This is a genomic window from Streptomyces sp. NPDC048142 (genome assembly GCF_043202835.1).
GTDB lineage: Bacteria > Actinomycetota > Actinomycetes > Streptomycetales > Streptomycetaceae > Streptomyces.
The window spans coordinates 1-57,671 of sequence record NZ_JBIDBC010000027.1 but is presented as its reverse complement, the minus strand read 5'-3'; the positions used below and the strand labels follow the sequence as shown (position 1 = coordinate 57,671).

48 protein-coding genes, 1 pseudogene and 1 riboswitch (1 of these 50 running past the window's edge) are annotated in these 57,671 nt (G+C 71.3%); of the genes and pseudogenes, 34 read left to right on the top strand and 15 right to left on the bottom strand.

Going from position 1 to position 57,671, the window contains the following annotated elements; genetic code table 11:
- Positions 1 to 877, bottom strand: partial view of a glycine oxidase ThiO gene (gene thiO / locus ACGF2Y_RS27845; protein WP_392952853.1) — the 5' portion only. The gene continues 314 nt to the left of window position 1, outside the view; 877 of the gene's 1,191 nt are visible here — the first part of the coding sequence; its start codon is at positions 875 to 877; the stop codon falls past the left edge of the window.
- Positions 875 to 986: riboswitch (TPP riboswitch) on the bottom strand. (Overlaps the previous gene by 3 nt.)
- 53 nt (positions 987 to 1,039) lie before the next feature.
- On the opposite strand from thiO, the gene ACGF2Y_RS27840 reads away from it, so the two are divergent.
- The 6 genes from ACGF2Y_RS27840 (at position 1,040) to ACGF2Y_RS27815 (ending at position 5,957) form a co-directional block, all read left to right on the top strand.
- Positions 1,040 to 1,381 carry a hypothetical protein gene (locus ACGF2Y_RS27840; RefSeq protein WP_392952850.1) on the top strand — a complete coding sequence of 114 codons (342 nt, stop codon included), beginning with the start codon at positions 1,040 to 1,042 and terminating at the stop codon, positions 1,379 to 1,381.
- A gap of 100 nt (positions 1,382 to 1,481) precedes the next feature.
- Positions 1,482 to 2,726, top strand: coding sequence for an NAD(P)/FAD-dependent oxidoreductase (locus ACGF2Y_RS27835; RefSeq protein WP_392952847.1), 1,245 nt, complete (start codon positions 1,482 to 1,484; stop codon positions 2,724 to 2,726).
- A gap of 82 nt (positions 2,727 to 2,808) precedes the next feature.
- Positions 2,809 to 3,174, top strand: a complete 366-nt coding sequence (locus tag ACGF2Y_RS27830) for an Rv2175c family DNA-binding protein (protein WP_371622973.1) — start codon at positions 2,809 to 2,811, stop codon at positions 3,172 to 3,174.
- Between the two features lie 76 nt (positions 3,175 to 3,250).
- Entirely contained in the window at positions 3,251 to 3,901 is a 651-nt protein-coding gene (gene thiE / locus ACGF2Y_RS27825; RefSeq protein WP_392952844.1) for a thiamine phosphate synthase, read from the top strand.
- A 138-nt stretch (positions 3,902 to 4,039) separates the two neighbouring features.
- Positions 4,040 to 4,957 (top strand): methylenetetrahydrofolate reductase [NAD(P)H], encoded by a 918-nt coding sequence (gene metF, locus ACGF2Y_RS27820; RefSeq protein ID WP_392952841.1) that lies wholly within the window; start codon positions 4,040 to 4,042, stop codon positions 4,955 to 4,957.
- A 49-nt stretch (positions 4,958 to 5,006) separates the two neighbouring features.
- Positions 5,007 to 5,957, top strand: coding sequence for a hypothetical protein (locus ACGF2Y_RS27815; protein ID WP_392952839.1), 951 nt, complete (start codon positions 5,007 to 5,009; stop codon positions 5,955 to 5,957).
- A 122-nt stretch (positions 5,958 to 6,079) separates the two neighbouring features.
- Here the strand turns inward: ACGF2Y_RS27815 and ACGF2Y_RS27810 are convergent, their stop codons facing one another.
- From ACGF2Y_RS27810 to ACGF2Y_RS27790, 5 genes are all read right to left on the bottom strand, one after another.
- Complete coding sequence (locus ACGF2Y_RS27810) at positions 6,080 to 7,594, bottom strand: phytoene desaturase family protein (RefSeq protein ID WP_392952836.1); 1,515 nt, start codon at positions 7,592 to 7,594, stop codon at positions 6,080 to 6,082.
- 31 nt (positions 7,595 to 7,625) lie between these two features.
- Positions 7,626 to 8,243: a DUF4126 domain-containing protein gene (locus ACGF2Y_RS27805; RefSeq protein WP_392952833.1), complete on the bottom strand. Its 618-nt coding sequence runs from the start codon at positions 8,241 to 8,243 to the stop codon at positions 7,626 to 7,628.
- A gap of 408 nt (positions 8,244 to 8,651) precedes the next feature.
- Positions 8,652 to 9,263: a TetR/AcrR family transcriptional regulator gene (locus ACGF2Y_RS27800; RefSeq protein WP_392952830.1), complete on the bottom strand. Its 612-nt coding sequence runs from the start codon at positions 9,261 to 9,263 to the stop codon at positions 8,652 to 8,654.
- Positions 9,264 to 9,316: 53 nt separating this feature from the next.
- Positions 9,317 to 11,404: a YhgE/Pip family protein gene (locus ACGF2Y_RS27795; protein WP_392952828.1), complete on the bottom strand. Its 2,088-nt coding sequence runs from the start codon at positions 11,402 to 11,404 to the stop codon at positions 9,317 to 9,319.
- The gene (locus tag ACGF2Y_RS27790; RefSeq protein ID WP_392952825.1) at positions 11,376 to 12,131 is read right to left on the bottom strand and encodes an ATP-binding cassette domain-containing protein; all 756 of its coding nucleotides are present in this window, start codon (positions 12,129 to 12,131) and stop codon (positions 11,376 to 11,378) included. Before ACGF2Y_RS27790 ends, ACGF2Y_RS27795 begins: the two co-directional genes overlap by 29 nt.
- Before the next feature lie 203 nt (positions 12,132 to 12,334).
- Between ACGF2Y_RS27790 and ACGF2Y_RS27785 the strand changes: the two genes are divergently transcribed.
- The 5 genes from ACGF2Y_RS27785 to ACGF2Y_RS27765 all read left to right on the top strand — a co-directional run bounded on the left by ACGF2Y_RS27785 (position 12,335) and on the right by ACGF2Y_RS27765 (position 15,964).
- Positions 12,335 to 13,033 (top strand): class I SAM-dependent methyltransferase, encoded by a 699-nt coding sequence (locus tag ACGF2Y_RS27785; RefSeq protein ID WP_392952822.1) that lies wholly within the window; start codon positions 12,335 to 12,337, stop codon positions 13,031 to 13,033.
- A gap of 141 nt (positions 13,034 to 13,174) precedes the next feature.
- On the top strand, positions 13,175 to 13,720 hold the full coding sequence (locus ACGF2Y_RS27780; RefSeq protein WP_392952819.1) for an AAA family ATPase: 546 nt from the start codon (positions 13,175 to 13,177) through the stop codon (positions 13,718 to 13,720).
- 206 nt (positions 13,721 to 13,926) lie between these two features.
- On the top strand, positions 13,927 to 14,454 hold the full coding sequence (locus tag ACGF2Y_RS27775; protein WP_392952965.1) for an SAV_6107 family HEPN domain-containing protein: 528 nt from the start codon (positions 13,927 to 13,929) through the stop codon (positions 14,452 to 14,454).
- Positions 14,455 to 14,553: 99 nt separating this feature from the next.
- Positions 14,554 to 15,312, top strand: coding sequence for a methyltransferase (locus ACGF2Y_RS27770; RefSeq protein ID WP_392952817.1), 759 nt, complete (start codon positions 14,554 to 14,556; stop codon positions 15,310 to 15,312).
- A gap of 247 nt (positions 15,313 to 15,559) precedes the next feature.
- A complete protein-coding gene (locus ACGF2Y_RS27765) occupies positions 15,560 to 15,964 on the top strand; it encodes a DUF3040 domain-containing protein (RefSeq protein WP_030586502.1) in 405 nt (134 codons plus the stop codon).
- A gap of 213 nt (positions 15,965 to 16,177) precedes the next feature.
- Here the strand turns inward: ACGF2Y_RS27765 and ACGF2Y_RS27760 are convergent, their stop codons facing one another.
- From ACGF2Y_RS27760 to ACGF2Y_RS27745, 4 genes are all read right to left on the bottom strand, one after another.
- Positions 16,178 to 18,595, bottom strand: a complete 2,418-nt coding sequence (locus ACGF2Y_RS27760) for a DUF3488 and DUF4129 domain-containing transglutaminase family protein (protein WP_392952814.1) — start codon at positions 18,593 to 18,595, stop codon at positions 16,178 to 16,180.
- The gene (locus ACGF2Y_RS27755; protein WP_392952811.1) at positions 18,592 to 19,959 is read right to left on the bottom strand and encodes a DUF58 domain-containing protein; all 1,368 of its coding nucleotides are present in this window, start codon (positions 19,957 to 19,959) and stop codon (positions 18,592 to 18,594) included. The genes ACGF2Y_RS27760 and ACGF2Y_RS27755 overlap by 4 nt, the downstream gene beginning before the upstream one ends.
- Positions 19,959 to 21,008, bottom strand: coding sequence for an AAA family ATPase (locus ACGF2Y_RS27750; RefSeq protein WP_392952809.1), 1,050 nt, complete (start codon positions 21,006 to 21,008; stop codon positions 19,959 to 19,961). Before ACGF2Y_RS27750 ends, ACGF2Y_RS27755 begins: the two co-directional genes overlap by 1 nt.
- A gap of 250 nt (positions 21,009 to 21,258) precedes the next feature.
- Complete coding sequence (locus ACGF2Y_RS27745; RefSeq protein ID WP_392952806.1) at positions 21,259 to 21,822, bottom strand: beta-class carbonic anhydrase; 564 nt, start codon at positions 21,820 to 21,822, stop codon at positions 21,259 to 21,261.
- A 426-nt stretch (positions 21,823 to 22,248) separates the two neighbouring features.
- Between ACGF2Y_RS27745 and rsmH the strand changes: the two genes are divergently transcribed.
- From rsmH to ACGF2Y_RS27665, 16 genes are all read left to right on the top strand, one after another.
- The gene (gene rsmH / locus ACGF2Y_RS27740) at positions 22,249 to 23,214 is read left to right on the top strand and encodes a 16S rRNA (cytosine(1402)-N(4))-methyltransferase RsmH (RefSeq protein WP_392952803.1); all 966 of its coding nucleotides are present in this window, start codon (positions 22,249 to 22,251) and stop codon (positions 23,212 to 23,214) included.
- Positions 23,215 to 23,263: 49 nt separating this feature from the next.
- The gene (locus tag ACGF2Y_RS27735; protein WP_392952800.1) at positions 23,264 to 23,803 is read left to right on the top strand and encodes a septum formation initiator; all 540 of its coding nucleotides are present in this window, start codon (positions 23,264 to 23,266) and stop codon (positions 23,801 to 23,803) included.
- 4 nt (positions 23,804 to 23,807) lie between these two features.
- Positions 23,808 to 25,781, top strand: coding sequence for a peptidoglycan D,D-transpeptidase FtsI family protein (locus tag ACGF2Y_RS27730; protein ID WP_392952797.1), 1,974 nt, complete (start codon positions 23,808 to 23,810; stop codon positions 25,779 to 25,781).
- A gap of 40 nt (positions 25,782 to 25,821) precedes the next feature.
- Positions 25,822 to 27,540 (top strand): UDP-N-acetylmuramoyl-L-alanyl-D-glutamate--2,6-diaminopimelate ligase, encoded by a 1,719-nt coding sequence (locus tag ACGF2Y_RS27725; RefSeq protein WP_392952795.1) that lies wholly within the window; start codon positions 25,822 to 25,824, stop codon positions 27,538 to 27,540.
- Between the two features lie 4 nt (positions 27,541 to 27,544).
- On the top strand, positions 27,545 to 28,966 hold the full coding sequence (murF, locus tag ACGF2Y_RS27720; RefSeq protein ID WP_392952793.1) for a UDP-N-acetylmuramoyl-tripeptide--D-alanyl-D-alanine ligase: 1,422 nt from the start codon (positions 27,545 to 27,547) through the stop codon (positions 28,964 to 28,966).
- On the top strand, positions 28,963 to 30,033 hold the full coding sequence (gene mraY / locus ACGF2Y_RS27715) for a phospho-N-acetylmuramoyl-pentapeptide-transferase (protein WP_392952791.1): 1,071 nt from the start codon (positions 28,963 to 28,965) through the stop codon (positions 30,031 to 30,033). Before murF ends, mraY begins: the two co-directional genes overlap by 4 nt.
- The gene (murD, locus tag ACGF2Y_RS27710) at positions 30,015 to 31,460 is read left to right on the top strand and encodes a UDP-N-acetylmuramoyl-L-alanine--D-glutamate ligase (RefSeq protein WP_392952789.1); all 1,446 of its coding nucleotides are present in this window, start codon (positions 30,015 to 30,017) and stop codon (positions 31,458 to 31,460) included. The genes mraY and murD overlap by 19 nt, the downstream gene beginning before the upstream one ends.
- Positions 31,461 to 31,525: 65 nt before the next feature.
- Complete coding sequence (gene ftsW / locus ACGF2Y_RS27705) at positions 31,526 to 32,971, top strand: putative lipid II flippase FtsW (protein ID WP_392952786.1); 1,446 nt, start codon at positions 31,526 to 31,528, stop codon at positions 32,969 to 32,971.
- A gap of 6 nt (positions 32,972 to 32,977) precedes the next feature.
- The gene (gene murG, locus ACGF2Y_RS27700; protein WP_392952784.1) at positions 32,978 to 34,066 is read left to right on the top strand and encodes an undecaprenyldiphospho-muramoylpentapeptide beta-N-acetylglucosaminyltransferase; all 1,089 of its coding nucleotides are present in this window, start codon (positions 32,978 to 32,980) and stop codon (positions 34,064 to 34,066) included.
- Between the two features lie 62 nt (positions 34,067 to 34,128).
- The gene (locus ACGF2Y_RS27695) at positions 34,129 to 34,923 is read left to right on the top strand and encodes a cell division protein FtsQ/DivIB (RefSeq protein ID WP_392952781.1); all 795 of its coding nucleotides are present in this window, start codon (positions 34,129 to 34,131) and stop codon (positions 34,921 to 34,923) included.
- A 276-nt stretch (positions 34,924 to 35,199) separates the two neighbouring features.
- Positions 35,200 to 36,423, top strand: a complete 1,224-nt coding sequence (gene ftsZ, locus ACGF2Y_RS27690) for a cell division protein FtsZ (protein WP_392952779.1) — start codon at positions 35,200 to 35,202, stop codon at positions 36,421 to 36,423.
- The gene (gene pgeF, locus ACGF2Y_RS27685; protein WP_392952776.1) at positions 36,420 to 37,160 is read left to right on the top strand and encodes a peptidoglycan editing factor PgeF; all 741 of its coding nucleotides are present in this window, start codon (positions 36,420 to 36,422) and stop codon (positions 37,158 to 37,160) included. Before ftsZ ends, pgeF begins: the two co-directional genes overlap by 4 nt.
- A 6-nt stretch (positions 37,161 to 37,166) precedes the next feature.
- The gene (locus ACGF2Y_RS27680; protein ID WP_392952774.1) at positions 37,167 to 37,886 is read left to right on the top strand and encodes a YggS family pyridoxal phosphate-dependent enzyme; all 720 of its coding nucleotides are present in this window, start codon (positions 37,167 to 37,169) and stop codon (positions 37,884 to 37,886) included.
- A gap of 125 nt (positions 37,887 to 38,011) precedes the next feature.
- Positions 38,012 to 38,647, top strand: coding sequence for a cell division protein SepF (locus ACGF2Y_RS27675; protein ID WP_392952771.1), 636 nt, complete (start codon positions 38,012 to 38,014; stop codon positions 38,645 to 38,647).
- A gap of 89 nt (positions 38,648 to 38,736) precedes the next feature.
- The gene (locus tag ACGF2Y_RS27670) at positions 38,737 to 39,021 is read left to right on the top strand and encodes a YggT family protein (RefSeq protein WP_006123846.1); all 285 of its coding nucleotides are present in this window, start codon (positions 38,737 to 38,739) and stop codon (positions 39,019 to 39,021) included.
- Positions 39,022 to 39,070: 49 nt separating this feature from the next.
- Positions 39,071 to 40,216: a DivIVA domain-containing protein gene (locus ACGF2Y_RS27665; protein WP_392952768.1), complete on the top strand. Its 1,146-nt coding sequence runs from the start codon at positions 39,071 to 39,073 to the stop codon at positions 40,214 to 40,216.
- Between the two features lie 313 nt (positions 40,217 to 40,529).
- Here the strand turns inward: ACGF2Y_RS27665 and ileS are convergent, their stop codons facing one another.
- Positions 40,530 to 43,706 carry an isoleucine--tRNA ligase gene (ileS, locus tag ACGF2Y_RS27660; protein ID WP_392952765.1) on the bottom strand — a complete coding sequence of 1,059 codons (3,177 nt, stop codon included), beginning with the start codon at positions 43,704 to 43,706 and terminating at the stop codon, positions 40,530 to 40,532.
- Positions 43,707 to 44,268: 562 nt separating this feature from the next.
- On the opposite strand from ileS, the gene ACGF2Y_RS27655 reads away from it, so the two are divergent.
- The 5 genes from ACGF2Y_RS27655 (at position 44,269) to ACGF2Y_RS27635 (ending at position 48,912) form a co-directional block, all read left to right on the top strand.
- The gene (locus ACGF2Y_RS27655; RefSeq protein WP_392952762.1) at positions 44,269 to 45,090 is read left to right on the top strand and encodes a TraR/DksA C4-type zinc finger protein; all 822 of its coding nucleotides are present in this window, start codon (positions 44,269 to 44,271) and stop codon (positions 45,088 to 45,090) included.
- A gap of 58 nt (positions 45,091 to 45,148) precedes the next feature.
- On the top strand, positions 45,149 to 45,739 hold the full coding sequence (gene lspA / locus ACGF2Y_RS27650; RefSeq protein WP_392952759.1) for a signal peptidase II: 591 nt from the start codon (positions 45,149 to 45,151) through the stop codon (positions 45,737 to 45,739).
- Between the two features lie 52 nt (positions 45,740 to 45,791).
- Entirely contained in the window at positions 45,792 to 46,733 is a 942-nt protein-coding gene (locus ACGF2Y_RS27645) for an RluA family pseudouridine synthase (RefSeq protein WP_392952756.1), read from the top strand.
- A complete protein-coding gene (locus tag ACGF2Y_RS27640; RefSeq protein WP_392952753.1) occupies positions 46,730 to 47,215 on the top strand; it encodes a GNAT family N-acetyltransferase in 486 nt (161 codons plus the stop codon). Before ACGF2Y_RS27645 ends, ACGF2Y_RS27640 begins: the two co-directional genes overlap by 4 nt.
- 110 nt (positions 47,216 to 47,325) lie before the next feature.
- A complete protein-coding gene (locus ACGF2Y_RS27635) occupies positions 47,326 to 48,912 on the top strand; it encodes a Na+/H+ antiporter (protein WP_392952751.1) in 1,587 nt (528 codons plus the stop codon).
- Between the two features lie 19 nt (positions 48,913 to 48,931).
- On the opposite strand, the gene ACGF2Y_RS27630 is transcribed toward ACGF2Y_RS27635, so the two are convergent.
- Positions 48,932 to 50,083: a mechanosensitive ion channel family protein gene (locus ACGF2Y_RS27630; RefSeq protein WP_392952748.1), complete on the bottom strand. Its 1,152-nt coding sequence runs from the start codon at positions 50,081 to 50,083 to the stop codon at positions 48,932 to 48,934.
- A gap of 49 nt (positions 50,084 to 50,132) precedes the next feature.
- On the opposite strand from ACGF2Y_RS27630, the gene ACGF2Y_RS27625 reads away from it, so the two are divergent.
- Positions 50,133 to 50,711 (top strand): dienelactone hydrolase family protein, encoded by a 579-nt coding sequence (locus tag ACGF2Y_RS27625; protein WP_392952745.1) that lies wholly within the window; start codon positions 50,133 to 50,135, stop codon positions 50,709 to 50,711.
- Between the two features lie 38 nt (positions 50,712 to 50,749).
- On the opposite strand, the gene ACGF2Y_RS27620 is transcribed toward ACGF2Y_RS27625, so the two are convergent.
- The 3 genes from ACGF2Y_RS27620 to ACGF2Y_RS27610 form a co-directional block, all read right to left on the bottom strand.
- A complete protein-coding gene (locus tag ACGF2Y_RS27620; protein ID WP_392952743.1) occupies positions 50,750 to 51,565 on the bottom strand; it encodes a DsbA family protein in 816 nt (271 codons plus the stop codon).
- Positions 51,566 to 51,639: 74 nt separating this feature from the next.
- Entirely contained in the window at positions 51,640 to 52,368 is a 729-nt protein-coding gene (locus ACGF2Y_RS27615; protein ID WP_392952740.1) for a hypothetical protein, read from the bottom strand.
- 37 nt (positions 52,369 to 52,405) lie between these two features.
- Positions 52,406 to 53,779 (bottom strand): DUF2252 domain-containing protein, encoded by a 1,374-nt coding sequence (locus ACGF2Y_RS27610; protein ID WP_392952737.1) that lies wholly within the window; start codon positions 53,777 to 53,779, stop codon positions 52,406 to 52,408.
- Positions 53,780 to 53,982: 203 nt separating this feature from the next.
- Here ACGF2Y_RS27610 and dnaE point away from each other — a divergent pair.
- Positions 53,983 to 57,520 (top strand): annotated as a pseudogene (gene dnaE / locus ACGF2Y_RS27605) (DNA polymerase III subunit alpha).
- Positions 57,521 to 57,671 lie beyond the last annotated feature (151 nt).

The following is a 57,671-nucleotide window of genomic DNA, read 5'->3' as shown; positions in this document are numbered from 1 at the left end:
CGCCGGCGGTGACCGTGGTGTCCCAGCCCATCTCCTCGCTGGTGGCGCCGATCACCAGCTCGCCGTTCTCGCGCGGCACGAGGTAGAGATGGCCGCCCCGGACCACGGCGCGCACGGTACGGCCGAGGAAGGGGGCGTACGCCGGGGGCACGGTGAGCCGGATGACCTGGCCCTTGACCGGTCTGACCGGCGGTACGAGCTCCGGCGGGAGCCCCGCGAGCCGGCCGCTGAGACTGCCCGCGGCGAGCACGACCTGATCGGCCGCGAACTCCGTGCCGTCGCCGAGCAGCGCCCCGGCGGCCCGGCCCCCGGCGACGGTGAGCCGCTCGGCGGTGGTCCGGCGGAACACGACCCCGGCCCGCTCGCACGCGGTCAGCAGCGCCGCGGCGAGGCGGCGCGGATCCACCTGGTGGTCGCCGTCGACCCGGAGGCCGCCCCGGACGCCCGGGGCCAGCATCGGCTCCAGGCGGCGGCACTCACGGCCGCTCAGCCAGGTCGACTCCAGGCCCGAACGCTCCTGGAGGGCGTGCAGTTCGCGCAGATGCGCCCGGTCGTCGGAGTCCAGGGCGACGGCGAGCGTCCCGCAGGCGCGGAAGCCGGTGTCCCGGCCGCTCGCCTCCTCCAGCTCGGCCACGAACGCCGGATAGCGGGCGGCGGAGGCGAGGTTGAGCCCGAGCAGCATCTGCTCGCCGTAGTGCAGTTCGGTGACGGCCGCCAGCATGCCCGCCGCGACCTGTGCGGCGCCGCCGCCCGGTGCGGGATCCGCCACGGTGACGCCCAGCCCCCGCTGGGCGGCCCGCCACGCGGTGACCAGGCCGATGATTCCGCCCCCGATGACGAGGACGTCGGATCCGGAGGTTCTCCGCGAGATACGCATGGGTGTCCAGCCCCTCCCTTCGCCGGCATGACCCGGAGCAGGTTCGTACGGTCGGAGGCCGCCAGCCTCCCTCTCAGCCCGGTGCGTCCGGGCTCCCGCGAGTGTTCTACCTTGGCCACCCTAAACCCACTCGCCCATGGCACAGTCAAGGGAGCAGCCACCGTGGCCCGTTCACTCGACGGACTCGTCCTGGCCCCGGTCGCCGACCAGGCGCCCGGCCAGGTCGGCACCCGCACCCGCTTCACCTACCACGAGCGGGACGGCCGGATCTGGGCCGAGTACGCGGGCGGCGACGTGGTCCGCGGCCATCTCGTCGGCACCCGGGCCGGGGACGTGCTGGACTTCCGTTACGTGCAGCTCAAACAGGACGGAACGACCTCGTCCGGGCACTGTCTCTCCACGGTCGTCGACCTCGCGGACGGCCGGGTGCGGCTGGAGGAGCGGTGGGCCTGGGAGTCCCAGGAGGGCAGCGGGACCAGCGTGGTGGAAGAGCTCGCTTCCTGAGCCCGTTCCCCGGGGCCCCTCGGCCTCGTTCCCCGCGTCCCCGCAGCTCCTTCCCCGCGACCCCCTACCTGGCAGTCCGTCAGTTGAATAAGGTGGACAGGTGAGCGAGCAGACAGAGCAGCGGGCGGCGCGGCAGCGGACACGGCACGTCGTGGTCGTCGGGGCGGGCATGGCGGGCGTGCAGAGCGCCGTGGCCCTGCGCGAGGCGGGCTTCACCGGGCCGGTCACCCTGATCGGCGCCGAGCCCCACCAGCCCTACGACCGACCGCCGCTGTCCAAGGCCGTGCTGCTGGGCAAGGCCGAGGACTCCGCCTTCGACGTCGACTTCGAGGCGCTGGACATCACCCTGCGCCTGGGCCTGCACGTCACCGCCCTGCGCGCCGCCGACCACGTGCTGGACACCGCCGACGGGCCGGTTCCCTACGACGCCCTGGTCCTGGCGACCGGCGCGGAGCCCCTGACCCTGCCCGGCACCGAAGGCGTGCCCGGCGTCCATCTGCTGCGCACCCTCGACGACGCCGCCCGGCTGCGGCCCGTCCTGGAGCGGCAGCACGACGTGGTCGTCGTCGGGGCGGGCTGGATCGGCGCGGAGTTCGCCACCGCCGCCCGTGCCGCGGGCTGCGCGGTCACCGTCGTCGAGGCCGCCGCCCGCCCGCTCGCGGGCACCCTGCCCGCCGAGGTGGCCGCCCCGATGGCCGACTGGTACGCCGACAGCGGCGCCGAACTCCTCACCGGGGCGCGGGTCGACCGCGTCGAGGAGGGGGCCGTCATCCTCGCGGACGGCCGCATCCTGCCCGCCGGGGCCGTGGTCGTCGGCATCGGCGCGCGCCCCGCCACCGACTGGCTGGCCGGCTCCGGGGTCGCACTCGGCCCGGACGGCTCGGTCACCGCCGACAGCGCGCTGCGCACCTCGCTGCCCGATGTGTACGCGGTCGGGGACTGCGCCTCCTTCCCCTCCGCCCGCTACGGGACACGCCTGCTGATCCACCACTGGGACAACGCCCTCCAGGGCCCGCGCACCGCGGCCGCCGCGATCATGGCCGTCCAGGACGGCGGACCGCTCCCCGTCCACGACCCCGTCCCGTACTTCTGGTCCGAGCAGTTCGGCCGCTTCGTGCAGTACGCCGGCCACCACGCGGTCGCCGACACCCTGCTGTGGCGCGGCGACGGGGCGGACGCGGCCTGGTCGGTGTGCTGGCTGCGCGACGGCGCGCTGGCCGCCGTGCTCGCCGTGGGGCGCCCGCGCGACCTCGCACAGGGCCGCAGGCTCATCGAATCGGGGGCCGTCCTGGACCCGGAGAAGGTGGCCGACCCCGCCGTACCACTGAAGTCCGCCGCCCTGTGAGGGGCCCGGGACCCGCCGCGGCCCACCCCCGTACGGTCGGCCCGGCTACCGACTGTCAGTCCTGGATGGCACGCTTGTCCCTGTGACCGAGATTGACGCAAAGACCGATGCTCTCGTCCCCGCCTGGCTCCACCTTCCCGACATCGCGGAAATGCTCGATGTCCAGGTGACGCGCGTACGGCAGCTGGTCAAGGAGGGCCAGCTCATCGCCGTACGCCGTGGTGAGAACCGGACGCTCCAGGTGCCCGCCGCCTTCATCGACGGCGACAAGGTGGTCAAGGGCCTCTCCGGCACCCTGACCCTCCTGAGGGACGACGGCTATTCCGACGAAGAGATGCTGGAGTGGCTCTTCACTCCCGACCCGACCCTGCCCGGCACCCCCGCACAGGCGCTGAGCGAGAATCGCGGTACGGAGGTGAAGCGCCGCGCCCAGGCGCTCGCCGTCTGACCGATACGACAGGAAGCGGAGCACGGGCCGCCCGCTGCGGCCCGTGCACCGTCACGACCACGGGGGAGCACCACCCATGTCCACGTCTCGCGAGCAGCTGTCCGACGCCCGGCTCTACCTGTGCACGGACGCCCGCAAGCGGCAGGGCGACCTCCCCGCCTTTCTGGACGCCGTGCTCGCCGGCGGCGTCGACATCGTCCAGCTCCGGGACAAGGGCATGGAGGCCGCCGAGGAGCTGGAGCATCTCGCCGTCCTCGCCGACGCCTGCCGCCGGCACGGCAAGCTCCTCGCGGTGAACGACCGCGCCGACGTCGCCCACGCCGTCGGCGCCGACGTCCTGCACCTCGGGCAGGGCGACCTGCCGGTGCCGGCCGCTCGTGCGATCATCGGCGCCGACCGGCTGATCGGCCGCTCCACACACGCCGAGGCCGAGGTCGACGCCGCCGTAGCCCAGGACGGCGTGGACTACTTCTGCACCGGCCCCTGCTGGCCCACCCCCACCAAGCCCGGCCGCCACGCTCCGGGCCTCGACCTCGTGCGCCACGCCGCTTCCCTCGACCAGCCGCGCCCCTGGTTCGCGATCGGCGGGATCGACGCCGGCAATCTGGATCAGGTGCTGGACGCCGGGGCCCGCCGTGTCGTCGTCGTCCGGGCGATCACCGAGGCCGACGACCCGGCCGGCGCCACCGCCGAGCTGGCCCGGCGTATCCGGGCGCACGCGCTCTGAGATTTCCCGCGCGCGCCGAAGCGCCGATGGGGGGACATCTCGGGCACTTGTCCGATGGGTGGACAGCAGTCCGACAAAATGAGGCAAACTTTCCCGCTGTGGTTGGGGGAGTCTCCACCCCCTGGTTAACCTCCCCTTATGGCCCTTGGTACACCCTCCACCAGGACGGATCACGCGCGCACGGTGCGTGACCTGCTAGCGACCGGCAAGACGTCGTACTCCTTCGAGTTCTGGGCGCCCAAGACGGAAAAAGGTGAGCGGAACCTCTGGAACGCCCTGCGCCGGGTCGAGGCGGTCCGCCCGAGCTTCGTCTCCGTGACGTACGGCGCCGGCGGCTCCACCCGTGCCGGGACGGTCCGGGCCACCCAGCAGATCGCCGCCGACACCACACTGACCCCGGTCGCCCATCTCACCGCCGTGGACCACTCCGTCGCCGAGCTGCGCAACATGGTCGGGCAGTACGCCGACGCGGGCATCAGGAACATCCTCGCGGTCCGCGGCGACCCGCCGGGCGACCCGATGGGCGAGTGGGTGGAGCACCCGCGGGGGGTGAAGTACGCCGCCGACCTCGTCCGGCTCATCAAGGAATCGGGCGACTTCTGCGTCGGCGTCGCCGCGTTCCCCGAAATGCACCCCCGGTCGACCGACTGGGAGGCGGACATCGGTCATTTCGTGGACAAGTGCCGGGCGGGTGCGGATTATGCGATCACCCAGATGTTCTTCCGCCCGGAGGACTATCTCCGGATGCGTGACCGGGTGGTCGCCGCGGGTTGCGAAACGCCCGTGATCCCCGAGGTCATGCCTTTGACGAGTGTGAAGCAACTGGAAAAGTTCCCCCAGCTCAGCAACGCGACCGTGCCCGCGTCGTTGAAAGAGCGCATCCTCGCGGTCAAGGACGATCCAGCCGCTGTACGCTCCATTGGCATCGAGTTCGCAACGGAGTTCTGCGCGAAGCTGCTGTCCGAGGGTGTGCCCGGACTGCACTTCATCACGCTCAACAACTCGACGGCTACGCTCGAAATCTACGAAAAACTCGGACTGCACAAGCAGTCGTGACCGGTCGTACCCGCCTCCGACGCGGCTACGGCCGAAGGAGGGGGCGGGCGTGGGCTGGACGGTCCTCTACATCGCATTCGGTCTGGTGGCCCTGTGGCTGCTCGGCGAGGTGCTGCTGCAGTACAAGGCACGACTGCGCTGGCGGCTCCTCGCCTTCGCCGGCTTCCTCGGCGTGGTGGTCGGGGTGCTGCTGGCCTCCGTTCCGGTCATCGTCGTCGGCACGCTCACCTTCGCCACCGGCCAGACCTTCGTGACGCTGTCCTTCCGGCGCGGCTTCTCCACCGGCTGGGCCATAGGCGGCAGCCCGGGGGAGAGCCGTCGGCGCAGGGGCGGCGGCGAGGCTGCCGCCGTGAAGGAACCCACGCTGGAGGTCTCGGACCTGGAGGTCGCCGACCCCGGGTACGACCGGCCCCCGGCCGCCCCGCCCACGCCGTCCGTCCACGAACCGCAGCCGCTGCCCGACGACACCGGCCAGTACGGCGTGTACGGGGACACCGGCTACGACGCGAACGGCAACTCCCGCCAGGACCAGGGCCAGGGCCAGGGCCAGGGACACGACGCCGACCCCTCGGCCCAGCCGCAGTACGCCGCGTACGACCCGTACACCGGCTACGAACAGCAGCCGGCCCAGGACCCCTACACGGGGACGTACGACTACGGCACCGACCGGCAGAGCTACGCCGCCTACTCCGACCCGTACATCGGCACCACCAACGGATCCCCCTCCCACGGCGGTTACGACTCCTACGGCAACGCCGACGGCGACGGCTACGACAGCCAGGGCGGGCAGCAGAGCTACGCCGACCCCTACGCCCAGAGCTACGGCACGGGGACGTACGGCGCGGAGGCGTACGGCGTGGACACCCCGCCCGGCGGCGTCTGGGTCCCGCAGCAGCGCGACGCCGAGCGGTACCCCCCGATGCCGCCGGAGCAGCCAGCGGGCCCCGCTCCGTACGGCAACGGCTACGACACCGGCCAGAACGAGCAGTACCGCTACTGAGCCCGTGAGCCCGTGAGCCCGTGAGCCCGCGCGCCGCTGCCGGGGGACGGTCCAGCCCCGGCAGCACCGGCGTCCGGGCGGTCGCCCGCCGCCCGGACGACGCATCGGCCCGCGCTCCTCGCTCAGCGTGAGCCGCGGAAGTCGTCGCCCTCCACGACGAGTCCGGCCACCAGCGTCCCCGACATCCCGGCGTGTGCCAGCCCGCCGCCCGGGTGCGACCAGCCGCCCGCGAGATACAGCCCCGGCAGCCGGGTGAGGTTGCCCGGGTGCAGATACGCGCCGTCCGCCCCGGCCAGCGCGGGCGGCGGCACCGCACCGCCCTCGGCCCCCGTCTCCGCCTCGGTCTCCGCGGGCGTGCGGATCTCCGTGTGCAGGATCCGCTCCCGCAGCCCGGGAACGGCTGCCCCCGCCCGCTCCACCAGGACGTCGGCGAACCGCTGCCGCACCCCCGCGTCCCGCCAGTCGACCGGCCCGTGCGGTGCCACCGTCGCGGTGAGCGTCACCGCCTCGTGCTCCGCGTCCGGGCGGGTCGCCGGATCGTCGGGGCGCAGCACCGTCACCGTGGGGTGCCCGGCGACCCGGCCCGCGAACACCGCTTCCTGCTCCGCCGCACCGTCGGCGCTGTGCACCACGGTCCGGTGCGCCGCGTCCGCCTCCCGGGCCCCGCGCAGCGACAGCAGCACCGCGAACCGGCCCGCCGCGCCCGCGCCGGAGCCCGAGCGGCCCGTCACATCGCCCGCGCCCCACACCTGCTGACCCGGCACCAGACCCGGGCGCGGCCGGACCCCGAGCACCACCCGGTCGGCCTCGGCCACCGCACCGTCCGCCAGCTCCACGCCCGCCGCCCGGCCGTCCTTCTCGACGACCCGGACCACCTCTGCCCCGAAGACGAACCCCACCCTGCGGGCCAGGCACCGCTCGTACACCGCCCGCACCAGCTCGCGCATCCCGCCCAGCACGTACCAGCTGCCGAAGGTCTGCTCCATGTACGGCAGGAGCGCGGCGCTCGCGGGTGCGGTGCGCGGGTCGAGGCCGTGGGACAGCGCGTACCCGTCGAGCAGGGCGGCGAGCCGGGCGTCCGCCAGCTCCCACGCGCCGATCTCCGCGACCGTGGCCGCCTGCCGGGAGGCGCGCAGCAGGCGGCGCTGCCGCACCGCCGGATACGGATCGCGCCCCAGCACCTGGTGGTCCGCCCGCAGGGGCTCCTCCAGGAGCGGCCGCCGCGACCGGTCCCAGGCGTCCCGGGCCCGGTCCATGAAGGCGCTCCAGCGCGCCCCGGCTCCCGCGCCGAGCACGCCGTCCAGAGCGGCGGCGACCCCGGCCCGGGAGGCATTGGGCAGGGACACCGCCGTGCCGTCCGCGAAGAGATGGCGGCTCGCCGGATCGACCTGGGTCAGTGTCACGCACTGCTCCAGCGACTCCTTGCCGGTCTTCACGAAAAGGTCCCGCTGGACTGCGGGGAGGTGCAGCAGTCCGGGCCCGGTGTCGAAGACGAAGCCCTCGTGCGCATGGCGGCCGACCGAGCCGCCGTAGCTCGCGGACCGCTCGTACACCGTCACCTTGTCGCCCGCCACGGCGAGCCGGGCGGCCGCCGCCATCGCGCCCGTCCCGGCGCCGATCACCGCAATTCGTGCCATGCCGGTGACTTTATCGACCGGCGCCGACAGCTCAGCCGTCAGGCCAGGACCCACCCGTGCCGGCCAGGCGTTTCTCCTCGCGGCGCTGGGCCCGGCGGCGCAGGAAGCGGCGGATCCGCGAGGCCAGGAAGAGCACGGTGACGATGCCCAGCACCAGCAGCACGGCCGCGATCACGGCGGCCGCCACCGGGTTGAATATGGCGAACGTGATGACTCCGGCGACCCCGAGGTCCTCGACGACGCTCATCCCGACGTTGCTGAAGGGCTCCGGGGAGGTGTTGACGGCCATCCGCGTGCCGGCCTTCACCAGATGGCTCATCAGTGCCGTGGACCCGCCGATCGCGCCGGCCGCGAGCTCCGGCAGCGAACCGCTCTCCCCGGCGAGCAGCGCGGCGATCACCGCCCCGGCCACCGGCCGGATCACGGTGTGCGCCGTGTCCCAGACCGAGTCCACGTAGGGGACCTTGTCCGCCACCGCCTCGCAGAGGAACAGCGCACCGGCCACGATCAGGACATCGGTGCGCTGCAGGGCGGCGGGCACCTCGTCGGACACGCCGGTCGCGCCGAACAGGCCGAGCAGCAGGACCACCGCGTACGCGTTGATTCCGCTCGCCCAGCCGCTGGTGAAGACCAGGGGGATTACCGACACGCAGGCGATCGTAACGACCCGGCGAGGGACCCGGGTGGGGTTCGGCACGGAGCCCTGAGTATCCGTACTCAGGGACGGAGATGAGTAGCTACGCGGATAGGCCCCCACCTGCGGGGACGGCAGAGTGATGACCACGGAAGGGGCGCTGAGCCAGGACCGCCGGCACGGGGCGGCGGAACGGTGCGGTTCCCCCGACGCAACGGGGGGGCACGACGGGGCCCGGGGACCACGGGGGACATACGGGGTCACGGGGAACGGGTTTCCGGAAGCACGGAAGACGCCGGTCCGGTGAGGTTCGCGGGGGATGCGAACTTCACCGGCCGGCGTCTTCGGCTTTCCCGCTACGCTTTCGGACCCGGACGCCCCTGGACCCGGGGTGCCAGGAGTGCCCGGAGTACCCGGCGGGTCTCAGCGCCCGCTGACCCGCCCGTGCAGCAGCAGCGACAGCGCCGAGTGGACCTCGTCGATCGAGCGCTCCGGCTGGAACGCCTGCCAGTCCAGCGCCGCCACCAGCACCATCCCGACCAGCGCGGCGGCCGTCAGCGGGATGTCGATCTCCTCGCTCAGCTCACCGCTGCGCACCGCCTCCCGCAGTACGTCCTCGACGACCGCGACGGCTTCCTGGCGCACCACCAGCAGCGTGGACTGCCAGGCGCGGTTGGTGCGCCAGAGCTCGGCCACGTACAGCTGGGTGAAGGCCGGGTAGCGGTCGATGAAGGCGAGCCCGGCCCGGATCATCGCGTCCAGCGCCTCGACCCGGGTGCCGCCGCGCTCCTCGGACTCCTCGGCGGCGGTCCGCAGCGAGACCGTGAGCAGCCCCACGCCATGCCGGAGCAGCTCCTCGAACAGCTCGGTCTTGCTCTTGAAGTTGTAATAGACCGTGCCCTTGGCGACCCCGGCCCGCTCGGCGATCTCGTCGACGGTGGTCGCCGAGAAGCCCTTCTCGGCGATGAGTGTCACCGCCGCCTCGTAGAGCTTCTGCCGGGTGGCCTGGCGGCGCGTGGTGCCACTGCTTTCCATGAGTCCGATTCTTCCAGGCCCCGGCGAACTCACCGGCTCGGCTCCCAGCACGCTCACAGGCTCAGCTCCGGGTGCAGCCGGCTCAGGCTCCACACCTGCTTGCGGCGGGCGGTGAACGCGGTCAGGGCGAGCGCGCCGACGGTGAAGGCGCCCAGCACCGCGCAGCCCAGCCACACCGGGCCGAGGGGGCCGCCGGTGATCAGCCTGCGCAGCCCCTCGACGACGTACGTCATGGGGAGGTACGGGTGGATCGCGCCGAAGAAACCGGGGCTGGTCTGGACGGGGTACGTGCCCCCGGCCGAGGTCAGCTGAAGCATCAGCACCACCAGCACCAGGATCCGCCCGGCCGCCCCGAAGCAGGCGTTCAGCCACTGCACGATCGCGGCGAAGCAGCAGGTCACCAGGGCCAGGAAGGCGATCGTTCCGGCGGCGTGGGCCATCTGGAGGTCGAGGCCCCAGTGCAGGACGGCCATCAGGGCGCCGACCTGGGCCGTGCCGATGGCGGCGACCGGGAGCCAGCCGGCGAGCGCGATCCGCCAGGAGGAGGCCCCGGCGGCGAGGGCCCGCCGGTTGAGCGGCTGGATCAGCATGTACGCCACCATCGCGCCGACCCACAGGGACAGCGGGATGAAGTACGGGGCGAATCCGGTGCCGTAGTTGGGCGCTTCGTGCAGCGACTTGGAGGCCAGCTGGACGGGGTCGGCCATGACGTCGGTCCGCGCGTCGCGGTCCTTCTTGTCGTAGTCCGGGATCTTGTCCACGCCGTCGTTGAGGCCCTTGGCCAGCGCGGTCGAGCCGTCGCCGAGCCGGAACAGCCCGCCGTCCAGGTTCTCCGCGCCGGTCTTCAGCTTGCCGACGCCGGTGTCCAGGTTGCTGGAGCCGGTCTGCGCGCCGCCGAGTCCGGTGTGCAGCGCCTGCGCGCCCTTGGCGACCTTGTGGGCACCGGTGTTGAGTTTGTTGGCCTTGCTGACGGCCGATGCCAGGTCGTCGTCCAGGGTCGGCGCGCGCTCCGCGAGGTCCTCGGCCTGCTTCTGGAAGGCGGTCAGCTGGGTGCTCAGCTTCTTCAGGTCGCCGTTCTGGTTGGTGACCAGGGTGTTCACATCGGCGGCGATCTTCGCGACGTCGACGGCGGTGACCTTGGCGCGCTCCAGCGGCGGGCAGACCTTGGCGTCGGGCTCCTCGGCCTCCTCGCACTGGGTGCGGTGGATCCCGGTGAGCTCGTCGGCCGCCTCCTTGGCGCCGACGGCGGCGGTCGGCGCGCTCTTCACGAGCAGGTCGAGGTTGTTCCGTACGGCCCCGGAGGTGTCGGCGACCAGCCGCGCCGTGTCGCGGATGGACTTCCCGTTGTCCTGGAAGAAGGGGCGTACGTCGTCGGCGATCCCGTTGACCTTGTCGGCCAGCACCTGGGTGCCGCCGGCCACCTGCGCGGAGCCCGTGGCGACATCGCGCGAGAGCTGGTTCAGCTTGACGATCCCGTCGGAGAGCTTCTTGCTGCCCGCCTTGGAGTCCTTGAGGCCGTCCGCGAGGTCCTTGGAACCCTGCTTGGCCTTCGAGATGCCGCCCTTGAGGTCGTCGGCGCCCTTGGCGGCCTCGGCGGTCTTGTCGTGCAGATCGGAGAAGTTGATGAAGATGCGGTCCAGGAAGCCGCGGGAGGCGTTGGTGGAGGCGGCGTTGCGCACCTCTCCGAAGACCGTCCTGGAGATCTGCCCGACGATGTAGTTGTTCGCGTCGTTCGTCCGCACCTGGAGTGCGCCGGTCTCGGGGGAGTCCCCGCCGCTGGACGCGATCTTCTTGCTGAAGTCCGACGGCATCGTCAGCGAGAGGTAGTACGTGCCCTCCTCGACGCCCTTCTCGGCCTCGGCGGAACTCACCTCGTGCCAGTCGAACACCTTGGAGTCGAGCAGCTTCTCGCTGATCTCGTCCCCGGCCGTGACGCGCTTGCCGTCGCTGGTGGCCCCCTTGTCGTCGTTGACCAGGGCGACGGGCAGCTTGTCGAGCTTCCCGTACGGGTCCCAGAAGGAGCACAGGTACAGGGCGCCGTAGAGCAGCGGCAGGAGCAGCAGGGCCACCAGCGCGGCGGCCGGCAGCTTCCCCCTGCCGAACCGCTTCAGCTCAAGCGCGGCCAGCTTCGGCGAACGCATCGGCCGTCTCCTCATCGGTGGTGGGTGCGAGTGCGGGTGCGGTGCGTACGACCTGGGTGTCCTCGGGGGCCTTGCTGCACACGGCGAGCACGGTCGTCCCGGCGTCGGCCACGGAGCGCAGCAGCGCCCAGGCCTGGTCGCGTTCGGCGTCCGGGAGCTTGAGGTCGGTGTCGTCCACGGCGAGCAGCCGCGGCTTGCCGATCAGCGCCAGCGCGACGGACAGCCGCAGCGCCTCAAGACGCTCCAGATCCCGCACGGAGGTGCGCCCCGACTTAGGCAGCGTGGCGGGGTCGAGGCCCGCGGCCTCCAGGGCCTCGTCGACCCGGGCCTCGGCTGCGGCCCGGCGCTCGGCGCGCGGGCGCAGCAGGGTGCGCAGGGAGGCGCCGTAGCGGCCCTGGAGGAGGGCGCGTTCGCCGAGGTGCTCGGCGACGGTGAAGGCGGGGTCCAGCTCGCTGACGCCCGGCACCGGGCCCAGGGCGGCGATCCTGCGGACGGCGGCGGCCTGCTTGGGCAGCCGCAGTCCGCCGGTCTCCGCGTGGCCCTCGGTGGTGCGCATCCGGCCGGTCAGGGCGAGCAGCAGGCAGGTGCGGCCCGATCCCGACGGTCCCTCGATGGCCACCAGCGTTCCTGGCTCGGCACTGAACGTCACGTTCCGGAAGACCCAGCCGCGCGGTCCCTCCAGTCCGAAGTCCTCGGCGCCGACAGCCGCGCCGTGCGGGCTCTCCACAGACCCTCCCCTTTTTGAACTGACCAGTCAGTTCAAAACGGTAGTCCGAACTCGCGCTCGAAGCAAAACAGCAGGTGTCGGTTCGCGTGTGATGGGGCGAGTGCGCACGTGATCTGGCCAGACCGTGGCGAGTTCTCATCCGATTTGGCGGGGGTTCGGTCGATCCCCTGCGCTCAGGAGGCCATGCCGGGTACGGGAGAGGTATGACGCGGACAGCTGATCCCCGGTCCTTCGACCGGTTCGCCCCCGACTACGACCGCTTCGTGAGTCTTCTCCCGGGGCAGAACACCGCCTGGCTGCTCGGGCTGGGCTTGAAGGGCAAGCGTGCGCTGGACGCCGGCTGCGGTTCGGGGCACGCGGTCGAGGCCTTGGCGGACGGCTTCGAGGAAGTCGTCGGCCTGGACCTGAGTGCTCCCCTGATCGGGATCGCCAAGGCCAAGCGGACACGGCCCCACGTGCGCTACCTGCTGAAGGACCTGTTCGACCTGGAAGACGACGGCGGCTACGACCTGGTCTACAGCCACACGATGCTGCACCACCTGGAGGACTACCGCGCCGGCCTGGAGCACCTGAAGAGCCTCGCGCGGCCCGGCGGCACCGTCGCGCTGATCGACAACGTGTGTGATCTGTATCCGACGCCGCCGCGCAAGGCGTACACCTGGCCCGCGGTGTGGAGCTTCCCCGCTGAGATCCGACGCGTGGGGCTTCGCGACGCGTGGTTCCAGCTGCGCTTCTGGCACAGTCGGCCGTGGCTGGCGCACCTGCTCAGCGACCACTACCTGTCGCGCGAACAGTTCCGCGAGCTCTACGGCAGCGTCTTCCCCGGGGCCCGGTTCGACGATCTCGGCTTCGCGTTGGCGATGGTCTGGACAGCTCCGACGAGCAGGAGTGAGGTCCAGTGACCCGGCTGTCGGCTGTCTCCGGGGCAGCCTCCCGGGCATGATCCGGCATGGGAGTCCGGCCCCAACCAGGCCGCGCGGCATGCTGATCCGACATGCCGGGCCCGACGCGCGGGCCTGGTAACGGGGAGGGGGAGGATCGCGTTGATCGTATGGGTGAACGGGGCGTTCGGCAGCGGGAAGAGCACGCTCGTGGACGAGTTGCGTCCGCGCTGGCCCGAGGCGCTGGTCTATGACCCGGAGATGGTCGGCTATGTGCTGCGGGAGATCGTGGAGGTCCCGACCGGCGATTTCCAGGATCTGCCACTGTGGCGACGGCAGGTCGCCAACCTGGCGGTGGGACTGATCGAGGAGTACCGCCGCCCTGTTCTGGTCCCCATGACCTTGGTCGACCCCGGACACGTCGGTGAGATCTTCGGCGCGCTGAAGGGCGCGGGTATCGACATTCACCACTTCTTCCTCAAAGTCTCCCGAGAGGTCCTGGAGAAGCGGATCGACGGCCGGAACCACGCCCCGGACGACCCCGAACGAGAGCAGCGGATCCGGCGCTGGTGCAAGGACAGGATCGGGCCGTGCGTGGCCGCGGCCGACACCCTGCCCAGCGACACGGTGTTCCTGGACGGCGAACTGAGCCCGCAGGAGCTGGCCGGCCTGGTGCTGACCCGAATCGACCCGGGATCAGACCGGTAGGACGCTCCGGTGCGTGATCGCGGAGGTGAGGGCGGCCGCCGGCCTGCTGGTTCTTGATGTGGGCGAGGCCGCCGAGCCCCAGCTCACCAGGACCGATCACACACGAGACCAGCAGGTCGGGCCCGCGCCCGGGGTGATTGTCAGTGGTGCCCGCCACCATGGACACAGACGGCCACGAGCCGTCACACGACGACAGGAGGTTCGTCATGGTCCGCTCGTCCGCAGCCGCCGCCCCACGGCGCCGCGCAGGCAGCCCTGCCCCCTCACTGACCGGTCCGGCCGGCGATGTCCACCCCGTGCCACGCCGCAGCACGGCGCCGCCCGCCGCTCTCGAACTGCTCGCCAAGGCCCGCTCCGGCCTCGATGAGGCCGCCGTGCTCAACGAGCCGAACGAGCGGTACGCCACCGCCCACCTCGCCGCCCTGCGCACCGCGGCGGCCGTGCTGGCCGCCCGCGGCCGCCCCGAGACGAACAAGCGCCGCCGCGAGCGCATCCGCAGCGCCTGGGAGGTCCTCCCGGAGATAGCACCGGAACTGACCGAATGGAGCGCCCTCTTCGCCTCCGGCGCCCTGCGCCGGGCCCGAGCGGAGGCCGGTATGCCGGGAGCCGCCGGCGGGCGGGACGCCGACGACCTGCTGCGCGACGCGGCCATGTTCCTGCGCCTGGTGGAACGGCTGCTGGTGCTCCAGCCGGTGCTTCCGCAACCACGCCCGGAGCGTCCGGGCGGCGGGTGACCCAGGGACGAGGCAATAGGGTGGTGACCGCTCGCATCACCACCCGCACTGTTCACGCTCCGCCGTCCCCGGCGGCACCGTGCCGAGGAGTCATCTGCCGTGTCGGACCAGCTGCGCCCCCGCGCTTCCCTCCGTACCGCCGTGGTCTGGGAGGTCCTCAAGGACGCTCTGGACCGTCAGGTCAAGGCGACCGGCAGGGACGGCCTGGATGTTCTGGACACCGGCGGCGGCACCGGTAACTTCGCCGTGCCCGCGGCCCGGCTCGGTCACCGGGTCACCGTCGTCGACCCCAGCCCCAACGCGCTCTTCGCGCTGGAGCGCCGCGCGGCGGAGGCCGGGGTCGCCGACCGGGTCCGGGGAGTCCAGGGCGACATCCTCGGGCTGTTCGACGTCGTGGAGCGCGACGGCTTCGACGCGGTGCTCTGCCACGGCGTCCTGGAGTACGTCGACGAGCCCGCCGAGGGCGTGCGCAACGCGGTCGAGGCGCTGCGTCCCTCCGGCACGCTCAGCCTGCTGGCCGCCGGGCTGGGCGGAGCCGTCCTGGCCCGCGCGCTCGCCGGACACTTCACCGAGGCCCGGCAGGCGCTCACCGACCCGGCGGGCCGCTGGGGCGAGGGCGACCCGGTGCCCCGCAGGTTCACCGCCGAGCAGCTCTCCGACCTGGTCTCCGATGCCGGTCTGGAGATCGCCGCGGTGCACGGCGTCCGGGTCTTCGCGGACCTGGTGCCGGGCGTCCTGGTGGACACCGAGCCCGGTGCCGTGGAGGCGCTCCTCAAGCTGGAAGCGGCCGTCGCCGAGCAGCCCGCGTTCCGATCCGTCGCCACCCAGCTGCACGTTCTGGGCGAGAAGCGCCGCTGATCAGCAACGCAGCTGCGGACGGAGTGGGACTCAGGACCCCCGTACGGGGCGTACGCCCCGTATGATCGGGTGACACCATCCGGCATGGCGGATCGGTCGTCGGGGAATCTACGCCTCAGCAGCCGAGCCGACACAGCGGTCCGGACTGGCTGAACGCTAGAGGGCGGGTTTCACGGGGGCGAATCCCCGCCTATCCTGGAAGGGCCGCATACCGGTCGCCCCCGCGGCCGACGACGAGGAGGATCCCGTGCCGCTCTCGGAGCACGAGCAGCGCATGCTCGAGCAGATGGAGCGAGCGCTGTACGCCGAAGATCCCAAGTTCGCGACAGCGCTCGAGGGAAGCGGACTGCGTACGTATACCCGGAAAAGGGTCTACCAGGCGGTCGCTGGCTTCCTGGTGGGTATCGCGCTCCTCATGGCCGGAATGGTCGCCCAGCAGATCTGGATCAGCGTGGTGGGGTTCCTCGTCATGCTCGGCTGTGCCGTGCTCGCGGTCACCGGATGGCGCAAGGCGCCCAAGCCCGGTGAACAACAGCCGGCCGCCGCGGACAGCGGGGACAGCGGTGCACGCCGCCGACCGAGGCAACGCCGGTCGATGATGAACCGCATCGAACAGCGGTGGCAGCGCCGCCGCGACGAACAGGGCCAGTAGAACGCCTCGGCCCTGTTCTTCCTCACGGGGCTGAGGGACGGCGCGATCTCATCGGGCCGTGCGAAGACACGACATATGACACCGATGGGTGAGGGGCGGCCGCATTTCTGCGGCCGCCCCTCACCCATGTGCGCGTCTCCCGTCGGGAGAAGGCAGGCCCCTCGTGCGGTGCCTGCCTCCGCCCGGCCCCTCGTGCGGCGCCCGCCGCCCGCCTCAGCCGTGCCGGCGCGTGAGCCGGCGCAGCCGGACCGTCCATCGACCGGCTCCCGGACGGGCCGCCCAGCGCTCCGCGAGCGCTGTCCGACGGTCAGCGGCGGCCCACACCACCCGGACGGACGAGCGGGGCAGAAGCGTTGCCCGCAGCCGGGTGCCGCGGCCTGCCGATGCCCGCAGACCTGCCCGTACCGCCAGCGCGTCCTCGGCCAGTCCGGCCGCGGGGCGCGGCTCGGGGGCGTACAGCACCTGCTCCACCGAGCCCGCGATCCGGTGCACGGCCTCGGCCGCGGTGATGTCGAGCCGGCCCAGCCGCACGATTCTGGCCGCCGTCTTCCGGGGCGTCAGCGACTCGTCCGGCCCGATGCCGTGGTCCCAGGCCGTATCGGTGATCTCCCGCCAGGCCGCCGAAGTCCGCGCGGCGGCGTCCGCGGGCGTCCGGCCCGTGGAGCCCAGTCGGCGGTTCCTCGTCCGGGTCCGCCACAGCAGCGGTGACAAGGGCACCACCAGCACCAGGACCGCCGCGAGGATCACCAGCAGCACCGTCCCGGCCGGGGTGCCCCGGTCGGCCGGCAGCGTCGCTCCCGGCTCCTGCGAGGGCCCGCACCCGCCTTCCTGGCGCAACTGCGGCGGGCAGCTGTTCTCGGCGGAGGGGGCGGCGGACGGTGCGGCCGAGGTGTCCGGGGAGGGCTGGGCCACGTCGCTCCCGCTGTCCGCGGGGACCTCGGGCCGGGTGTACGAAGGAGCGCTGCCCCGGCTCGGGGTGGGCTCGAAGCGGGTCCACCCGACCCCCTCGAAATACAGCTCGGGCCAGGCGTGCGCGTCGCGCAGCCCGACCGAGATCGCCCCGTTCGACTTCAGGGTGCCCGGCGTGAAGCCCACCGCGACCCGGGCCGGAATGCCCAGTGTCCGGGCCATCGCGGCCATCGAGAACGAGAAGTGGACGCAGAAGCCCTCCTTGTCACGGAGGAACCGCGCGATGGCGGACGACCCGGTCCCCGAGGTGACCGTCGTGTCGTACGTGAAACCGCCGTCGGAAGCGAACCAGTCCTGGAGCTTCACGGCCTGCTCGTAGGCGTTGGACGAGCCTTCGGTGACCTGCTCGGCGGTCTCGGCGACCACACCCGGCAGCGAGCCGGGGACCTGCGTGTACTCGCGGACCAGCTTCTCCGGCGGCGGACCCGCGGCCGCGAGCTGCTCCGCCGTGGGCTCGATGACCAGGCTGCTGACCTCGTACTGCGCGCCGCGTGTGGTCTGCCCGTCGTCGCCGACCAGGGTGCGGCCCTCGGGCTCGTACCGCCAGCGGCCGTCGACGCGGACCTCGCTCGCCGGGTAGGGGAGCGGCAGATAGGTCTGCTGGTAGGAGCGCGAGGCGGAGATGTTCGTCCGGACCTCGGTGACGGCGACATCCCTGCCCAGCCCGGTGGGCTGCGGGAGACGGTCGGGAACGTCCGTCAGCCGGCGCGTGGAGGAACGCCACTCGCTGCCGTTGAACTCGTCCAGGGCCAGGATCCGGAGATAGAGGCCCTGCGGGTCCTCGATGTTGCTGCGGTACGTCATCACCTCCCGGTCGTCCGGCTGGTTGAGGTTGTTCTGGAGCGACACCAGCGGATTCACCGCGGAGATGGTGCCGCCGCCGCTGCCCCTGCCGTTCCCCGGACCACTGCCGCCCAGCAGACCGCTGTCGAGGGTGGGCAGGGCCAGCGGGGCCACCAGGGCGATGCCGAGCGTCAGCACGCCGATCCGCCGCCCGGTGCGGACCGGGGAGGAGCCGCCGCTCGCACCGGCCTGCCCGTCGGCCGGGCCGCCCGCGTTCCGTGCGGCGCCGCCGAAGACGCGGCCCCACTGGGAGAGCCGGTCCCGGCCCTCCGCCAGCAGGAGCAGCAGATAACCGGAGGCGGCCAGCAGGAACCACACCCAGCTCGCTCCGCCGTCGGAGAGACCGGCCGCGACCGAATACAGGGCGAGCAGCGGCAGTCCGGCCGGGGCCGCGCTGCGGAAGGTCACCGCCAGGGCGTCCACCGCGAGACCGATCAGGACCACCCCGCCGACCACCATCAGCGTGATGCCGTCGGTCATCGGGGCCGGGGTGGCGTACGTGCCGACGTCCTCCCCGCCCGCCACCAGCAGCTCGCCGAGCCGCATGACGGCCGCCGGTCCGGGCAGCACCCCGAACAGGGCGTGGTCCCGGGCGAACACCAGCGTCAGCAGCAGCAGGGTGACCAGCGTCTGGACGGCGACGGTCAGCGTCCGTGCCGACGGCATCCGGCGCGCCAGGGCGCCCACCCCGCTCTGGACGCCGAGCAGCACCGCCGCCTGCACCAGCCAGCCGACCCCTTCCACCAGCGGGATCAGCGCCCCCGCCGCCAGCAGTGTCGCCGCATAGGCGCACAGCGCCAGCCTGGCCCGCCCGCTCATGACCATCCCCCCGCGAAACCTGTCGTGCCGCCGCTCGGGGCGGAGGAACCATCCGTGTGCGTCCGGTCCGCCAGCTGCCACACAGCGGGCAGCTCGGCCCCCGGCTGCACGGGCACCGCGATCCAGCCCGACTCGCGCAGCCGCCGCAGCCGCTCCTCGGCCCGCCCGGCCCCGGCCTCGTCGCCGGCCCAGGCGGCGCTGTCCAGGACGAAGGCGACCCCCGCGCCGGCACGCTGCCGCATCCGGGCCGCGACCGCGGCCTGTTCCTCGTCCAGATCGCCGAAGAAGGCGATGAGCAGCCCTTCGTTGCCGCCGCGCAGCACGTCATGGGCGCGGGAGAGGCCCCCGCCGTCGGAATGGCCGACCACCGCGAGCGTGTCGAGCATCAGTCCGGCCGAGTCGGCGGACTCCTGGGTCGAGCCCGCGAAACCGCCGGACCCCTCGCCGGGCACCGCGTTCCCGTCGTCGGTGAGCAGGCGTACGGCGAAGCCGCGCTCCAGCATGTGCACGAGCGCGGAGGCCGCCCCCGAGACCGCCCACTCGAACGCCGAGTCGGGCCCGGCGCCCTGGTAGCCGACCTGCCGGGTGTCCAGCAGGACCGTGCACCTGGCGCGCTGCGGCTGTTCCTCCCGGCGCACCATCAGCTCGCCGTGGCGTGCGGTGGAGCGCCAGTGGACCCGGCGCAGGTCGTCGCCGTGCCGGTAGCCGCGCGGAATGATGTCGTCCTCACCGGCGAGGGCGAGCGATCGCTGCCGCCCGTCGCCGTACCCGGAGGCCTCGCCCGCCAGCCGCAACGCGGGCAGCGGCACCGTGTGCGGGATGACGACGAGGGTGTCGTACGCGCTGAAGGAGCGGGTCAGCTCGCACATCCCGAACGGGTCGCTGAGCCGCAGCTGCAACGGGCCCAGCGGATAGCGGCCGCGCAGGTCGGAACGGACCCGGTAGGACACCTCGCGCCTGCCGCCCGCCTCCACCCGGTCCAGGACGAAGCGGGGACGCGGGCCCAGCACGTACGGAACGCGGTCCTGGAGCATCAGCAGACCGGTGGGCAGCCGCGAGACGTTCTCCATCCGCAGGTGCACCCGGGCCTCCGCGCCCGCGGGCACCCGGGACGGCGAGAGCCGCCGGGTGCCCGTCACCCGGTAGCGGGTGCGGTAGAGCGCCGTGACACAGACCAGGGGCAGCACGGCCAGCAGCAGCCCGACCCGCAGCAGATCGCCCTGGCCCAGGACGTACGCGCAGACGGCGGCGGCAAGTCCGGCGGCCAGGAACGAGCGTCCCCGGGTGGTCAGTCCGCCCAGGGCCGCCCGTGCGCCGCCCTTCCTGTCGCCGTCCTCCACGGCGCCGGGCTCGCCGGCCGCCATCACAGCCGCCGGGCGCCGTGCTGCCGGCCGTACAGCGGGTGGCCCGGCTCCTGCCCGCCGGGCGCGGGCGGCGCGGTGCCGCCGGCCGAGGTCGGCACGGGGGTGCGCTGGATGATCTCCAGGACCACCTGCTCCGCCGTGCGGCGGTTCAGCTGGGCCTGGGCGGTGGGCAGCAGCCGGTGCGCGAGCACCGGCGTGGCGAGCGCCTGGACATCGTCGGGCAGGGCGTAGTCGCGCCCGCTGAGAGCGGCGGACGCCTTCGCGGCGCGCAGCAGGTGCAGCGTCGCGCGCGGGGAGGCGCCGAGCCGGAGGTCGGGGTGGCTGCGGGTGGCCCCGACGAGCTCCACGGCGTAGCGCCGCACGGCGTCGGCGACATGCACCGTACGGACGGCGTCGATCAGCTTCACGATGTCGTGGGCGTGGGCCACCGGCTGGAGGTCGTCCAGCGGGGAGAGCCCACCGTGCACGCCGAGCATCTGGAGCTCGGCCTCCGGGCTGGGGTAGCCGATGGAGACCCGGGCCATGAACCGGTCGCGCTGGGCCTCGGGCAGCGGGTAGGTGCCCTCCATCTCGACCGGGTTCTGGGTGGCCACGACCATGAACGGGTCGGGCAGCGCGTAGGTGTGCCCGTCGATGGTGACCTGGCGCTCCTCCATCGACTCCAGCAGCGCCGACTGCGTCTTCGGCGAGGCGCGGTTGATCTCGTCGCCGATCACGATCTGGGCGAAGATCGCACCCGGCTTGAACTCGAAGTCCCGCCGCTGCTGGTCGAAGATCGACACGCCGGTGATGTCCGAGGGCAGCAGGTCCGGTGTGAACTGGATCCGCCGCACCGAACAGTCGATGGACCGCGCCAGCGCCTTGGCCAGCATGGTCTTGCCGACACCGGGAACGTCCTCGATGAGGAGATGCCCCTCGGCGAGCAGCACGGTCAGCGAAAGCCGTACGACCTCGGGCTTGCCCTCGATCACCCCCTCCACCGACCTGCGCACCCGCTCTGCTGTGGTGGTCAGATCCGTGAGGCTCGCTCGATCGTCATAGGTCGTCACCCGGCCCTCCTCGGCCCTTTTGTGCAGGGGCCGTCGCGCGTACCCGCGCGGCCCACCCCGAAAAATCGGACACTCCTCCGGAAGGCCCGGGGACGTCACACCCGCATTCTTGTTGCCGCCACCGCTTCGTGTCACTCGCCTGTGGATAAGTGGGTGTGAAAAGTCAGCTTCTGTCACGATTTCGGCATCGCGAGACCTGGTGATGGGTGCGTGAGGTGCGGCAGAAGGCCGGAAAGCGCGCGGAACGCGTTCAGGAAACGGAGTGGATCTCGCGCAGCAGACCGGTGGTCACGTCGAAGACGAACCCGCGCACGTCGTCGGTGTGCAGCAGGAACGGAGACGTGCGCACCCGCTGCATCGACTGGCGTACGTCCTGGTCGGCGTCCGTGTAGGCCTCCACGGCCCAGACCGGGCGCTGGCCCACTTCGCGCTCCAGCTCCTGCCGGAAGTCCTCGGTGAGGGACTCCAGGCCGCAGTTGGTGTGGTGGATGAGGATCACGCTGCGGGTGCCGAGCGCCCGCTGGCTGATGGTCAGCGAGCGGATCACGTCGTCGGTGACCACACCGCCCGCGTTGCGGATGGTGTGGCAGTCACCGAGGTCCAGGCCTAGCGCGGCGTGCAGGTCGAGACGGGCGTCCATGCAGGCCACCACGGCCACCTGGAGAACAGGACGCGCGTCCATGCCCGGATCGCTGAACTCCTTCGCGTACCCGGCGTTCAGCTCGACGAGCCGGTCGGTGACCCGGCCCCCCTCGCGGACCGCCGCAGCGGTGGGCGTCACGGACTGGGCGGAGGGGTGAGCGGAAGTCGACATGGATACGACGTTAGCCTTCCCACCTGGACCGGGCGTGCTGTGAGAGCGGACAAAGAACGTCAACAAGACTTGTTGTGAGCTAATCCACAGGGCCCGGGGATGCGCCTGTTCGAGTGAGTTCACCGCATCCGTACGGGTGGAGCGACGCGCTGCGCGGTTCGTTGATCGCGCATCGATCGAATGGCAGAGTGGACTAAAGTAACGCGAAGTCACCACCCACCTCCGTACCCACTGCCCCGTCCCACCCCCTGCACCTCCTGCACATTCCGTATTTCCCCCGTGATGTGCGGCGTACGTGCGACCCGGCCCTCTCCCGCTCTCGGTCGGCCGACGCCTCTTCCCGGGCGTCGGCGGACCTCCCCTTCAGAGCGGGCGGGGACCAGGACGTACGTGCCGGCCGCGCGGGACAGAGCCTGAGAGGGCGCATTGAGCCAGACCCGACACGTCCCGGTGATGCTCCAGAGGTGTCTGGACCTGTTGGCCCCGGCTCTGCGGGACCCGGCCCACCCGGAGCCCGTGGTCGTCGACTGCACCCTCGGCCTCGGCGGTCACAGCGAGGCCCTGCTCGCCTCCTTCCCCACCGCCCGGCTGATCGCCCTGGACCGCGACAAGGAGGCGCTCCGCCTCTCCGGCGAACGGCTCGCTCCCTACGGTGACCGGGCCACCCTCGTCCACGCGGTCTACGACGAGCTCCCCGAGGTCCTCGAACGGCTCGGGATCCCGAAGGTCCAGGGCGTGCTGTTCGACCTCGGCGTCTCCTCGATGCAACTGGACGAGGCCGACCGAGGGTTCGCGTACGCCCAGGACGCCCCGCTCGACATGCGCATGGACCAGAGCACCGGCATGGGCGCAGCCGAGGTGCTCAACACCTACCCGCCCGGTGAGCTGGTCCGGATCCTGCGCGCGTACGGCGAGGAGAAGCAGGCCAAGAGGATCGTCTCCGCCGTCGTGCGTGAGCGCGAGAAGGAGCCGTTCAGCAACAGCGCCCGGCTCGTCGAGCTGATCCGCGACGCGCTGCCGCAGGCCGCCAAGCGCACCGGCGGCAACCCCGCCAAGCGGACCTTCCAGGCCCTGCGCATCGAGGTCAACGGCGAGCTGAGTGTCCTGGAGCGGGCCATTCCGGCCGCCGTCCAGTGCCTCGCCGTCGGCGGCCGCATCGCGGTGCTGTCCTACCACTCGCTGGAGGACCGGCTGGTCAAGCAGGTCTTCGCGGCCGGCGCCGCCAACACCGCGCCCCCCGGACTGCCCGTCGTCCCCGAGCGCTACCAGCCCCGGCTGAAGCAGCTCACCCGGGGCGCCGAGCTGCCCACCGAGGAGGAGGTCGCCGAGAACCGGCGCGCCGCCCCCGCCCGGCTGCGCGGCGCCCAGCGCATCCGCGAGGAGGAGCGGTGACCACCGGGGCCGGGCGCCGTCCGGCGACGCCCCCCGAGGGAGCCGTGCGGTGAGCAGACCGGCCGCACCGCTGAAGGGGCGGGCCGCACGGCTCGCCCGGCTGATGCCGTCCACCGGGCCCAGCACCGCGGCCCGCACCCCCTTCGTCCTGCTGGTCGTCCTGCTCCTGGGCGGCGGTCTCATCACCCTGCTCCTGCTGAACTCCGCCCTCAACGAAGGATCGTTCAGGCTCAGCGAGCTGAAGCGGGACACCACCGAGCACACCGACGAGCAGCAGGCCCTCCAGCGCGACGTCGACAGCCGCTCCCAGCCCGACGCCCTGGAGCTCCGGGCCCGGGAGCTGGGCATGGTCCCCGGCGGCAGCCCCGCCTTCCTGAACCCGGACGGCACGGTCCGCGGCGCCCCCACCGAGGCCACCGCCCCGCCGTCGCCGAGCCCGAGCCCCACCCCCGGAGCCCCGGCCGAGGTCACCCCGGACCCCGAGGCCCCTGAAGCCGGGGCCTCAGCCTCCGCGGCGCCCTCCGGATCCGTACCCGCGACCGACCCCGCAGCTGAGAGCAGCCCGCCCCCGACGAGCCCCGGCAGGTGACGCAGTGCCGCCCAAGGAACCGCCGCGCCGCCGCGTACCCGGACCGGCCCGCCCCCGTAACGGGGCCAACGGATCCGGCCGCCCCGGCGCGCGCCCACCGGCCCGCCGCCCCCGGCCCGCCCCCGGGCGCTCCACCCCGCGCTCCCTGCGCCTCGGCAGCCCCCGCCCCCGGCTGCGGCTCGTCAGCCTCGGGCTGACGCTGGTCATGCTGGCCTTCGTGGCCCGCCTGCTCCAGGTCCAGGCCGTCGACGCCAGCGCGTACGCGGCCAAGGCCGAGAAGAACCGCTACCTGGAATACACGGTCGCCGCCGAACGCGGCGAGATCACCGACCGCAAGGGCGTCGCGCTCGCCACCAGCGTGGACGCGCACAACATCACCGCCGACCCGAAGCTGTTCACGCCCGAGGACAGCAAGGCCCCCGACGCGCCCCAGCAGGCCGCCGCCCTGCTCGCCCCGATCCTCGGCAAGGACGTCGACGAGCTCGTCAAGAAGCTCTCGGCGCCCAAGTCCCGCTACACCGTCCTCGCCTACCGGCAGACCCCCCAGGTCTGGAAGCAGATCAAGGACCTCAAGTCCGTCTTCGCCGAGAAGGCGTCCGAGGACAGGCTGAAGGGCGGCCCGGGAGCCAACGTCCTGGCCGGCGTCCTCCAGGAGCCCACCACCAAGCGCGTCTACCCCAACGGGGATCTCGCCGCCGGGATACTGGGATTCGTCAGCGACAACGGCAAGGGCGGCGGTGGTCTCGAATCGCAGCTGAACAAGGAACTCGCGGGCGAGGACGGCAAGATCCGCTACGCCCAGTCCGGCGGCCGGCGGGTCCCCACCGCCGGCGGCAGCGAGACCCCGGCCGTGCCCGGCTCCGACATCGAGCTGACCATCGACCGCGATATCCAGTGGGCCGCGCAGAAGGCGATCAGCGACCAGGTCACGAAGTCCAAGGCCGACCGCGGCTACGTCATCGTGCAGAACACCCGGACGGGCGAGCTGCTGGCCATGGCCAACGCCCCCGGCTACGACCCCAACGACCTCTCCCAGGCCACCTCGGCGTCCCTCGGCAACGCGGCCCTCCAGGACGTGTACGAACCCGGCTCCACCAGCAAGGTCATGTCCATGGCCGCCGTACTGGAGGAGAAGGCCGCAACCCCCGGCACCCACGTCACCGTCCCCAACCGGCTGCACCGAGGCGACCGGCTCTTCAAGGACGACGTCGACCACCCCACCTGGTACCTCACGCTCAACGGGGTCCTCGCCAAGTCCAGCAACATCGGCACCATCCTGGCGACCGGTCAGCTCGGCAAGACCCAGGCGGAGTCCAACCAGGTCCTCTACTCCTACCTGCGCAAGTTCGGCCTCGGCTCCACGACCGGGCTCGGCTACCCCGGGGAGTCGCCGGGCCTGCTGGCCCACCCGAAGGACTGGTCGACCTCGCAGCAGTACACGATCCCCTTCGGCCAGGGCCTCTCGCTCAACGCCGTCCAGGCCGCCTCGGTCTACTCCACCATCGCCAACGGAGGCGTACGGATCGCCCCCACCCTCGTCCGCGGCGCCAAGGGCGCCGACGGGCGCTTCACCGCCGCCGAGGCCCCCGAGGAGAACCGGGTGGTCAGCGAGAAGACCGCCAAGACCCTGGCGGCCATGCTGGAGTCCGTCGTCGACGACGAGGAAGGAACCGGCACCAAGGCCGCCATCCCCGGCTACCGGGTCGCGGGCAAGACCGGCACCGCCAACCGGGTCGACCCCGTCCGCGGTGTCTACAAGGGCTACACCGCCTCCTTCGCGGGCTTCGCCCCCGCCGACAACCCGCAGGTCACCGTCTACTGCGCGATTCAGAACCCCACCAAGGGCAGCTACTTCGGCGGCCAGATCTGCGGCCCGATCTTCAAGCAGGTCATGGAGTTCGCGCTCAAGACCCTCCAGACCCCACCGTCCGGCAGCGAGCCGCCCCGGCTGCCGGTGTCCTTCAAGCCCGGCGAGTGAACACGGGGATGCGCGAGCATCTCCTCCAAGGGAACCCTCAGTGACAACCATCACCCCCGATCCCGGGAACCGGAACGAGAACCGCCACAACCGGGGTCCCTCGCTTCGCGAGAGCCCGCACCGGCCCGGTACGCTCACCGCCGTGCCCCACGCTGATCAGTCCCAAACCTCTCAGAAGGACGCGCCTGTGACCTACCCGGGAGCGCCCCGACCGGACCGGCTCCGGCCCACCCCCCTCGGCGAGCTGGCCGGCCGGCTCGGCGTCGAGGCGGCCGGGTCCGGTGAGGTCACCGGCATCACGCACGACTCGCGGGCCGTGCGCCCCGGTGACGTGTACGCGGCCCTGCCCGGCGCCCGCTTCCACGGCGCCGACTTCGCGGCCCAGGCAGCGGGCCTCGGCGCCACCGCCGTCCTCACCGACCCCGCCGGCGCCGAACGCGCCGCCGCCACCGGCCTGCCGGTCCTGGTCACCGAGAACCCGCGCGCCGTGATGGGCGAGCTGGCCGCCGACATCTACGGGCGGCCCGGCATCGGCCTCCTCCAGCTCGGCATCACCGGAACCTCCGGCAAGACCACCACCGCGTACCTCGTCGAGGGCGGACTGCGCGCCGCCGGACGCCCCACCGGGCTGATCGGGACCGTCGAGATGCGGATCGGCGACGAGCGCATCAAGTCCGAGCGCACCACCCCCGAAGCCACCGACCTCCAGGCCCTGTTCGCCGTCATGCGCGAACGCGGCGTCGAGGCCGTCGCGATGGAGGTCTCCAGCCACGCCCTGGTGCTCGGCCGGGTCGACGGCTGCGTCTTCGACGTCGCCGTCTTCAACAACCTCAGCCCGGAGCACATGGAGTTCCACTCCGGCATGGAGGACTACTTCCAGGCCAAGGCCCGGCTGTTCACCCCCGAGCGCAGCCACCGCGGCGTGGTGAACTTCGACGACGAGTACGGCCGCAGGCTCCTGACCGAGTCCGGGGTGCCGGTCACCAGCTTCTCCGCCGAGGGCCATCCGGACGCCGACTGGCACGCCGAGGACGTCGAGGTCGGACCGCAGGACAGCACCTTCACCGCCGTCGGGCCCAAGGGCGAGCGGATCACCGCCCGCGCCCCGCTGCCCGGCCCGTTCAACGTCGCCAACACCCTCGCCGCGATCGTCACGCTGGCCGTCGCCGGCGTCGACCCGCAGACCGCCGCCGACGGCATCGCGGCCGTCCCCGGGGTCCCGGGCCGGCTGGAGCGGGTGGACGCCGGACAGCCCTACCTCGCCGTCGTCGACTACGCGCACAAGACCGACGCCGTCGAGTCCGTACTGCGCTCCCTGCGCAAGGTCACCGAGGGCCGGGTGCACATCGTCCTCGGCTGCGGCGGCGACCGCGACACCACCAAGCGTGGCCCGATGGGCGCCGCGGCGGCCCGGCTCGCCGACACCGCCGTACTGACCTCCGACAACCCCCGCTCCGAGGACCCCCTCGCGATCCTCGCCGCGATGCTCTCCGGCGCCGCCGAAGTCCCCGTCCACGAGCGCGGCGACGTGCTGATCGACGCCGACCGCGCCTCGGCCATCGCCGCCGCCGTCGCCCGCGCCGAACCGGGCGACACCGTCCTCGTCGCGGGCAAGGGGCACGAACAGGGCCAGGACATCCACGGGGTGGTACGCCCCTTCGACGACCGCAAGGTCCTGCACGCAGCCATCGAGCGGTCCCTGACGCGCCCCGGCGCCGCGGACCGTGCCCCTCACCACGAGAACAACAGTCAGGGATGACCAAGTGATCACCCTTTCCCTCGCCGAGATCGCCGAAATCGTCGGCGGGCAGTCGTACGACATACCGGATCCGGCAGTCACCGTGACCGGTCCCGTCGTCATCGACTCCCGCGAGGTCGCGCCCGGCAGCCTGTTCGCCGCGTTCGCCGGCGACCGGGTCGACGGCCACGACTACGCCCGGCGCGCCGTCGAGGCGGGTGCCGCGGCCGTCCTGGCGGCCCGTCCCGTCGGCGTTCCGGCGATCGTCGTGGACGACGTCGTCGGCGCGCTCGGAGCCCTCGCCCGTGCCGTCGTGGAACGCCTCGGCACCACCGTCGTCGGACTCACCGGATCCGCCGGCAAGACGTCCACCAAGGACCTGATCGCGCAGCTCCTGAAGCGCAAGGGTCCGACCGTCTGGACGCCCGGCTCCCTCAACAACGAGATCGGCCTGCCGGTCACCGCCCTCACCGCCACCGCCGAGACCGAGCACCTGGTCCTGGAGATGGGCGCCCGCGGCATCGGCCACATCCACTACCTGGCCGAACTCACGCCGCCCCGGATCGGCCTCGTCCTCAACGTCGGCTCCGCCCACCTCGGCGAGTTCGGCAGCCGGGAGGCCATTGCCCGGGCCAAGGGCGAGCTGGTCGAGGTCCTGCCCGAGGACGGCTGCGCCGTGCTCAACGCCGACGACCCGCTCGTCCGCGCCATGGCCTCGCGCACCCGGGCCCGCGTCCTGCTCTTCGGGGAAGCCCCGGAAGCGGACGTACGGGGCGAGAAGGTCAGGATGACCGCCGACGGGCGGCCCGCCTTCGAGCTCCACACACCCACCGGGTGCAGCGACGTGACCATGCGCCTGTACGGTGAGCACCACGTGTCGAACGCGCTCGCCGCAGCCGCCGTCGCCCATGAGTTGGGCATGTCCGTGACCGAGATCGCCGAGGCGCTCTCGGAGGCGGGCACCCTCTCCCGCTGGCGCATGGAGGTCACCGAGCGCTGGGACGGTGTGACGGTCGTCAACGACGCCTACAACGCGAACCCCGAATCCATGAGAGCCGCACTGCGTGCGCTGGCCGCCATGGGCCAGGCCCGAAGGGCCGACGGGGGGCGCACCTGGGCGGTGCTCGGTCAGATGGCCGAGCTCGGTGACGCGTCGCTCTCCGAGCACGACGCGGTCGGACGGCTCGCCGTCCGGCTCAACGTCAGCAAGCTCGTCGCTGTCGGGGGGAGAGAAGCCTCCTGGCTGCAACTGGGCGCATATAACGAGGGTTCGTGGGGTGAGGAGTCGGTGCACGTGTCCGACGCACAGGCGGCCGTCGACCTGTTGCGCAGTGAACTGCGCCCGGGAGACGTCGTGCTGGTGAAGGCGTCCCGGTCGGTCGGCCTGGAGAAGGTCGCTCTGACGCTGCTGGAGAACGCGACCGAGGGCGAGGTCGCCGGCCGATGAGGCAGATCCTCTTCGCGGGGGCCATCGGGCTCTTCCTGACCCTGGTCGGTACTCCGCTGCTGATCAAGCTGCTGGCCCGCAAGGGATACGGGCAGTTCATCCGGGACGACGGCCCGCGCACGCACGGCAGCAAGAAGGGCACGCCCACGATGGGCGGCATCGCCTTCATCCTGGCGACGATCATCGCGTACCTCCTCGCGAAGGTCATCACGGGTGAGGACATCCGCTACTCCGGCGTCCTCGTGCTGTTCCTCATGGCCGGGATGGGCGTCGTCGGCTTCCTCGACGACTACATCAAGATCGTCAAGCAGCGTTCGCTCGGTCTGCGGGCCAAGGCGAAGATGGCCGGACAGCTGATCGTCGGCATCGCCTTCGCGGTGCTCTCGCTCCAGTTCCCCAACTCCATGAACTACACCCCGGCCTCCACCCGGCTCTCGTTCGTCGAGGACTTCGGCTGGTCGATCGGCCCGGTGCTGTTCTGCGTCTGGGCGCTGTTCATGATCCTCGCCATGTCCAACGGCGTGAACCTCACCGACGGCCTCGACGGGCTGGCCACCGGCGCCTCGGTGATGGTCTTCGGCGCCTACACCTTCATCGGCCTCTGGCAGTTCCAGGAGTCCTGCGCCAACGCGGCCAACCTGACCAACCCGAGCGCCTGCTACGAGGTACGCGACCCGCTCGACCTCGCCGTCGTCGCCGCCGCCCTGATGGGCGCCTGCTTCGGCTTCCTGTGGTGGAACACCTCGCCCGCCAAGATCTTCATGGGCGACACCGGCTCGCTCGCCCTCGGCGGCGCGCTCGCGGGTCTCGCGATCCTGTCCCGCACCGAGTTCCTCCTCGCCATCCTCGGCGGCCTCTTCGTGATGATCACCATGTCCGTGGTCATCCAGGTCGGTTCGTTCAAGATGACCGGCAAGCGGGTCTTCCGGATGGCGCCGCTCCAGCACCACTTCGAACTCAAGGGGTGGTCCGAAGTCCTTGTCGTGGTCCGCTTCTGGATCATCCAGGGCATGTGCGTGATCGTCGGCCTCGGCCTCTTCTACGCGGGATGGGCAGCCAAGAAGTGAGCAGCACCGTGGACTGGCAGGGCAAGCACGTCACCGTCGCCGGGCTCGGCGTCAGCGGTATCCCCGCGGCCCGCGCCCTGCACGAGCGCGGCGCGCTCGTCACCGTCGTCAACGACGGCGACGACGAACGCGCCCGCGCGCAGGCGGACGAGCTTCGGGCGCACGGCATCACGGTGCGCCTCGGCGACGGCGCAACCCTGCCGCCGTCCACGGAACTCGTCGTCACCGCCCCCGGCTGGCAGCCGGACAAGCCGCTCTTCCTGGCTGCCGCCGAGGCGGGCGTCCCGGTCTGGGGCGACGTCGAACTGGCCTGGCGGCTGCGCGGGACGAACGGCAGGAAGGCCGCGCCCTGGCTCGCGGTCACCGGCACCAACGGCAAGACCACCACCGTACGGATGCTGGCCTCGATCCTTGAGGCCGCGGGCCTGCGCACCGCGGCCGTCGGCAACATCGGCGTATCGCTGCTGGACGCGGTGCTCGGCGAGAGCGAGTACGACGTCCTCGCCGTCGAACTCTCCAGCTACCAGCTGCACTGGGCGCCCTCCCTGCGCGCCCACTCCGCCGCCGTGCTCAACCTGGCGCCGGACCACCTGGACTGGCACGGCTCGATGGAGGCGTACGCCGCCGACAAGGGCCGTGTCTACGAGGGCAACACGGTGGCCTGCGTCTACAACGTCGCCGAACCGGCCACCGAGGACCTGGTCCGTGAGGCCGACGTCGAGGAGGGCTGCCGGGCCATCGGCTTCACCCTCGGCGCCCCCGGCCCCTCACAGCTCGGCGTGGTCGACGGCATCCTCGTCGACCGGGCGTTCGTCGCCAACCGCCAGAAGCAGGCCCAGGAGCTGGCCGAGGTCACCGACGTCAACCCGCCGGCCCCGCACAACATCGCCAACGCGCTGGCCGCCGCCGCCCTCGCCCGTGCCTTCGGCGTGGAACCGGCCGCCGTCCGCGACGGACTGCGCGCCTTCCGGCCGGACGCCCACCGCATCGAACACATCGCGGACATCGGCGAAGTCGCCTACGTGGACGACTCCAAGGCCACCAACACCCACGCCACCGAGGCCTCCCTCGCCGCCTACGACTCCATCGTCTGGATCGCGGGCGGACTCGCCAAGGGCGCCGCCTTCGACGAGCTGGTCACCGGCGCGGCGAAGCGGCTGCGCGGAGTCGTACTGATGGGCGCAGACCGGGCGCTGATCCACGAAGCCCTGACGCGACACGCCCCCGAAGTCCCGGTGGTCGACCTGGACCGGACCGACACTGGGGCGATGTCCGAAGCGGTCGCGCGGGCGGCCGCGCTCGCCCGGCCGGGCGATACGGTACTGCTGGCCCCGGCCTGTGCCTCGATGGACATGTTCACCAACTACAACAAGCGGGGCGAGGCGTTCGCGGACGCGGTCCGCGCACGCGCCGACGAGAGCGCCTGACCGACCGGGCCTCCGCGCTCGGGGTTCGCGGGCCCCGGGCACGAGCAGTGGAGGGGACAGCGACAATGCCGGCCGACGAGAGATTCGCCGTACGGCGGGGGCGCGCACGGGCCTCGGTCCCCCGCGCCCTCGCCGCGGCGCCCGCGCCCTCCGGAGCACCGCTGCCCCCCGGGCTCGCCCTGCGCGGACGCCTCGCCACCGGCGCCCGCCGTCCCGGGACGCCCCGCGGCTCCGGACGCGGCGGCTCGGGCCCCCGCACCCCGCGCTCCGGACGCGGCGGCGGACCGCGCCGGACCTACGAGCGGGCACGACGGGCCTGGGACCGGCCCCTGACCGCCTACTACGTGATCCTCGGCTCCAGCCTCCTGATCACCGTGCTGGGCCTGGTGATGGTCTACTCCGCCTCGATGATCAAGGCGCTGGACATCAGCAAGCCCTCGACGTACTTCTTCGCCAAGCAGTTCCTCGCCGCCACCATCGGGGGCGCTCTGATGCTGATCGCCGCCCGGATGCCGGTGAAGCTCCACCGGGCGCTGGCCTACCCGATACTGATGGTCACCGTCTTCCTGATGGTCCTGGTCCAGGTGCCGGGCATAGGGATGTCGGTCAACGGGAACCAGAACTGGATCTACCTGGGCGGCCCGTTCCAGCTCCAGCCCAGCGAGTTCGGCAAGCTGGCCCTCATCCTGTGGGGTGCGGACCTGCTGGCCCGCAAGCAGGACAAGCGGTTGCTGACGCAGTGGAAGCACATGCTCGTGCCGCTCGTGCCGGTCGCCTTCATGCTGCTCGGACTGATCATGCTCGGCGGCGACATGGGAACCGCGATCATTCTCACGGCGATCCTGTTCGGTCTGCTCTGGCTGGCGGGCGCCCCCACCCGGCTGTTCGCCGGGGTCCTCGGCGTCGCCGCCGTCATCGTGTTCCTCCTGATCAGGACCAGCCCCAACCGGATGTCCCGGCTCGCCTGCATGGGCGTGAGCGAACCCGATCCGGAGGGCGGCTGCTGGCAGGCCGCACACGGAATCTACGCTCTGGCGTCCGGCGGATGGTTCGGTTCCGGACTGGGTGCGAGTGTGGAAAAATGGGGTCAACTCCCGGAACCCCACACCGACTTCATCTTCGCGATCACCGGTGAGGAACTGGGGCTCGCGGGGACGCTGTCCGTGCTCGCCCTGTTCGCGGCCCTAGGCTATGCGGGTATCCGCGTGGCCGGACGCACGGAGGACCCCTTCGTGAGGTACGCCGCGGGAGGCGTGACCACGTGGATCACGGCCCAGGCCGTGATCAACATCGGTGCGGTGCTCGGCCTGTTGCCGATCGCCGGGGTTCCGCTCCCGCTGTTCTCCTACGGGGGATCGGCCCTGCTGCCGACGATGTCCGCGGTCGGGCTGATGATCGCCTTCGCACGGGAGGATCCCGCCGCGAAGGCGGCCCTGGCCATGCGGAAGCCCGGGGTGACATGGAAGACGATGAGACGGCGCGTCAAGAAGCGTCCGTCCGGAGAGCGGTGAATTTCGGTGCATGTCGTACTCGCCGGCGGGGGGACCGCCGGACACATCGAGCCCGCGCTTGCCCTCGCAGACGCCCTGCGCAGGCAGGACCCGACCGTGGGAATCACGGCCCTCGGCACGGAACGCGGACTGGAGACCAGGCTCGTGCCCGAGCGGGGGTACGAGCTGGCGCTCATCCCCGCCGTGCCACTGCCCCGCAAGCCCACGCCCGAACTGATCACCGTCCCGGGCCGGCTGCGCGGCACCATCAAGGCCGCCGAGCAGATCCTGGAGCGCACCGAGGCGGACTGCGTGGTCGGCTTCGGCGGCTACGTCGCACTGCCCGGCTACCTGGCCGCCAAGCGGGCAGGCGTGCCGATCGTGGTCCACGAGGCCAACGCCCGCCCGGGTCTGGCCAACAAGATCGGCTCGCGCTACGCCCACGGGGTCGCCGTCTCCACCCCGGACAGCAAGCTGCGCGGCGCCCGCTACATCGGCATCCCGCTGCGCCGCACCATCGCCACCCTGGACCGCGCCCGGGTCCGCCCGGAGGCCCGCGACTCCTTCGGCCTGGACCCCAACCTGCCCACGCTGCTGGTCTCCGGCGGCTCGCAGGGCGCGCGCCACCTCAACGAGGTGGTCCAGCGGGTCGCGCCGCTGCTCCAGCGCTCCGGGATCCAGATCCTCCATGTGGTCGGCCCGAAGAACGAATTGCCGCGGATCGACAACATGCCCGGGATGCCGCCCTATATCCCGGTACCGTACGTGGACCGGATGGACCTCGCGTACGCCGCGGCCGACATGATGCTCTGCCGCGCGGGCGCGATGACCGTCGCCGAACTCTCCGCCGTCGGGCTGCCCGCCGCCTACGTCCCGCTGCCCATCGGCAACGGTGAACAGCGGCTCAACGCCCAGCCGGTGGTCAACGCCGGCGGCGGCCTGCTGGTGGACGACGCGGCGCTCACCCCGGAGTGGGTGCAGGGCAACGTCCTGCCGGTGCTGTCGGACCCCCACCGGCTGTACGAAATGTCCCGTGCCGCGGCCGAGTTCGGCCGGCGCGACGCCGACGACCTGCTCGTCGGCATGGTGTACGAAGCGATCGCCGCACGCCGCTAGGCGTACGGCGCGATGCGGTGCGGACCCGGGGCGGGCGCCCCGGGTCCGGCGAAGGAGCGAGCGTGGCCGGACCGACGACCGCCCAGCGCGGCGCACCCGGGCGGGCGGACACCTCCGCCCGCCCGCCGCACATCGGCCCCGACGGCCCCAGGATCGGCCGCCGAACGCTGCTGATCCTGATCGCGGTGGTGGCCGCCCTGCTCACCGCGTTCGTGATCTGGGTGCTCTACGGCTCCTCCTGGCTCCGCGTCGAGAAGGTCAGCACGAGCGGCACCGAGGTCCTGACCCGCGAAGAAGTGGAAGCGGTTGCCGCCGTTCCCATCGGTGCTCCGCTGATCTCCGTGGACACCGATGCCATGGAACGCCGGTTGCGCCAGAGGTTGCCCCGTATCGGCGCCGTCGAGGTCGTTCGGTCCTGGCCGGGCGGCATCGGCCTTAAGGTGACGGAGCGGAAGCCGGTCCTGCTCGTCGAGAAGGACGGGAAGTTCGTGGAAGTGGATGCCGGAGGTGTGCGCTTCGCCACCGTGGACAGGGCGCCGAAGGGCGTGCCTCTGCTGGAGCTGACTCCGGAGCCGTCCGCGAGCCTTCGCCGCTTCGGAGGTGACCGTCTGTTGCGGGAGGCGGTCCGGGTCGCCGGTGACCTTCCGGCGGGCGTCGCCGAGGACACCGAGACCGTACGGGTCATCTCGTACGACGCGATCTCCTTGCGGCTCACCCGGGATCGTGTGGTGACCTGGGGGAGTGGTGAGGACGGACCGGTGAAGGCACGTGTTCTCACCGCACTCATGAAAGCCGCCCCCAAAGCGGGACACTTCGACGTAAGCGCTCCCACCGCACCGGCGGTATCGGCGAGTTGACGGGTATTTGTGCTGGCCAGCACCCTGGTTGGTCAGCGCTACGGGTGATCACATAGGGTGAAAAGAAAAACGGGAGGTTCGGCGTGTTCGTTGAACGTGCGCCACTTGTCGACTTAGTGTCCTGTTCGGAAGAGTCCAGGAAGCAGACACACTGGTAACCCTAAACTTCAACGTTAGGGTTTGGGTCGGCGTTCGGACCGTCCCCATCGACATCAGTCGTCGCCGCGGGCCCACCGCAGAGCGACGACACGTAACTCGAGGCGAGAGGCCTTCGACGTGGCAGCACCGCAGAACTACCTCGCAGTCATCAAGGTCATCGGTGTCGGCGGCGGTGGTGTCAATGCCATCAACCGAATGATCGAGGTCGGTCTCAAGGGCGTCGAGTTCATCGCGATCAACACGGACGCACAAGCCCTGTTGATGAGCGACGCCGACGTCAAGCTCGACGTCGGCCGTGAACTCACCCGGGGCCTCGGCGCCGGGGCGAACCCGGCCGTCGGTCGTAAGGCGGCAGAGGACCACCGTGAGGAGATCGAGGAGGTCCTCAAGGGGGCCGACATGGTCTTCGTCACCGCCGGAGAAGGCGGCGGCACCGGCACCGGCGGCGCACCCGTCGTCGCCAGCATCGCGCGCTCGCTCGGCGCCCTGACGATCGGTGTGGTCACCCGCCCGTTCACCTTCGAGGGCCGGCGACGCGCGAACCAGGCGGAGGACGGCATCGCCGAACTCCGCGAAGAGGTCGACACCCTCATCGTCATTCCCAACGACCGCCTGCTGTCCATCTCGGACCGCCAGGTCAGCGTGCTCGACGCGTTCAAGTCGGCCGACCAGGTGCTGCTCTCGGGTGTCCAGGGCATCACCGACCTCATCACGACCCCGGGTCTGATCAACCTCGACTTCGCCGACGTCAAGTCGGTCATGTCCGAGGCCGGATCGGCGCTCATGGGCATCGGCTCGGCGCGCGGCGACGACCGCGCGGTGGCGGCCGCGGAGATGGCGATCTCCTCGCCCCTCCTGGAAGCCTCCATCGACGGCGCCCGCGGCGTCCTGCTCTCCATCTCCGGCGGCAGCGACCTCGGTCTCTTCGAGATCAACGAGGCCGCCCAGCTGGTGAGCGAGGCGGCACACCCCGAGGCCAACATCATCTTCGGCGCCGTCATCGACGACGCCCTGGGCGACGAGGTGCGGGTCACCGTGATCGCCGCGGGCTTCGACGGCGGACAGCCGCCGGCCCGCCGGGAGAACGTCCTCGGCGCGAACAGCGGCAAGCGCGAGGAGCCGGCCGCCCCGGCCAGGTCCTCCGCCGAGTCCACCCGCCCGACGGGCGGACTCGGTTCCGTACCTCCGCGCGAGGAGAGCCCGGCCCCGGCCGAGCCCGCCCCCGCGTCGGCTTCGAGTGAGAGCCCGCTGTCGCCGGTCTCTCCGCCGCACGTCCCGCCGGCCCGTCCCTACCAGGACGCCCAGGCCGAAGAGCTGGACGTTCCGGACTTCTTGAAGTGATAGCCCAGCACCGGGCGGCACCCGTCGCGGGCAGCGCCCATTTCGCCTTCACCGACCGGTGGGGCGGAGTGAGCACAGCTCCGTACGGTGAGCTCAACCTCGGCGGCGCGGTCGGCGACGACCCCGCCGCCGTCGGCGTGAACCGGGAACGCGCGGCCCGTCGCCTCGGTCTCGACCCGGCGTCGGTCGTCTGGATGAACCAGGTGCACGGCCGGGACGTCGCGGTGGTGGACGGACCGTGGGGTGCGGACGCGGAGATTCCGGCCGTGGACGCGGTGGTGACCGCCCGGCGCGGGCTGCCGCTCGCGGTTCTCACCGCCGACTGCACCCCCGTTCTTCTCGCCGACCCGGTCGCCGGAGTCGTCGGGGCGGCGCACGCCGGGCGGCCGGGACTTCTCGCCGGAGTCGTTCCGGCGGCGGTCGAGGCCATGGTCGCGCTCGGCGCACACCCCGCCCGGATCACCGCGCACACCGGACCGGCCGTCTGCGGACGGTGCTACGAAGTGCCGGAGGCGATGCGGGCCGAGGTCGCCGGGGCCGTCCCCGGCACCTGGTCCGAGACCGGCTGGGGAACCCCGGCGGTCGACGTCACCGGCGGAGTCCACGCCCAGCTCGCCGCCCTCGGGGTGGCGGACCGGCACTCCTCGTCGTACTGCACCCTGGAATCGGGCGACCACTTCTCGTACCGCCGCGACCGCACCACCGGGCGGCTCGCCGGATATGTCTGGTTGGACTGATAAGGGATGACGGACCGTAAGGCTCAACTCGCCGCGAATCTGGCACAGGTGGAGGAAAGGATCGCCTCCTCCTGTGCCGCGGCCGGTCGCAAGCGCGAGGAAGTGACCCTGATCGTGGTCACCAAGACCTACCCCGCGAGCGATGTGCGGATCCTGCATGAACTCGGTGTGCGTCATGTCGCGGAGAATCGTGACCAGGACGCGGCCCCCAAAGCCACCGCTTGTGCGGATCTTTCGCTGACATGGCACTTTGTCGGACAATTGCAGACGAACAAGGTTCGTTCTGTGACCAGTTATGCCGATGTCGTGCAGTCGGTGGACCGCGCCAAGCTGGTCACCGCCCTCTCCGCCGCCGCGGTGCGCGGGGAGCGCGAACTCGGCTGCCTCGTCCAGGTCGCCCTGGACGCGCGGAGCGGTGCGCGCGGTGAGCGCGGTGGCGTCGCGCCGGACGGGGTCGAGGAGTTGGCGGCCGCGATCGGCGCGGCTCCCGGGCTCCGGCTCGACGGACTGATGACCGTGGCGCCGCTGGCCGGGGAGTACGCCGGCCGGCAACGGGCCGCGTTCGACCGGCTGATGGAAATCTCATCCCGCCTGCGCGCCGGTCATCCGGCTGCGAACATGGTCTCCGCAGGTATGAGCGGGGATCTGGAGGACGCGGTGGCGGCCGGAGCGACACATGTACGCGTCGGTACGGCGGTACTCGGAGTCCGACCCCGGCTCGGGTAACGTCGCGAAGCAAGTCGGACCACAGCAGAAAATATGGTCATTACCGCTCACAGCGGGCAGGCCACAGTGGATCGCGGGCACTTGGTGACGAATGCCGATCCACCACAGAGCGGAGGACTCGGAGCATGGCCGGCGCGATGCGCAAGATGGCGGTCTACCTCGGCCTCGTGGAGGACGATGGGTACGACGGTCCGGGGTTCGACCCCGATGACGAATTCGAACCTGAGCCGGAGCCCGAGCGCGACCGGCGGCGGCATCAGCCCCCGCACCAGGTGGAGCGGGAGCGCGAGCGCGACCGTGAGCACGAAAGGGACGAACCGGTACGAGTGGTGCAACCACCCGCCCAGCGCGAGCCGGTTCAGCTCCCCGCGGAAAGCGGGCGACCCGCCCGAATCGCCCCCGTGGCATCCATCACACCCGAACGCCCGAGCATGGAGAAGAACGCACCGGTGATCATGCCCAAGGTCGTGTCCGAGCGGGAGCCGTACCGCATCACCACGCTGCACCCCAGGACCTACAACGAGGCCCGTACCATCGGGGAACACTTCCGTGAGGGCACTCCGGTGATCATGAATCTCACGGAGATGGACGACACGGACGCGAAGCGACTTGTCGACTTTGCCGCGGGACTCGTCTTCGGTCTCCATGGCAGCATTGAACGCGTGACACAGAAGGTGTTCCTGTTGTCGCCTGCTAACGTCGATGTCACGGCGGAGGACAAGGCCCGCATCGCAGAGGGCGGATTCTTCAACCAGAGCTGAGAACACGACACCGAACAACCCGGCCGAGAGGCCGGTGCCGGCCACGAGGCCGGAGCTGACGAGAGCCAGGGGAGAGGGAACCGCGGGACATGGGCGTCGCACTGGATGTGGTCTATATCGCGCTGATGTGTTTCCTCATCGTGCTGATCTTCCGGCTGGTCATGGACTACGTCTTCCAGTTCGCACGTTCATGGCAACCCGGCAAGGCGATGGTGGTCGTACTTGAGGCCACTTACACTGTCACCGATCCACCGCTCAAGCTTCTGCGGCGGTTCATTCCGCCGCTGCGTCTCGGGGGCGTGGCACTCGACCTGTCCTTCTTCGTTCTGATGATCATCGTCTACATCCTGATCAGCGTTGTGGTCAGGTTGTGAGCGATACGGTCCTGCCGACTGCCGACGACTACGTAGAGGTGAAGAAGAGATGCCGTTGACCCCCGAGGACGTGCGGAACAAGCAGTTCACGACCGTCCGCCTCCGAGAAGGCTATGACGAGGACGAGGTCGATGCCTTTCTCGACGAGGTCGAATCGGAGCTGACCCGTCTGCTCCGTGAGAACGAGGACCTGCGCGCCAAGCTGGCCGCCGCGACGCGTGCCGCCGCGCAGAACCAGCAGCAGCAGCAACAGCAGCAGGGTATGCGCAAGCCTCCGGAGCAGCAGGATCGCCCGGGTGCGCCCGTTCCCGCCGCCATATCCGGACCGCCGCAGCAGCAGCAGCCCCCGCAGATGGGTCCGCCCCAGCTGCCCGGTGGCGCGCCGCAGCTGCCCGCAGGTCCCAGTGGCCACGGCCCTCAGGGCGGCCACGGCCCCGGTCCGCAGGGTCAGCACGGCCCCGGCCCGATGCAGGGCGGTCCCATGGGCGGCCCGATGGGCCAGCACCCCCAGCAGCAGCAGATGCAGCAGCAGATGCAGCCGCCGCAGATGCAGCAGCAGGGGCAGGGCCCCGGCGGCGACAGCGCCGCCCGTGTTCTCTCGCTCGCACAGCAGACCGCCGACCAGGCGATCGCGGAGGCCCGTTCCGAGGCCAACAAGATCGTCGGCGAGGCGCGCAGCCGTGCCGAGGGCCTGGAGCGCGACGCGCGTGCCAAGGCCGACGCCCTGGAGCGGGACGCGCAGGAGAAGCACCGCGTGGCGATGGGCTCGCTGGAGTCGGCCCGCGCGACGCTGGAGCGCAAGGTCGAGGACCTGCGTGGCTTCGAGCGCGAGTACCGCACGCGGCTGAAGTCCTACCTGGAGAGCCAGCTGCGCCAGCTGGAGACCCAGGCGGACGACTCGCTCGCCCCGCCGCGGACTCCGGCGACCGCTTCGCTGCCGCCGTCCCCCTCGCTGGCCCCGGCCGGTGCGGGTGCGATGGGTCACTCCATGGGCGGCTCCAACCACGGTGGCCACGGCGGCCAGCAGATGGGCGGCGGCCAGTCCATGGGCGGTGGGCCGTCCTACGGCGGCCAGCAGCAGATGTCGCCCGCGATGACGCAGCCGATGGCACCGGTGCGGCCGCAGGCGCCGCAGCCGATGCAGCAGGCGCCTTCGCCGATGCGCGGGTTCCTGATCGACGAGGACGACAACTGAGCGGTTCGCGCTCGCTGAGCGCGTAGCCGTCGGCAGGCAAAGGGCCGGGCCCCGGGTTTTCCCCGGGGCCCGGCCCTTTGCCGTGGGCGGCGCCCCCGGCCCCTGTGTCCTCAAGCGCCGGACGGGCTGAGTTTCGGGGCTCCGCCCCGGACCCCGCTCCTCAAGCGCCGGAGGGGCTTGAGACGACCCGGTCCCGCTTCTTGGGCGCGGGAGGGCATATCCGAGGCGCGGGGATTCGGGGGCGGAGCCCCTGAGGGGGTACGGGAAGGCCCGGCCGGAACGCTTCCGGCCGGGCCCTTCGCTTGCGTACGGGTTACCGCTTGCGCAGGCGGAACGTGAGCGCCAGGCCCTCGTCCTCGAACACCTCGCCGTACGTCTCGTCCGCCTCGCCCTGCGCGTAGTCCAGGGCGAGCACCTCCTCGGAGATCAGCGGCGTGTGCTCGGTGAGGGCCTCCACCGTTGCCGGGGACGTCGAGGTCCAGCGGACGGCGATGCGGTCCGCGACGTCCAGGCCGCTGTTCTTGCGGGCCTCCTGGATCAGGCGGATCGCGTCACGGGCCAGGCCCGCGCGGCGCAGTTCCGGGGTGATCTCCAGGTCCAGGGCGACCGTCGCGCCCGAGTCCGAGGCGACCGACCAGCCCTCGCGCGGGGTCTCCGTGATGATGACCTCGTCGGGGGAGAGGGTGATCTGCTCGCCGTCGACCTCCACCGTGGCCGTGCCTTCGCGCAGGGCGAGCGAGAGGGCCGCCGCGTCCGCGTTCGCCACCGCCTTGGCCACCGCCTGCACGCCCTTGCCGAACCGCTTGCCCAGGGCGCGGAAGTTGGCCTTCGCCGTCGTGTCGACCAGTGAACCGCCCACTTCGGAGAGCGAGGCCAGCGATGTGACGTTCAGCTCCTCCGTGATCTGCGCGCGCAGTTCGGGGGAGAGCGAAGCGAAGCCCGTCGCCGCCACCAGTGCGCGGGACAGCGGCTGGCGGGTCTTCACGCCCGACTCGGCGCGCGTGGCCCGGCCCAGCTCCACCAGGCGGCGCACCAGCGCCATCTGCGTGGAGAGCGTCGGGTCGATCGCGGAGACCTCCGCCTTGGGCCAGGTGGACAGGTGTACCGATTCCGGGGCGTCGGGAGTGACCGGGGCGATCAGGTCCTGCCAGACCCGCTCCGTGATGAACGGGGTCAGCGGGGCCATCAGCCGGGTCACCGTCTCGACGACCTCGTGCAGCGTGCGCAGCGCCGCCTTGTCGCCCTGCCAGAAGCGGCGGCGCGAGCGGCGTACGTACCAGTTGGAGAGGTCGTCCACGAACGCCGAGAGCAGCTTGCCGGCGCGCTGGGTGTCGTAGCCCTCCATCGCCTGCGTCATCTGGTCGACCAGCGCGTTGAGTTCGCTGAGCAGCCAGCGGTCCAGGACCGTGCGGTCCGCCGGGGCCGGGTCGGCCGCCGAGGGGGCCCAGCCCGACGTGCGCGCGTACAGGGCCTGGAAGGCGACCGTGTTCCAGTAGGTGAGGAGCGTCTTGCGGACGACCTCCTGGATGGTGCCGTGGCCCACCCGGCGTGCCGCCCACGGGGAGCCGCCCGCAGCCATGAACCACCGCACCGCGTCCGCCCCGTGCTGGTCCATCAGCGGGATCGGCTGGAGGATGTTCCCCAGGTGCTTGGACATCTTGCGGCCGTCCTCGGCGAGGATGTGGCCCAGGCAGACGACGTTCTCGTAACTCGACTTGTCGAAGACCAGGGTGCCCACCGCCATCAGCGTGTAGAACCAGCCGCGGGTCTGGTCGATGGCCTCCGAGATGAACTGCGCCGGGTAGCGGCTCTCGAAGATCTCCTTGTTCTTGTACGGGTAGCCCCACTGCGCGAACGGCATCGAACCCGAGTCGTACCAGGCGTCGATGACCTCCGGGACGCGGTACGCCTCCAGCCGGCAGTTCTCGTGCGAGCAGGTGAAGGTGATCTCGTCGATGAACGGGCGGTGCGGGTCGAGCGACGACTGGTCGGCGCCCGTCAGTTCCGTCAGCTCCGCGCGTGAGCCCACGCACGTCAGGTGGTTGTCCTCGCAGCGCCAGATCGGCAGCGGCGTGCCCCAGTAACGGTTGCGGGAGAGCGCCCAGTCGACGTTGTTGTTCAGCCAGTCGCCGAAGCGGCCGTTCTTGACCGAGTCCGGGAACCAGTTGGTCTTCTCGTTCTCCTGAAGGAGACGGTCCTTGATCGCCGTCGTCCTGATGTACCAGGACGGCTGCGCGTAGTAGAGCAGGGCCGTGTGGCAGCGCCAGCAGTGCGGGTAGCTGTGCTCGTACGGGACGTGGCGGAAGAGCTTGCCGCGCGCGTCCAGGTCCGCGGTGAGCGCCTCGTCGGCCTTCTTGAAGAAGACGCCGCCGACCAGGGGGAGATCCTCCTCGAAGGTGCCGTCCGGGCGGACCGGGTTGACCACCGGCAGGCCGTACGCACGGCAGACCACGAGGTCGTCGGCGCCGAACGCGGGGGACTGGTGGACCAGACCCGTACCGTCCTCGGTCGTGACGTACTCGGCGTTGACCACGTAGTGGGCTTCCGCCGGACTGTGTCCATTGCTTCCCTCGCTGACGCTCGGGAACTCGACCAGGGCGAAGGGGCGCTCGTAGGTCCAGCGCTCCATCTCGGCGCCGGTGAACGACCGGCCGGTGACCTCCCAGCCCTCGCCCAGCGCCTTCTCCAGGAGCGGCTCGGCGACGACGAGCTTCTCCTCGCCGTTCGTCGCGACGACGTAGCGGACCTCGGGGTGGGCGGCGACGGCCGTGTTGGAGACCAGCGTCCAGGGGGTGGTCGTCCAGACCAGGAGGGCTGCCTCGCCGGCCAGCGGGCCGGAGGTGAGGGGGAAGCGGACGAAGACCGAGGGGTCGACGACCGTCTCGTAGCCCTGGGCCAGCTCGTGGTCGGACAGGCCGGTGCCGCAGCGCGGGCACCAGGGGGCGACCCGGTGGTCCTGGACCAGCAGGTCCTTGTTGAAGATCTCCTTGAGCGACCACCACACGGAGTCCACGTACTCCGGGTCCATCGTGCGGTACGCGTCGTCCAGGTCGACCCAGTAGCCCATGCGGGTCGTCAGCTCGGCGAACGCGTCGGTGTGCCGGGTCACCGACTCACGGCACCTGGCGTTGAACTCGGCGATGCCGAAGGCCTCGATGTCCTTCTTGCCGTTGAAGCCCAGCTCCTTCTCGACCGCGAGCTCGACCGGCAGGCCGTGGCAGTCCCAGCCGGCCTTGCGGCCGACGTGGTAGCCCTGCATGGTGCGGAAGCGGGGGAAGACGTCCTTGAAGACGCGGGCCTCGATGTGGTGCGCGCCCGGCATGCCGTTGGCGGTGGGCGGGCCCTCGTAGAAGACCCACTCGGGGCGGCCCTCGGACTGCTCGAGGCTCTTGGCGAAGACCTTGCTCTCGCGCCAGAAGTCGAGCACGGCGTGCTCCAGCGCGGGCAGGTCGACCTGGGCGGGTACCTGGCGGTACTGCGGCGATGTCATGTGCGGCTTCCTCCGGCGGACGTCTTCCACTTCCGTCGGAGGGACGAGAGCGTCTCGGCTCCCGCGGTACCACCCTCCTTGGCCCCGGGCGTGCGCCCGTGGCCCCCTCATTGGGGTCGCGACGCCGGGTCTAGTGACCTCGGTCCCATGGGCGGGGCCCATGGTCCAAAGCGTTCTTCCGGCAGCTCCGGGGTGATCTTCACGACGCGCTCGCCCCCGGGCTCCCACCATCCCCGGGTCGCTGCTGGCTGCGTACGGCGCTACTCGTCCCGTCCAAGCCTCTCGCTGGGGTCAGTGTACGGGCCTCGACGGCGACGGCCGACCGGTTATCGGCGGCGCGCGGGCGTGACCCGACTGGCCGGACGGGGCGCGCGGACTTCCCGGCGCGGCCCGGAGGCCGGATTACCGGGCGGGGAGCTGGGAACAACGGAGGCAGGCGCGCCACGACCGGATACGGGGAGGGGCGGGAAGGCGGCGTGCCCCGTTGCCGCGGGGCTGGAGTCGATTTATCGTCCCAGCACGATTCGCGAGCAAGATCACAATATGTGAAGGGGCCGCGGCCATGGTGGCGAAGAAGACGGCGGAAGAGACCGCGGCCGAGCAGGACGGCACCCACGAGCCACCGGCCGGCCAGGGGGCCGCGCCCGCGAAGAGGACGGCGAAGCAGGCCGCCGTCAGGAAGACGGCGACCAGGAAGACGGCGACCAAGAAGTCGGCCGCGAAGGAGACGGCGGCCAAGGAGACGGCGGCCAAGAAGACGGCCGCGAAGGAGACCGCGGTCGGCGAGGAGCCCGCCGCCAAGAAGAGCACCGCCAAGAAGAGCGCGACCAAGAAGGCGTCGAAAAAGGCCGCAACGGCGGCCACGGAGGCGGCCCGCGCCGCCGAGCAGACGGGAGCCCACACGGTGGTAGCCAAGAAGAGCGCGAGTCGTCCCGCAGCAGCCGCACAGGCCACGGCCCCCGTGCCGCCGGCCCGTGCCGTCGCCCCCGACGAGCTGGCCGTCCGGCCCGGGGAGGACCCCTGGACGCCCGGGGAGGTCACCGAGGCGCGCACCCTGCTGGCGAGCGAGACGGTGCGGCTCCGCAGCGAGCTGGAGGCCTCCGGCGCGGCGCTCGCCGGTCTGATGCGGGACTCCGGAGACGGTGCGGGCGACGACGAGGCCGACACCGGCACCAAGAACATCACCCGCGAGCACGAGCTGTCGCTGGCCGCCAACGCCCAGGAGATGCTGGAGCAGACCGAGCGGGCCCTGGCCCGTCTGGAGGCGGGGACGTACGGGCTCTGCGAGGTCTGCGGCAAACCGATCGGCAAGGCGCGGATGCAGGCCTTCCCCCGGGCCACCCTGTGCGTCGAGGACAAACAGAAGCAGGAGCGGCGCGGCTGATCCGCACAGGTGTGTCGTACGCTCATCCTCAGTCAGGCACCTAGGTCGAGGGATTCACGTGGCAGAGGCGGAGCGCATCATCGGTACGCCGGACAATCCCGATGCCGAGAGCACGGACGAGGGCGGCAGCACGGCCGCCGACGCCGCCGTGAACGCGGGCCGGGGCAAGCGGAAGGTCCTCGTTCTCCTGAGCGTGGCCATCGTGGCCTACCTGCTGGACCTGGTCACCAAGATGATCGTGGTCGCGAAGCTGGAGCACCAGCCGCCGATCGACATCATCGGCGACTGGCTGCAGTTCCGGGCGATCCGGAACGCGGGCGCCGCGTTCGGGTTCGGCGAGGCGTTCACGGTGATCTTCACCATCATCGCCGCCGGCGTGATCGTGGTGATCGTCCGGCTGGCCCGCAAGCTCTACAGCCTGCCGTGGGCCATCGCCCTGGGCCTCCTCCTGGGCGGTGCGCTCGGCAACCTCACCGACCGCCTCTTCCGGGCGCCCGGCGTGTTCGAGGGCGCGGTGGTGGACTTCATCGCCCCCAAGCACTTCGCCGTCTTCAACCTCGCCGACTCCGCCATCGTGTGCGGCGGCATCCTCATCGTGATCCTGTCCTTCAAGGGCCTCGACCCGGACGGGACCGTGCACAAGGACTAGGGGGCACCCCCGGGCGGCGCGTGGAGCCGCGGGCGCAAGGCATACTCGACAGGTGAGTACGCACCCCGAGATCCGCACCCTGCCCGTACCGGACGGCCTGGAAGGCGAGCGCGTCGACGCCGCCATCTCCAGGATGTTCGGTTTCTCCCGCACCAAGGCCGCCGAGCTGGCCGCAGCCGGGAAGGTCCAGGTGGACGGTTCGGTGGCCGGGAAGTCCGAGCGGGTCCACGGGGGTGCCTGGCTGGAAGTGGAGATGCCGGGGGCACCCGCTCCCGTCCAGATCGTCGCCGAGCCCGTCGAGGGCATGGAGATCGTCCACGACGACGACGACATCGTCGTCATCATGAAGCCGGTCGGCGTCGCCGCCCACCCCAGCCCCGGCTGGACCGGCACCACCGTCATCGGCGGCCTCGCCGCGGCCGGCTACCGGATCTCGACCTCCGGCGCCGCCGAGCGCCAGGGCATCGTCCACCGGCTCGACGTCGGCACCTCCGGCCTGATGGTCGTCGCCAAGTCCGAGCGGGCCTACACCCTGCTCAAGGCCCAGTTCCGCGACCGGGTCGTCGACAAGAAGTACCACGCCCTCGTCCAGGGCCACCCGGACCCGATGAGCGGCACCATCGACGCCCCCATCGGCCGTCACCCCAACCACGACTACAAGTGGGCGGTCACCGCCGAGGGCAAGCCGTCGGTGACCCACTACGACCTGATCGAGGCCTACCGCGCCGCCAGCCTGCTCGACATCAAGCTGGAGACCGGCCGCACCCACCAGATCCGGGTCCACATGTCCGCCCACCGCCACCCCTGCGTCGGCGACCTCACCTACGGCGCGGACCCGACGCTGGCCAAGCGCCTCGGGCTGACCCGGCAGTGGCTGCACGCCGTGCGCCTGGGCTTCGAGCACCCGAGCGACGGCAGCTGGGTGGAGTTCGCCAGCACCTACCCGGCCGACCTCCAGCACGCCCTCGACACCATCTCGGCGGAGAGCCAGTGAGTTCCGCCCCCTCCCCGTACAGCACCCGAAGGGCCGCCGAGGAGAGCGACCTCCAGGCCTGCTTCCAGGTCCGCAGGGACGTCTTCGTCGGTGAGCAGAACGTGCCCGAGGAGCTGGAGTACGACGCCCACGACGCGACTGCCGTGCATGTCCTGGCCGTCGCGGCGGACGGCACCGCGCTCGGCACGGGACGGCTGCTGCACGGCGCGGACGCGGCCGGCGGGACCGGTGGCGACCCGGCCGTCGGTTCGCTCGGCCGGCTCGCCGTGAGCCGGGAGGCCCGCGGCCTCGGGATCGGCGCGGCCCTCGTCCGGGCCATCGAGGACGAGGCGCGGGCACTGGGCCTGACCGCCGTCGACCTGCACGCCCAGACCCACGCCCTCGGGTTCTACGAGCGGCTCGGATACGTCGCGTACGGCCCCGAGTTCCCCGACGCGGGCATGCCGCACCGGGCGATGCGGCGGGAGATCCACCCGGCCTGAGCGCCGGAAGCGGGAGGTATCGGCTGAATCGCCCACCCTGCGTGGCAGGGTGGGAGGTCTTGCCCGGCCGCTCGTGATGTGCCGGACCCGCATGCTCCGGAAGGCACCTCGTGGAACAGATGTCCCTGCTGCTCCTGCTGCTGTTCGGAGCCGTGGTCACGGTGCCGCTCGGAGCACGGCTGGGGCTGCCGGCTCCGGTGCTGATGACGCTCGTCGGCATCGCGATGGCCTTCATGCCGTTCGTGCCGAACGTCGACATCCCGCCGGAGATCATCCTCCCCGCGCTGCTCCCGCCGCTGCTCTACGCCACCGTGCAGCGCACCTCCTGGCGGCAGTTCGCCGCCAACAGGCGTCCGATCTTCCTGCTGGCCGTGGCCCTCGTCTTCGTCACCACGGCCGCCGTCGCCGCAGTCGCCAACTCGATCGTGCCGGGGCTGCCCATCGCCGCGGCCGTCGCCCTCGGCGCGCTCGTCGCCCCGCCCGACCCGGTCGCGGCGACCGCCGTGGCGGGATCCGTGGGGCTGCCGCGCCGGCTGGTGTCGATCCTGGAGGGCGAGGGGCTCTTCAACGACGTGACCGCCATCGTGCTCTACCACGTGGCCATCGCCGCCGCCGTCAGCGGCACCTTCTCGCTCCCCGAGGCCTTCGGACTGCTGGTCCTCTCCGCCGCCGTCGCGGTCGCGGTCGGCCTCGCGCTCGGCTGGCTCACCATCAAGCTGATGAACCTGCTCGGCGACGCCACCCTCCAGGTCGGCCTGTCCCTGCTGGTGCCCTTCGTCGCCTACGTCCTCGCGGAGGAGCTGAGGGGCTCCGGCGTGCTGGCCGTCCTGACCGTCGCGCTGTTCCTCGCCGAGCACACCGCCGACGCCGACGACGTGCTCGGCCGGCTCACCGGACGCACCTTCTGGGAGATCGTCGACACCCTGGTCACCGGCGTCGCCTTCGGGCTGATCGGCCTGGAGCTGCACAGCGTGTTCGGCACCGCCCACGGGCACGCCCTGGAGATGGCCGGCTGGGGGCTCGCGGTCGTCGCGGTCGTCGTCGGCGTACGGCTGCTGTGGCTGCTCCCCGCGACCTGGCTGGCCAAGCGGCTGCACACCCGACGTGACGTCAGCGAGGAGATCCCCACCAGCTGGCGGGAGACCGTCGTGATGTGGTGGGCCGGGATGCGCGGGGTGGCCTCGGTCGCCCTGGCGCTGGCGATCCCGCTGGAGACCGATGACGGGCAGCCCTTCCCCGGCCGCGACGAGATCATCTTCATCGCGTTCGCCGTGATCATGGCGACCCTGGTCTTCCAGGGGCTCACCCTGCCCTGGCTGGTGCGCAAGCTGGGGGTCCGGGCCGACACCGACGCCGAAGAGGCCCTGGAGCGGGAGCTGGCCATCCGGGCGGCCAGGGCCGCCAAGTACCGCCTCACGGAGATCCAGGAGGTCGAGGAGTTCCCCGAGGAGGTCATGGAGCGGCTCCAGCGCGCCGCCTACGACATCGGGGCGCGGATCAGCCCGGACATGGTCGACGAGGAGCGGCGCGAGGCCTACGCCCGGCGCGCGGAACGCTTCAGGGCGATCAGCCGCGTCCAGCGCGAGATGATGTCGGCCGCCCGCCACGAGGTGCTCTCCGCGCGCAGCGAGCCCGGCTCCGACCCGGAGGTCGTGGACCGGGTGCTGCGTTATCTGGACGTCCGCTCGCTGCGCTGAGCCACCCCGGACGGGCGGCTCAGCCGATGCCGGTGTGCGGCGCCCTGGAGCCGCCCAGGCCGGCCGGCGGCGTCTTCCCGTTGTGGCCGGACCGCCCCCCGGGGCCCGCCGGCTCCGCCCACTGCCCGCCCGGCGGCAGCACGGCGGGCGCGGTGGAGATCCGCGGCAGCGCGTACGGATGGTGGTCGCGCAGCCAGCCGATCAGCTGCTCACGCACCGCGCAGCGTGCCGTCCAGATGTCGTTCGCGTCCTTCGCCGTGACCACCGCGCGCACCTCGATGGTGGTCGGCGTCGTGTCGGTGACGGCCAGCGACCAGTCCCGGCCGTCCCACGCGGCGATGTCCCCGAGGAGGTCCCGCAGTTTCTCCCGCATCGCGGCGACCGGAGCGGAGTGATCGAGGTGGAAGTAGACCGTCCCGGTCATCTGCGCCCCGCCGCGCGACCAGTTCTCGAACGGTTTGCCGGTGAAGTACGAGACCGGCATCGTGATCCGCCGCTCGTCCCAGGTCCGTACCGACAGGAACGTCAGGGTGATCTCGTCGATCGTGCCCCACTCGCCGTCCACCACCACGGTGTCACCGATCCGCACCATGTCGCCGAACGCGATCTGGAGCCCGGCGAAGAGGTTGCCGAGCGTCGACTGGGCGGCGACGCCCGCGACGATGCCGAGCAGACCGGCCGAGGCCAGCATCGACGTGCCGATCGCCCGCATCGGGGGGAACGTCAGCAGCATCGCCGCGATGGCGACCACCGTCACCACCGCGATGACCACCCGCTGGATCAGCGTCACCTGCGTACGGACCCGGCGGACCCGGGCCGGGTCGCGGGTGGCCGCCGCGTACCGGGAGTAGCTGGCCTCCACGACCGTCGCCGCGATCCGCACCACCAGCCAGGCGGACGCGCCGATCAGCACCAGGGTCAGGATCTGGTCTGTCCCGGCCCGGTGGTCCCCCACCCAGGAGATGCCCGACTGGCGGTAGCTGCCGCGCAGCAGCGCCGTGATGATCACCACCTGCAACGGAGGCCGGCAGCGCCGCAGCAGCCCCCACAGCGGGGTCTCGTGGTGACGGCTGTCGGCCCGCCGCAGCAGCCGGTCGACCAGCCAGCCGACCAGCAGGGTGATCACCACACAACCGCCGATCACGATCAGCGGGCGCAGCACGCTCTCCATTCCTTCGTCCTCCAAGCGGTGGGGCGGCCTTCAGGGCACAAATGGCACCATGGGCCTCATGAACATCATGCTTTTCCACTCGACGTACGGGCTCCGGCCCGCCGTGCACGCCGCGGCCGCGCGCCTCAGGGACGCCGGCCATGAGGTGCGCGTGCCCGATCTGTTCGAGGGGCACACCTTCGGCACGGTGGAAGAGGGGATGGCCTACAAGGACGAGGTCGGCAAGGAGGAGCTGCTGAAGCGCGCCGTGCTGGCCGCCGCACCCTACTCCGACCAGGGGCTCGTCTACGCCGGCTTCTCCCTCGGTGCGGCGACCGCGCAGACCCTGGCGCTCGGCGACGCGAAGGCCCGCGGGCTGCTGCTGTTCCACGGCACGTCGGACATCGCCGAGAACGCCACGGTGGACGAGCTGCCCGTCCAGCTGCACGTCGCGGACCCGGACCCCTTCGAGTCCCACGACTGGCTGAACAGCTGGTACCTCCAGATGCGGCGGACGGGCGCGGACGTGGAGGTCTACCGCTACCCCGGGGCCGGGCACCTGTTCACCGACCCCGATCTGCACGACTACGACCAGGCGGCCGCCGAGCAGACCTGGAAGGTCGCGCTCGGCTTCCTGGCCACTTTGTAGAAGCGCGCCGGAGGGCGGCCCCGGGGCGGCCGAAGGCGTTACGCCTTCAGCGCCTTGTCGACGGCCTTCGTGAACTCGTCGGCCGTCATGGGGGCGTTCTCGCTGCCCTCCGCCGTGACCTTCTTGTCGTCCATCTTCAGCGTCGGCGTGCCCTGCACACCGCTCTTCTCGAACGCCTTGGACATCTTCATCGCCCAGGCGTCGAAGGTGCCGTCCTCCACGTTCTTCTGGAAGGCCTTGTTCCCCTTCAGCGCGTCGACGGAGTCCGCGACCTCGATGAGGTAGCTGTCCTTGGCGAACTTGTCGTCGCTCTCCTCGGGGTGGAACTCCGCCGAGTACAGCGCGGCCTTGTACTCCAGGAACGCCTCGGGGCTCACGTCCAGCGCCGCGCCGAGCGCGCTCAGGGCGTTCTTGGAGCCCTCGCCGTTGTCGATGTTGTCGATGAAGGTCGCGCCGACGTACTTGACCTTGTACTTACCGGCCTCGACGTCCTTCGAGAGGGTCTCGCCGATGCCCTGCTCGAACGTGGCGCACACCGGGCAGCGCGAGTCCTCGTACAGCTCCAGGGTCTTCTTCGCGCCCGACTCGCCGATCACCACGGTGGTGCCGTCGTCGCCCGAGGTGTTCTTCGGCGCGGTGACGTTCTTCGCGTCGGCGGCCGCCTCCCAGGCGCCCGGCTTGTTCAGCTCGTTCACGCCGTAGGCGATGCCGCCGACCACGGCGAGGGCGGCGACGACCGAGACCGCCACGACGACCTGCTTGCGGGTCTTGTCCTTCTTGGCCTGGCGCTCGCGCTCGGCGCGCAGCCGCTCACGGGCCGCTGCCTTGTTCGTCTGGGTGTTCCGCTTGCTCATGTTCGTTCTCCGTGACTGCGTGATGCTACGTGTGTGGGAAGGGGCGGTGCCGGCGTCGTCGTGTCGCCGTGCTCTCAGGCAGCGGCGTACGTCATGAGCGGCGGGCCCCTGCGTCCCACACACCGCACGAGGAAGCGGGCGGCCAGCGGCGGGTGCGGACGTCCGGCGGGCCGGGTGCCGCGGACCGCGGACCGGACGCCCGCGCGCACCACGGCGACCGCGACCAGCAGCGGCCGGAACGCCAGCAGGGCCGCCGTGCGCAGCAGCCCGGCCAGGGCCGCCTCGCCGCGCCGCAGCCAGGCCGCGGCGAGCAGCCCGACCGCCACATGGGCGACGAGCAGCAGCCACGGCACGGCAGGTCCCGGCTGCGCCAGCAGCGCCGCCGCGCGGTCGCCCGCACCGGCCACATCGGCCAGCGGGGTGCCCACCGCGCCGACCCCGGCGATCCGGGCCCCGGAGGCGCCGACCTCGCCGCCGCCGCAGAGGACGTCGAAGCCCACCGCGCGCAACGGGCCCGCGACCGGGCCGCCGGCCGCCCCGTAACAGAGATGCTGGCCCGTGGTGAAGAGCGTGTCGGCGGCCAGCTCCAGCGGCACCAGCAGCCCCGCGATCGCCCCGAAGCCGCGCTCCCGGCCGGCCAGCGCGTACGCCACCGCGAAGACGACGGCGGCCATCAGCGCGACCGCGGCCAGTGGCAGCGGGACCCCGGAGAGCAGCACGTGGGACGCCGTGGACAGGGTGACGGCGAGCGCGGTGAAGACCGCCGCGCGCGCGACCCTGAGCTGCGTCCCTGAGATGTCCATCGCCGGAAAGTGTGTCATGCGCCGAGGTAAACGGGTCTTAAAAGTGGCTGAGAGTCCCCGCGGGGGGACCCTGGGCCACCGGGCCCTGCAGGCCCGGGATCCGGCCGTTGCGGAAGAGGTCCACGAAGATCTGGTGGTCCGCGCGGGCCCGCGCCCCGTAGCTGTGGGCGAAGTCGACGAGGAGCGGCGCGAAGCTCTCCTCGTCGGCCGCGATGGCCGCGTCGATCGCCCGCTCCGTGGAGAACGGCACCAGCGAGTGTCCGCTCTCGTCGTCGGCGGCCGCGTGCATCGTGGCCGTCACCCGGCCCAGATCGGCGACGACCGCCGCGATCTCGTCCACCTCGTCGATGTCGGACCAGTCCAGATCGACCGCGTACGGCGAGACCTCGGCGACCAGCTGGCCCGAGCCGTCCAGCTCGGTCCAGCCCAGCCACGGGTCCGCGTGCGCCTGGAGCGCGCGCTGCGAGATCACGGTGCGGTGCCCCTCGTGCTGGAAGTACTCCCGCACATAGGCGTCCGTGACGTGCCGGGAGACCGCCGGGGTCTGCGCCTGCTTGAGGTAGATCACGACATCGTTCTCCAGGGCGTCGCTGTTGCCCTCCAGGAGGATGTTGTACGAGGGCAGCCCGGCGGATCCGATGCCGATGCCCCGGCGGCCCACCACGTCCTTGACCCGGTAGGAGTCGGGACGGGTCAGGCTCGACTCCGGCAGCGTCTCCAGATAGCCGTCGAACGCGGACAGCACCTTGTAGCGCGTCGCGGCGTCCAGGTCGATCGCTCCGGCGCCGTCCGCGAACCGGCGCTCGAAGTCCCGGATCACCGTCATCGAGTCCAGCAGCGAGAAACGCGTGCGCGAACGGGCGGCGCGCAGCGCGCCCAGCAGCGGGCCGTCCGCGGTGTCCAGGGTGAACGGCGGCACCTCGTCGTTCTTCGCGCCCGTCGCCAGCGCGTGGATCCGCTCGCGGTAGGACGCGGCGAAGATCCGGACCAGGTCGGTGATCTGCTCGTCGGCCAGTGCCTTCGCGTGACCGATGAGCGCCACGGAGGCGGCGAAGCGCTTCAGGTCCCAGGTGAAGGGGCCCACGTACGCCTCGTCGAAGTCGTTGACGTTGAAGACGAGCCGGCCGTTGGCGTCCAGGTAGGTGCCGAAGTTCTCCGCGTGCAGATCGCCGTGGATCCACACCCGGCCGGTGTGCTCGTCCAGGAACGGGCCGCCGTGCCGCTCCTGCTCCAGGTCGCCGTAGAACAGGCAGGCCGTGCCGCGGTAGAAGGCGAAGGCCGAGCCCGCCATCCTGCGGAACTTGACCCGGAAGGCGGCCGGATCGGCGGCCAGCAGCTCTCCGAAGGCGGTGTCGAAAACGGTGAGAATCTGCTCCCCGCGCCGCGCTGCGCCGGTCTGCGTTTCCGACATTTCTTGCTGCCTCCCGCTGTAGCTGGCGTGTCTGGCCGAACCCGGGGTCCAGGTGACCGAGTGCATGACAAATCGGACGGATGTCCCGTCCTCTCCAACGCTCGGCGTGAGCCGGGAGTGCCCGTCGTCCGACTCCGCCACGTCGTAGACTTCCACGCTGTCCCCCCGTCCGTCATCGCCCGACTTCCCGGAGGCCCGACGCCGTGACCAAGCCGCCCTTCACGCACCTGCACGTGCACACCCAGTACTCGCTGCTGGACGGTGCGGTGCGGCTCAAGGACATGTTCGAGGCGTGCAACGAGATGGGCATGTCGCACATCGCGATGACCGATCACGGCAACCTGCACGGGGCCTACGACTTCTTCCACTCGGCGACCAAGGCGGGCGTCACGCCGATCATCGGCATCGAGGCGTACGTCGCCCCGGAGTCGCGCAAGCACAAGCGCAAGGTGCAGTGGGGGCAGCCGCACCAGAAGCGCGACGACGTGTCCGGTTCCGGTGGTTACACCCACAAGACGATCTGGGCGTCCAACAGGACGGGGCTGCACAACCTCTTCCGGCTCTCCTCCGACGCGTACGCCGAGGGCTGGCTCCAGAAGTGGCCCCGGATGGACAAGGAGACCATCTCCCAGTGGTCCGAGGGCCTGATCGCGTCCACCGGCTGCCCCTCCGGCGAGGTGCAGACCCGGCTCCGGCTCGGCCAGTTCGACGAGGCGGTCCAGGCGGCCTCCGACTACAAGGACATCTTCGGGGCGGACAAGTACTTCCTGGAGCTGATGGACCACGGCATCGAGATCGAGCGCCGGGTCCGTGACGGGCTGCTGGAGATCGGCAAGAAGCTCGACATCCCGCCGCTGGTGACGAACGACTCCCACTACACGTACGCCCACGAGGCCACCGCCCACGACGCCCTGCTCTGCATCCAGACCGGCAAGAACCTCTCGGACCCCGACCGCTTCCGCTTCGACGGCACGGGCTACTACCTCAAGACGACGGACGAGATGTACGCCGTCGACTCCTCCGACGCCTGGCAGCAGGGGTGCGCCAACACCCTCCTGGTCGCCCAGCAGATCGACACCACCGGCATGTTCGAGGCGAAGAACCTCATGCCGAAGTTCGAGATCCCGGACGGCTTCACGGAGATCACCTGGTTCCAGGAGGAGGTCCGGGTCGGCATGGGCCGCCGCTTCCCGAACGGTGTCCCCGACGACCGGCAGAAGCAGGTCGAGTACGAGATGGACATCATCATCCAGATGGGGTTCCCGGGGTACTTCCTGGTCGTCGCCGACTTCATCATGTGGGCCAAGAACAACGGCATCGCGGTCGGCCCCGGCCGTGGCTCGGCGGCCGGTTCGATCGTGGCGTACGCGATGGGCATCACCGACCTCGACCCGATCGAGCACGGGCTGATCTTCGAGCGGTTCCTCAACCCCGAGCGCGTCTCCATGCCCGACGTCGACATCGACTTCGACGAGCGCCGGCGCGTCGAGGTGATCCGGTACGTGACCGAGAAGTACGGCGCCGACAAGGTCGCCATGAATCGGCACCTACGGCAAGATCAAGGCCAAGAACGCCATCAAGGACTCCGCCCGGGTCCTGGGCTACCCGTACGCGATGGGCGACCGGCTCACCAAGGCGATGCCCGCCGACGTCCTCGGCAAGGGCATCGACCTCAACGGCATCACCGACCCCAAGCACCCGCGCTACAGCGAGGCGGGCGAGATCCGGGGGATGTACGAGAGCGAACCGGACGTCAAGAAGGTCATCGACACCGCCAAGGGCGTCGAGGGCCTGGTCCGGCAGATGGGCGTGCACGCCGCCGGCGTCATCATGTCCAGCGAGCCGATCGTCGACCACGCCCCGCTCTGGACGCGGCACACCGACGGCGTCACCATCACGCAGTGGGACTACCCGCAGTGCGAGTCGCTCGGCCTGCTGAAGATGGACTTCCTCGGCCTGCGCAACCTGACGATCATGGACGACGCCATCAAGATGGTGAAGTCCAACAAGGGCGTCGACCTGGAGATGCTCGACCTGCCGCTGGACGACCCCAAGACGTACGAACTGCTCTGCCGGGGCGAGACGCTCGGCGTCTTCCAGTTCGACGGCGGGCCGATGCGTTCCCTGCTGCGCCAGATGCAGCCCGACAACTTCGAGGACATCTCCGCCGTCTCGGCCCTCTACCGGCCGGGCCCGATGGGCATGAACTCGCACACGAACTACGCGGAGCGCAAGAACGGCCGCCAGGAGATCACCCCGATCCACCCGGAGCTGGAGGAGCCCCTCAAGGAGGTCCTCGGCCTCACCTACGGTCTGATCGTCTACCAGGAGCAGGTCCAGAAGGCCGCCCAGATCGTCGCCGGGTACTCACTGGGCGAGGCCGACATCCTGCGCCGCGTGATGGGCAAGAAGAAGCCCGAGGAGCTGGCGAAGAACTTCGTCCTCTTCGAGAAGGGCGCCAAGGAGAAGGACTTCTCCGACGCGGCGATCAAGGCGCTGTGGGACGTCCTGGTGCCGTTCGCCGGATACGCGTTCAACAAGGCGCACTCCTCGGCGTACGGCCTGGTCACCTACTGGACCGCCTACCTCAAGGCGAACTACCCCGCCGAGTACATGGCCGCTCTGCTGACCTCGGTCAAGGACGACAAGGACAAGTCCGCGGTCTACCTCAACGAGTGCCGCCGCATGGGCATCAAGGTGCTCCCGCCGAACGTCAACGAGTCGCTGTCCAACTTCGCCGCCCAGGGCGACGACGTGATCCTCTTCGGCCTGACCGCCATCCGTAACGTCGGCCAGAACGTCGTCGACTCGATCATCCGGTCGCGCAAGGCGAAGGGGAAGTACAGCACCTTCCCCGACTTCCTGGACAAGGTCGAAGCGGTCGTCTGCAACAAGCGCACGGTGGAATCGCTCATCAAGGCCGGCGCGTTCGACGAGATGGGCCACACCCGCAAGGGCCTCGTCGCCCACCACGAGCCGATGATCGACAACGTGGTGCAGGTCAAGCGCAAGGAGGCCGAGGGGCAGTTCGACCTCTTCGGCGGCGGCGAGGAGGAGAGCGGCGAGCCGGGCTTCGGGCTCGACGTGGAGTTCTCCGACGTCGAGTGGGAGAAGGCCTACCTGCTCGCCCAGGAGCGGGAGATGCTCGGCCTGTACGTCTCCGACCACCCGCTGTTCGGCCTGGAGCACGTGCTGTCCGACAAGGCCGACTCCTCGATCTCCCAGCTCATGGGCGGGGACTACGGCGACGGCGCGATCGTCACCGTCGGCGGCATCATCTCCGGCCTCCAGCGCAAGATGACCAAGCAGGGCAACGCCTGGGCCATCGCCACCGTGGAGGACCTGGCCGGCTCCATCGAGTGCATGTTCTTCCCCGCCACCTACCAGCTGGTCTCCACCCAGCTCGTCGAGGACACCGTCGTCTTCGTGAAGGGGCGCCTGGACAAGCGCGAGGACGTGCCCCGGCTGGTCGCCATGGAGATGCAGGTCCCCGACATCTCCAACGCCGGGACCAACGCGCCCGTCGTCCTCACCATCCCCACCGTGAAGATCACCCCGCCGATGGTCACCCGGCTCGGCGAGGTGCTCAGCCACCACCGGGGCGACACCGAGGTACGCATCAAGCTCCAGGGCCCCCGCAAGACCACCGTCCTGCGGCTCGACCGGCACCGGGTCAAGGCCGATTCGGCCCTCTTCGGCGACCTGAAGGTGCTGCTCGGCCCGGCCTGCCTGGCCGGCTGAGCGCACGACGCCGACGGCGAGAGGGGGGGGCCCCCGGGTGGGGGGGCCCCCCCCCCCCCCCCCCCCCCCAAAACCCCCCCCCCCCCGCCCCCCCGGCGGGGGGCCGGCAGGGGCGGATGGTTTGGCGCCCCCCCGCGCGGGGGGCGCCCGG

What these genes read in the sequence shown, in the direction of transcription:
- ACGF2Y_RS27655 (WP_392952762.1), top strand. Translation starts at nt 44,269, where the DNA reads ATGGTGGCGAAGAAGACGGCGGAAGAGACCGCGGCCGAGCAGGACGGC.
- ACGF2Y_RS27610 (WP_392952737.1), bottom strand. Translation starts at nt 53,779, where the DNA reads ATGTCGGAAACGCAGACCGGCGCAGCGCGGCGCGGGGAGCAGATTCTC.
- ACGF2Y_RS27800 (WP_392952830.1), bottom strand. Translation starts at nt 9,263, where the DNA reads ATGGAAAGCAGTGGCACCACGCGCCGCCAGGCCACCCGGCAGAAGCTC.
- ACGF2Y_RS27675 (WP_392952771.1), top strand. Translation starts at nt 38,012, where the DNA reads ATGGCCGGCGCGATGCGCAAGATGGCGGTCTACCTCGGCCTCGTGGAG.
- ACGF2Y_RS27665 (WP_392952768.1), top strand. Translation starts at nt 39,071, where the DNA reads ATGCCGTTGACCCCCGAGGACGTGCGGAACAAGCAGTTCACGACCGTC.
- ACGF2Y_RS27775 (WP_392952965.1), top strand. Translation starts at nt 13,927, where the DNA reads ATGGTCCGCTCGTCCGCAGCCGCCGCCCCACGGCGCCGCGCAGGCAGC.
- ileS (WP_392952765.1), bottom strand. Translation starts at nt 43,706, where the DNA reads ATGACATCGCCGCAGTACCGCCAGGTACCCGCCCAGGTCGACCTGCCC.
- ACGF2Y_RS27745 (WP_392952806.1), bottom strand. Translation starts at nt 21,822, where the DNA reads ATGTCGACTTCCGCTCACCCCTCCGCCCAGTCCGTGACGCCCACCGCT.
- ACGF2Y_RS27785 (WP_392952822.1), top strand. Translation starts at nt 12,335, where the DNA reads ATGACGCGGACAGCTGATCCCCGGTCCTTCGACCGGTTCGCCCCCGAC.
- ACGF2Y_RS27620 (WP_392952743.1), bottom strand. Translation starts at nt 51,565, where the DNA reads ATGAGCAAGCGGAACACCCAGACGAACAAGGCAGCGGCCCGTGAGCGG.
- thiE (WP_392952844.1), top strand. Translation starts at nt 3,251, where the DNA reads ATGTCCACGTCTCGCGAGCAGCTGTCCGACGCCCGGCTCTACCTGTGC.
- ACGF2Y_RS27755 (WP_392952811.1), bottom strand. Translation starts at nt 19,959, where the DNA reads ATGGCGGCCGGCGAGCCCGGCGCCGTGGAGGACGGCGACAGGAAGGGC.
- ACGF2Y_RS27625 (WP_392952745.1), top strand. Translation starts at nt 50,133, where the DNA reads ATGGGCCTCATGAACATCATGCTTTTCCACTCGACGTACGGGCTCCGG.
- ACGF2Y_RS27630 (WP_392952748.1), bottom strand. Translation starts at nt 50,083, where the DNA reads ATGGAGAGCGTGCTGCGCCCGCTGATCGTGATCGGCGGTTGTGTGGTG.
- ACGF2Y_RS27795 (WP_392952828.1), bottom strand. Translation starts at nt 11,404, where the DNA reads ATGCGTTCGCCGAAGCTGGCCGCGCTTGAGCTGAAGCGGTTCGGCAGG.
- ACGF2Y_RS27670 (WP_006123846.1), top strand. Translation starts at nt 38,737, where the DNA reads ATGGGCGTCGCACTGGATGTGGTCTATATCGCGCTGATGTGTTTCCTC.
- ACGF2Y_RS27680 (WP_392952774.1), top strand. Translation starts at nt 37,167, where the DNA reads ATGACGGACCGTAAGGCTCAACTCGCCGCGAATCTGGCACAGGTGGAG.
- murD (WP_392952789.1), top strand. Translation starts at nt 30,015, where the DNA reads ATGGGCAGCCAAGAAGTGAGCAGCACCGTGGACTGGCAGGGCAAGCAC.
- ACGF2Y_RS27615 (WP_392952740.1), bottom strand. Translation starts at nt 52,368, where the DNA reads ATGGACATCTCAGGGACGCAGCTCAGGGTCGCGCGCGCGGCGGTCTTC.
- ACGF2Y_RS27760 (WP_392952814.1), bottom strand. Translation starts at nt 18,595, where the DNA reads ATGAGCGGGCGGGCCAGGCTGGCGCTGTGCGCCTATGCGGCGACACTG.
- metF (WP_392952841.1), top strand. Translation starts at nt 4,040, where the DNA reads ATGGCCCTTGGTACACCCTCCACCAGGACGGATCACGCGCGCACGGTG.
- ACGF2Y_RS27810 (WP_392952836.1), bottom strand. Translation starts at nt 7,594, where the DNA reads ATGGCACGAATTGCGGTGATCGGCGCCGGGACGGGCGCGATGGCGGCG.
- ftsW (WP_392952786.1), top strand. Translation starts at nt 31,526, where the DNA reads ATGCCGGCCGACGAGAGATTCGCCGTACGGCGGGGGCGCGCACGGGCC.
- mraY (WP_392952791.1), top strand. Translation starts at nt 28,963, where the DNA reads ATGAGGCAGATCCTCTTCGCGGGGGCCATCGGGCTCTTCCTGACCCTG.